Below are 56,150 nucleotides of genomic sequence, written 5' to 3' on the forward strand. Positions count from 1 at the left end.
CGCTGTCCGCCGCGCCTTGGCTGATCGCCACCCCGGCGCGGGTGGAGCCGGTGAAGGAGACAAGCCGCACGTCGCGGTGACGGGTCAGCCGCGTGCCGGCCTCTGGCCCGGTGCCGTTCACCAGGTTGAAGACGCCCGGGGGCACGCCGGCCTCATGCAGGATTTCGGCGTAGACCATGGCCGAGAGCGGCGTCAGCTCTGACGGTTTCAGCACGCAGGTGCAGCCGGCGGCCAGCGCGGGCAGCACCTTGAGCACGATCTGGTTCATCGGCCAGTTCCACGGGGTGATCAGCGCGCAGACACCTGCGGCTTCCTTCACGACCCTGTCGCCGTTGGGCAGCACCTCTTCCCAGTCGAAATCCTCCATGGCTTCCAGGAAGCCTTCGAGGTGACCGATGGCCACCCCGGCCTGGTCGGACCGCGACATGGAGATCGGCGCGCCCATCTCCGTGGTGATCGCGCGAGCCAGGTCCTCGTACCGGTCGCGGGTCACCTGCAGGATGCGTTGCAGCACCGCGATACGCTGCGCAGGCGTTGTGGTGGACCAGGCGGGAAAGGCGGCATGGGCGGCAGCGACGGCGGCATCCACGTCTTCGGCATCGGCCAGGGCGATCTGCGCGACGGTCTCTTCGGTGGCGGGGTTTTCCACCTCCATCCGGGTGGAGGCATGGGGCGCGACCCAGGCGCCGTTGATGTAGAAGGCGGTCTTGTCTTCAGTCATTCCTGTTCTTTCGTATCGAGCCAGGCGCGGATGATCGCGCGGTGGCGGTCGCCGTCGTAGCTGGCAAAGTGGCCGCCGTGGACCGTGCGCACCGGCAGCTCCAGCAGACGCTTCATGGAGGCAAGGTAATCCTGCGCATCGGAATGCCAGGTCTCTTCGATCAGGGGGCCGTCATAGACGATATCGCCGGAAAACAGCGTTTCGCTTGCCGCCTCCCAGAGCGCGATGCCGCCGGGGGAGTGGCCGGGGGTGTGGATCACCTCGAAATGGCGATCGCCCAGGTCGATGACGTCGCCGTCCTCCAGAAGCCGGGTCGCGGGGGCCGATTTCACCTTGTAGGTGGCAGAGCTGTAGGGCGCGGGCGGCAGGGCATCGAAGATGTCATCGGTCACGTAGGGATCGGCCATGGTCCAGTCATTGCGCGGATTGGCCAGGATATCGGCCTCTGCATGGTGCACGCAGCGGTCGGGGAATTCGTGGTGGCAGCCGATGTGATCGAAATGGGTATGGCTGGCCACGCAGGTCACGGCGCGTTCGGTGACCAGCGGCACCCAGTCGCGCAGGGGCAGGACGCCCATGCCGCTGTCCACCAGCATGTCCCCGTCCCGGCCACGGACGTGCCAGCAGTTGCAGCGGTAGAACTCCTTGATCCAGGGTTCGGAAATCAGGGTGACGCCATCGGCCTTGCGGTCGAGGCGATACCAGTCTTCGGGGCGGGCACGTTTCAGGGTCATATCAAGGCTCATGCGGGAAAGACTGTCAGATCCTCGGGGGCCACGGCAAGGGCAATGCGCGTGCCGGGAGGCGGAACGTCGCCCGGGGGCAGATGTGCGGTCAGGATGACCTCTGGCGCGGCCTCCGGCGCCAGATGCGCGCGGCAATGGGTGCCGAAGAAGGCGGCATCCTTCACGACAGCGGTGCCAAGGGGCAGCGATCCGGTGGTGCCAAGCGCCTCTGGCCGCAGGCAGAGCGTCTGGGGGCCGCTGGCGGCGACGGGCAGCGTGCCGAGGGGCGTTTCAAGCGCCGCGCCGGTGCCCATGGCGGCGATCTGGTTCATTTCCCCCATGAAGCCGGCGGCGAACAGGGAACGGGGCTGGCGGTAGATCCGCTGCGGCGTGCCCTCATCCTCTATCCGCCCGGCGTTCATGACGACGATGCGGTCGGCGATGGCCATGGCTTCCTCTTGATCATGGGTGACATGGACGAAGGTGGTGCCCACGCGGCGCTGGATCTGCTTCAGCTCATCCTGCATCTGGCGGCGTAGCGCGAGGTCGAGCGCGCCAAGCGGTTCGTCCAGCAGCAGCACCTCAGGCTCCACAGCAAGGGCGCGGGCCAGGGCGACGCGCTGGCGCTGCCCGCCCGACAGCTCATGCGGGCGCTTGCTGGCCGCCTGCGCAAGGCCAACGAGGTCCAGCATCTCTTCGGCCTTGGCGTGGCGCGCGCGCCGCCCCTGCCCCGCCATGCGCAGCCCGAAGCCGACGTTGTCGCGCAGGCTCATGTGCGGGAACAGCGCGTAATCCTGGAAGACCGTGGTGGTGGGGCGTTTCGCGGGGGCCACGCGGGCCATGTCCTGCGTGCCGATCATCACGCGCCCCTCATCGGGCTGGACAAAGCCGCCCAGCACCGAGAGAAGCGTGGTCTTGCCGCAGCCCGAGGGGCCCAGCAGGGTGACGTATTCCCCGGCCTCGATCGAGAGCTCGATCTGGCGCAGGGCGTGGTAGGTGCCGAACCAGTGGTTCAGCCCTGTCAGCGTGACGGGGGCGGTCATTTGCGTTTCCCGAACAGAAGGGTTTCCATCGCCAGGACGACCACCACGGAGACGAGGAAGACGAGGCTGCCGATGGCGTTGAGCCGCGGCGAGAGGCCGGAGCGCAGCATCGACCAGATCTCGACAGGCAGGGTGACGTCAAAGCGGGTGAGCAGGAAGGAGATGATGAATTCGTCCCAGGAGAGCGTGAAGGACAGGAAGAAGGCCGCCGCGATGGCGGGCAGCAGCATCGGCACGGTGATCAGCAGGACCACCTTTGCCTCTGTCGCGCCAAGGTCGCGGGCGGCGCGTTCGGCGCTGAGCTGCTGCGCACCCATGGAGGCATAGATGATCGAGAAGCAGAGCGGCAGGTTGATCACCACGTGGCCGATCCCGGCGGTGCCCAGCGAAAGGCCAAGGCCAAGGCCAAGGCGCTGCACCATGATCAGAAGGCCCAGCCCGATGATCAGGTAGCTGACGCAGAGCGGCGCGATCAGCATGGCCCGCATCAGCGTCGTGCCCGGCAGGTGGTGGCGCGCCAGCCCATAGGCGGCGGTAAAGCCCAGCAGCGTCGCCACGGCCGAAGAGCCGAGCCCCACCAGCATGGAATGCCCGAGCGCCGCCATCAGGTCCCGGTCCCCCAGGATATCGGCATACCATTGGAAGGACGGCCCGTTGAAGGGCGGCACGGGCAGCGTGCCCCCCTGGAAGGAGAAGAGCACAAGCGCGCCGACAGGCAGATAGATGAAGACACCCATCGCGGCCAGGAAGATCCAGGGAAGTGCCTTCATATCCGATCAAGCCTCAGCCAGCGGGCGCAGGCCAGGTAGGCCAGCGTCACAAGGCCCATCAGCACGATGGCCAAGGCGGCGGCCAGCGGGAAATCCGCGCGCCGGCCCAGCTGGACCATGATGACCTGAGGCACGGTCAATTCGGTATTGCCGCCCAGGATCTGCGGCGTGATGTAATCCCCGATGCAGAGCACGAAGGTCAGGAAGGCCCCGGTGACGATCCCAGGCAGCGTCAGCGGCAGCACCACATGGCGGAAGGTCTGAAACGCGCTGGCCCCAAGGTCCATGGCCGCGCGTCGGTAGTTCGGCGGTAGCTGGATCAGGTTGGCAAAGATCGTCAGCGTCAGCAGCATGGTGAAGAAATGGACAAAGCCCGTGACGGTAGCGAAACGGGTATTGGCCAGGGTGATCGGCTCCGCGATCAGGTGCAGGCTGAGCAGCACCTGGTTCACCACGCCCTCTTTCGAGAGCACCGTCAGCCAGGCATAGGAGCGCACCACGTAGGAGGTCCAGAAGGGCAGGATTGCCAGCAGCAGCGCCAGGCGCTGCCAGCGCTTGGGCACCCGGAAGGCGATGATCCAGGCCAGCGGATAGGCCAGCGCCACGGAGACCGCCGTGACGGTCAGCGTGATCTGGAGCGACACGACCACCGCCCGCCAGAGGTAGCGTTTTTCCAGCAGTTCGCGGTAGTTGTCGGCATGCAGGCCCCAGACAAGGGTGCGCCCCTCCAGCGTGGCCAAGCTCATCGCGGCCATGACCAGGAAGGGCACCACGAAGAAGGCCAGCGTCCAGATCAGGGCCGGGGCGGTAAAGCCCCAGCCCCTCAGGGTGTCACGTGACAGGCTCACCTAGCGCCTCACTGGGAGAGGGTTTCAAGCCAGAGGTCCTGCATCTCGATATCGAGATCCATATCCGGCGCGGGGTAGAGCTGGGCCTTGGCAAGGTAGTCTTCCTGGTTGTCCCAGCGCAGGATCTCCTTCTGCTCGGGCGTCAGGTGATCGGCGGCCAGCTTGTTGGCGGGCATCCCCCAGAAGCAGGAGGATGTCGCGAGCCGCGCCTGCCCTTCGGGCGAGGTGATGTATTTGACGAATTCCACCGCCAGGTCGGGCTTTTCGGAGCCGGCCAGCACGCCAATGGACTGGGTCCAGACAACCGCGCCCTGGTCCGGGATGGTCCAGGTCAGCTCTGGCTGTTCGGCCTGCAGAACGGCGGTCAGCCATTCGCCCCCGCCCACGACAATGTCGGCTTCGCCCGTGGCCAGCGCCGTCTGGGCCGAAACCACATCCGCCACGGAAATGGCGTGGCTGCGCATGGTGGAGAGCGTCTTGCCGATGCTCTCAAGGCTGTCGGCCGTGATGTCCGCGGTGGCGATGCCATCCGCCATGGCCGCCAGGCCCATCACCGGCATGTAGTAGTCATAGATCGAGATCTTGCCGGCGTACTTGTCCGACCAGACGGTGGACAGGTCCTGCATGTCCGCCTCATCCACCTTGTCGGCGTTGTAGGAGATCGTGTTGTAGCCGAACTTCTCCGTCACGGCGTAAGCGGTGCCATCGGGGGCGTTGTTGGCCTTGAGTACAACCTGCGGGAAGAAGTCATCCTCGGGCAGGGCCTCTTCGGGCAGGGGCGCCAGGATGCCGGCCTCCACCGCGCGGAAGACGTCGATGCCGTCGATGACCAGCACGTCCCAGTCGCCGGGGCGAGATTGTTCCAGCAGGGCCAGCGCGGCGCCGGTGCCTTCGTATTCGCGCAGGTTCACCTTGACGTCATGGGCGGCCTCGAAGGGTTGGATCAGGGCCGGGTCGGTGTGATCGCACCAGACCAGCGCATTCAGCTCATCCGCCGCCTGGGCGCCCGTGGTCAGGGCCGTCAGCGCCGTACCGGCGAGGAGGGCTTTGGTAAGTTTCTTCATCGTCGTCTCCCTGTTTTTCGGGTCTTTGAGGCCTGTTTCGGCCGCCCGTCATGAAAAAACTTGAATGGCTTCATCTTTGTAGTCAACACTAAGATGGGGACGGCGGTCACAAAGGAGCGCGCATGGCGCGGCAGGGATTAAGGGAGCGGCAGAAAGCGGCACGGGAGAAACGGATCCTGCATGCGGCGGTCGAGGCGTTCCGCAGGGAAGACTACCGATCGGTGCGAATCGAGGACCTGGCCGAGCGCGCGGAAGTCGCCGTGGGGACGGTCTACAATTACTACCGCACCAAGGGGGATATCCTTGTGGCCACCGTCGCGATGGAGGTCGAAGAGGTGCTGGCCGGGGGCGAGGCCATGCTGGCCGATCCGCCGCCGGGCGCGGAGGCCGCGCTGATGCAGCTGATCTTTTCCTACTATGATCACTCGCTGGAGTACCTGTCCAAGGACATGTGGCGCAAGGCCATGGCCCTGGCGATCGAGGCCCCGGAGACCCCCAACGGGCAGCGCTATTCAGAGCTGGACGCGCGGCTGGCCGCCCAGATCACCGCGCTGATCCGCCTGCTTCAGGCGCGCGGCCAAGTGGCGGATAAATGGCAGGCGGAGCCGCTGGGGCAGCTGATCTTCAACAACCTCAACATGCAGTTCATCGAGTTCGTGAAGGACGAGGGGATGACCCTGGCCGCCCTGCGCGCCCGGGTCGCCGCGCAGATGGCACCGCTGCTTGAGATGATCCGGGGCTGAGCGCCCCTGCCCCGCGATCGGCACGCGGCTGGCGCCGGACTCAGTGCGCCAGGCGGTCCGGACGGACATCGCGCCAGCCCAGCCCGGCAGAGATCGATTCCGCGCACTCCCGGATCGCCCGTTCGATTCCTTGTGTCTGCGGCGTGCCCGGAATGAAGAAATCATTCGGCCCGGAAAGGTTGATCGAGGCCACGACCCGCGCGGCATGATCCAGCACCGGGCAGGCACAGGAGCCGATCATCGGTTCGAAGTTGCCATCGCTCCAGACGATGCCACGGGCGCGGTCGCTTTGCAGCTGGTCGAACAGCGCATCCGGCGTGGTCGCCGTGACCGAGGAATATTCCGGCATCGGCTGGTCGGAATAGAGATCGAAAAGCTCCTGCGCGGTGAGATGGGCCAGCATCATCCGCCCCATCGTGGTGGCATAGGCCGGCAGCCTGGTCCCTTCGCGCACGTTGGAGACCAGCTGGGACTTGGGCACTTCGCGGATCATGTAGACCACGTCGCGCCGATCCAGCACCCCAAGGTGGGCCGAAAGCCCGGTGGCCTGGGCCAGGGCCGCCAGCCGCGGGCGCGCCGCCTGCAGAAGGTCACGGGAGGAGAGAGCCTCGGCCGCGAGGCCCAGCAGGCCGAAGCCCAGCCGGTAGCCGCGCCCGTCCCCCTGCCATTCGATCATCCCCTCTTCGCTGAGCGTGGTCAGAAGACGGATCAGCGTGGTGCGGTTGATGCCAAGCGTCTTGGAGGCCGCTGAAATGTTCGTGCAGCCGTTCCCCGCCGCGATATGGCGCAGGACCTTGATCGCCCGCGCGACAGGCGGGACGTTGTAGACGGTCTTTTCCTCGACCTCATTGGCGGCACCGGCCTGCATCGGGGTCAGCTTTCCGCAAAGAGGCTCTCGGCCTCTGCGATGCGGTCCTCGGCCCATGGAAAGGCTAGGTCTTCGGGCATGTCGCTGCCCATGGCGTCGTGGATCGTGCGTTCGCCCACCTGCTTTGCGCCGAACTTGACCAGCAGCTCAGCCAGCTTCTGGGAGCCTTCGTTGTAGGTGTCGTAGCTGCTGTCGCCCAGGCCGAAGATCGCGAAGCGGATCGCCGACAGGTCCGGCGCGGCCTTTTCCAGCGCCTCGGCAAAGGGCTGGGCAGAGGCAGGCAGATCGCCGTCGCCATAGGTCGAGCAGACGATCAGGTGGAAGGCTTCGCCGTCCAGGGCTGCGGGATCGGTATCGCCAAGGTCCGCCATGGCGACATCATGATCGCCTTCCAGGTGGCCTTCGATATCCTCGCAGAGCATCTCGGCATTGCCGGTCTCGGTTCCGTAAAGCAGGGCGATTTTCATGAGTCGGTCTCCGGTTGTCCTTTTGCGAGGGTCAGCATCTGGGAAAGATCGGCGACCTTTGCCCTGACGCGTCCCTCTGCGCAAGCAGCAGTTTCGGCGGCGTCGATGCGCTGCCAGCCTTGGTAATCGGTGGTCTCCGGGCAGCGCGTGAGAAGTGCGGCAGAGCCGGGTTTTTCGCCGGTGGGAAGGGTGCCAAGATCCGCCGCGATCCGCTTGGCCAGGGCCTGTGCGGCCTGCCGGTTTTCCGGGATCGTGCCGCGCGGGCCGCGGGCGAACCAGCCAGTGGCGTAGAGCCCGGGGCGGATCACGCCCAGGTCGGCGTCTTCGGCCCCGGCAAGCAGGTCGTCGCGGATGCCCGGCACGTGGGTTTCGAACCCGATGGCGGAAATCACCGTGTCACAGGGCAGAGAGAGCTCTTCGCCACCGCAGGCGAAGCGGGCAGAGGCCACGCGGCCAGCGTCGCTGCACAGCTTCACCGGCGTCGCGCCGAAGTGAAAGGTCACGCGGATGTCGTGATCCCCGGCAGCCGGCAGGCTTGCCAGCGCTTCAAGCCGGGTGTCTTCGCGGCCATCGGAATGGTGCAGCCCTTCGAAGGCAAAACCCATGTGCGGCAGCTGGGCCAGCTCCTTGACCATGACCGGATCGAACTTTGCCTCATGGGCGGGAGAGCGGCCGAAGATGTCGATGCTTTCGATGCCCGCCGCCGCGATGTGATCGGTATGGCGGTGGGACAGGTCGGAGCCTTCGAAATGCTCTTCGCGCTTGGCGAGGATCCGCAGCACGTCGATCGCCACGTTGCCCTGCCCCACGATGACCACGCGGCGGCCCAGGTCCGGCAGGTCGGCGGCATCGTCGGGGTGGTCGTTCCAGTGCCGCGTCAGGGCGCCCGCGCCGATGACACCGGGCAGGTCGCCGCCGGGCAGCGGCAGTGCGCGGTCCCTGGGCAGGCCAAGGCCAAGCGCGACCACGTCATAGGCCTCTTGCAACTCAGTCAGGGCAATCGTGCCCTCTTCGCCGTCCTGGCCCAGGGTGACATTGCCGAAGAAGCGCACGCCCTGTTTCTCGAACAGGCGGGAGAACTGGCGCGCGACGGCCTTGGTGCCCTGGTGATCGGCGGCCACGCCATAGCGGACAAGGCCGAAGGGCACCGGCAGGCGGTCCAGCATGTCGATTTCCGCGCCCGGCACGGCCTTCAGCAGGGCCTGGGCAAGGTAGCAGCCGGAGGGACCGGCGCCGACGATGGCGATCTTGGGGGCGATCTGGGTCATGGCGCTACCTCAGTTGAAGACGAAACCATGGTCGACGGGCAGCGTCTGACCGGTCAGCGTGATGGCGGGTTCGGAGACGAGGAAGGCGGCGACCTCGGCCGCCTCCAGCGTACCCTGCTTGCCGGGCACGGCGCGGCCCGTTTCGTAGAGCTTGTGGCGCGCTTCGGGCACGTATTCGGTGCTTTCCGTGGTCATGATGCCGGGTGCGATGGCGGTCAGGCCCACGCCTTCGGGACCCATCTCACGCGCCAGGCTGCGGGTCATGGCCATGACGGCCCCCTTGGAAGAGGTATAGGCCAGCAGGTTCTGCGCGCCCCAGAGCGCGGTGTCGGAGGCAAGGTTCACCACCCGGCCCGAGCCGCTGGCGATCAGCGCATCCGCGCAGGCCCGGATCATCAGCCAGGTGCCGCGCACGTTGACCTGCATGACCTTGTCCCAGACGTCGATCTCGATATCGCGGTAGCCGATGCCGCCGATGCCGGTGGCAATCGCGCCGTTGTTGATCAGCCCATGCAGCGGGCCGTCAAGGCTGGCCCCGAGAGCCGCGATGGAAGCCGGGTCCGAGAGGTCCGCCAGGCGGATTTCCCCCGTGCCGCCCGCCGATTCCAGCGCGGCGAGGGAGGTTTTGGCGAGGTCCTTGTTGTAGTCCGAGAGGATCACATGGGCCCCTGCCCGCCCGCAGGCCAGCACGATGTCGCGACCCAGGCCGCCGCCCGCGCCTGTGACGAGGATGGTACGGTTCTTCAGGCTCATTGGTCGATCCTTGCCCAGGGGTGGGGGTTGCCGGTGAGATCCGCGTAGATCCCCTTTTGCCGCTGCCAGGCGCGCAGGCCCTCGCGGCCCTTCTCGCGCCCCATGCCAGAGGCACCGTCACCGCCGAAGGGGGTGGAGATCGAGAACTGCTTGTAGGTGTTGATCCAGACGGTGCCCGCGCGGATCGCCTTGGCCAGACGCCAGGCGCGGGAGAAGTCCTTCGTCCAGATGCCGCAGGCCAGGCCGTAGTCGTTGTCGTTGGACTGGGCGATCACGTCGGCCTCGTCCTCGAACGGCAGGACGACCAGCACGGGGCCGAAGATTTCCTCGCGGCAGGTCTGGGCGTCATTGGTGAGGCCCGCGATGATCGTGGGCTTGAGGTAGGAACCCTTGGCGAAGGTGTCACCTTCCGGACGGGTGCCGCCGCAAAGGACTTGGCCACCTTCGGAGCGCGCCAGTTCGATGTATTTTTCCACGCTGTCGCGGTGTTCGGCACAGATCATGGGGGCGACCTGCGTGGCGGGATCATCGGGCGCGCCGACAACCAGTTTTTCGGTCGCGGCCACCAGATCGGCGACGAAATCGTCGTAGATCGCCTTCTGCACGAAGAGGCGCGAGCCCGCGATGCAGCTTTGCCCAGAGGAGGAGAAGATGCCGAAGAGGATGCCCGCGATGGCAAGGCTGCGGTCGCAGTCCTCAAACACGATGGTGGGGGACTTACCGCCCAGCTCCAGCGACACGGGCATCAGCTTTTCACCCGCCTGTGCGGCCAGCCGCTTGCCCGTGACGGTGCCGCCGGTGAAGGCGACGCGGCCGATGTCCGGGTGTTCGACCAGCAGGTTGCCGATCTCGCGCCCCGCGCCGGGCAGGACCGACAGCAGGCCCTTGGGCAGGCCCACCTCTTCGCAGATCTCTGCCAGCACGAGGGAGACCATGGGCGACCAGCTGGAGGGCTTGATGATGACCGCGTTGCCGGCGGCCAGCGCGGGCGCGACCTTCTGGGCGTCCGAGGCGATGGGAGAGTTCCAGGGCGTGATTGCCGCCACCACCCCGATGGGTTCATGAACCGAGGCCGTCAGCGCGGTGGCACGCTGCACCGTCAGCTCGTCATCGGCGGTTTCCAGAACGGCGGCGAAATAGCGGAAAGTGCCCACGGCAGAGCCTGCCAGCGCAGCCGTCTCGCCCCGGGTCTTGCCGGTGTCGCGCGACTGGACGAAGGAAATCCGCTCGATGTTCGCCTCGATCCCGTCGGCGATGCGGTGCAGCATCCGGGCGCGCTCATGGGGCAGCAGGTTGGCCCAGGCGGGATCGGCCTGCGCGGCCTTGGCACGCGCAATGGCCTTTTCGCCATCGGCGCGGGAGGCCCCCTTGAAGCTGAGGTTGAAGGAACCGTCATGCGGATAGGTCGAGGTGATTTCCGCCCCGGTGCCCGTCTCCCATTCACCGCCGATGAAAAGGCGGCCGTCGGGAAGCTCTGTCGTCAGGTCTTTCATGTCATCCTCTAGATTGTCAGCGGAGAGGTCTGGTTCAGCACCGCCCGTGCCAGCGCATAGACCGTCGAGACACTGGTCTTGGGGTTGTCGGGCGAAGGCTTGCCCTCCAGCGTCACCGTGAAATCCAGCGCGCCGGAGCGCACCGTGAATTCGTGGATATTGGCCGAGACCGAGGGGTCAGCGACCATGCGGACCGTGGTGGCCTGCCAGCCCGCGCCGGCAAGGGCGATGGTGGCGGCCACGTTGGCGTTCTTGGGATAATCCGTCGCCGCCTGCCGCGCCGTGCCTTCGTAGAAGGTGGTGGCCTGGGTCAGGGCGGGCAGGTCGAGCAGCTTTTCTGCCGGCGTGCCGCCCCAGGCCTGCGGCGGCTTGCGCGAGGTATAGGCGACGCTGTCGATGCCCGAGAGCCGGGCGGCGGCCAGCATGTCGATGCCCCCCACCGCGCCGTTCGAGAGATGCGCCTGGGTCTTGCCGGCGGTGGCGGCCTCGCGGATCGCGGCCTCTGTCTCTGCGTCGGCCAGCGCGCCGATCGAGACGACCAACACCGGGATGCCCGCGCGCAGGGTGTCGAGCACGGGGCCCTTCACCGCGGCATGGGTCGCGGCCTCGACCACGTAGGCGGGGGTTGCCGCGATGAAGTCCGCCGCTTCTTCAAAGACCTCCACGGGAAAGGCGAAGGCCGCCCTTGCCGCTTCTGCCCGGCCCGGACGGGCTAGCACGGAGATGCGGGAGGGCAGCGCGCCCTCCGCATCGAGGATCTTCAGAAGGGTGGCCGCGATGTTGCCGTAGCCGATCAATCCCAGGTGCATGTCTTACTCCGCCTTGCCGGCAGCACCCGCGGGCGGGCCTGCGAATTGCTGGGCGTAAGGGCCGATGGCAACCATGTCCACCTCAAGCACCACGGGACCGGGGCGGGCGATGGCCTCGTCCAGGGCCGCTTCGAAGGCGTCGATATCGGTGACCTTCATATGCGGCATCTCGACCGCGTCGCAGAGCTTGGCAAAGTTCGGCACCGCGATCTTGGAGTAATGCCGGCGTCCGTCGTACTGCGCGTCCTGGATGTTCTGGATCACGCCATAGGCGCTGTCGTTCATCAGCACGTAGACCAGGGGCGCGTCCTCATCCACGGCGGTGATCAGCTCGGCAATGCCAAGCATCGCGCCGCCGTCGCCAACCAGCGTGATCGCCTTGGGGGCGCCGGGTTCCTCAGCGCTTGCAAGCGCCGCGCCGATGCCCATGGCGATCCCCTGCCCGATGCCGCCGCCAAGCGCATGGACGCCCAGGCGGGGTTCGGCGATCTGCACGTAGCGGTTGCCGAAGGTGGAGTTGGTGATCGTCACGTCACGCACCCAGGGGTGGCGACCGGGCAGGACACGTTCCTGCAGCGCATCCGCGACCGTGCGATAGGGGCCCAGCAGGGCGCGCATCTGGCCCTCGGCCGTGGCCCGGACCACCGCGATCTCGTGCGGCAGGTTGGGATCGGTATCCAGCTTGGCCGGCAGGCGGTCCAGCAGGCGGGCCAGCGTATCCTCGGCATCGCCGTGGATCATCGCCTCCACCGCGTAGTTGCGCCCCCCCTGGGAGCCCTCTGCATCGATCTGCCAGATCGGCGGCAGCGGCATCATGTTGTCCTTCGTCTCGTTCCCGCGCAGGCGGGAGCCGACGACGACCATGAGATCGCAGGTGGCATAGAGCTTGATCGCGTCGGGCGTCATGTTGAAGGCGCCAAGCGTCGAGGGGTGGGTTTCCGGCACGGTGCCGCGCCCCTGGGTCGAGGTCACGGCGCCGAAGCCACGGTTCACCAGTTCGGTCGCGGGCACGGAGGCGCCGCGCGCGCCGCCGCCCAGCCAGATCATCGGACGCTTGGCCTTCAGGATGCGTTCGGCCAGGGCGTCGATCTCTGCATCGTCGGCATAGGGTTTCAGGATCGCCGGCTTGCCGATGCTTGCCCCGCCCTGCGCTTCGGCCCGCTGGATATCGACCGGGATCTCAAGGCTGACCGGCCCGGTGGGCGCGGAGAGCGCGGCAGAGACGGCGGCCTTCAGCGTGCCCAGGACCGCGTGGACGTCCCAGATCCGGTAGGTCGCCTTGGAGATACCTTCCAGCATCTTGCGCTGCGTCGGCACGTCGTGGATCGGCGCGCGGTCGCGGTCCGCAAAATTGGTGTCCACCTGGGTGGTGATATGCAGCAGGCGCGAGCCTGCCGTCAGCGCCTCGACCTGGCCGCCGGCGGTATTGCCCGCGGCGGTCCCGGTGGAGGACATGATCACGCCCAGGCGCCCGGTGACGCGGGCATAGGCATCGGCCATGTTCATCGCGCCGGCCTCGCCCCGGGCGGGGACAAAGCGGATCCGGCCCTGGCGCGCGATGGCGTCCAGGATCGGCATGTTGTGGATCGAGATCACGCCGAACAGCGTGGTCACGCCAAGGTCCGCAAGGGCCGTGGCAATCAGGTCGCCGACAAGCTGCGGCGCTGCGGGCGCGGCATCGTTTGCCGCGTCCAGATCAGATGTATCGGGAAATGCCGCCAGAGATTTCAACTTGAGCTCCTGTAATGAAGGATGCGGCCGGGGAAGCCAGGAAAAGGAGGGCGCGGGCAGCTTCTTCGGGCTGGCCCAGGCGACCGAGGGGGATGTTCTTCTTGCGGGCAAGGTCCGCGAACCAGTCGTCGCGGGTTTGCGCGGGGTCTTCGCGGGCCTCGAAGCGGCGCTGCCACTGGTTGCTGTCGATCAGCCCCACCAGGATGGAGTTCACGCGGATATCCGGCGCCAGCTCGACCGAGAGGGATTTCAGCAGGCTCTGCACGCCGGCCCGCGCCGAGGAGGTGCAGACCATATGCGGTTCTGGCTGGTAGGCGAGCAGCGAATTGGTGGCGACGATCGCCCCCTGCCCGCTGGTTTTCAGCGCCTCCTGGAAGGCGCGGATGGGGCGGATCTGGCTGAAGTACTTCAGTTCCAGTTCCTGCCGCCAGGCGTCATCGGTGGTATCGGCGAAGGTCGAAACCCGCCCCTGCCCCGCGTTGTTGATCAGCGCATGCACCGCGCCGAAGCGGTCCAGCACGGCCGCGGCAAAGGCGTTCACCGCCCCCTCGTCCAGCACGTCGACCGCCTGGGCAAAGACGTGGTCGGCACCGTAAAGCGCGGAGAACTTCTCTGCCACCGCGTCCAGCCGTTCGGCCCCGCGGGCGCACAGCGCGACCTTCGCGCCCTCTTCCAGCGCCATGCCCGCCGTGGCAAGGCCGATCCCGGAAGAGGCCCCGGTCACCACGACCACCTTGTTCTTCAGTCCAAGATCCATGGATCAGCCCCCAGATCTGTCAACGGCGTTGCTGGGCGGAAAGCCCGGATCGGCGCGGCCCAGCATGCAGGCGCGCTGCGCGGGCGTCGGCGGGCCGGCGGTCATCCACTGGTCCATCTTCTCGGGGTTGTCGCGCGGCCAGACCTGCGGTTCGTGGGTCATCTCGTCGATCTTCTGCACTTCGGAGGTGAATTCGATCACGAAACCCGAGGGCGAGACGAAATAGGCGAAACAATTGTCGCCCGGGCCATGGCGGCCGGGGCCCCAGGTGGGCACGGTGCCGTTCTGGCGCATCCGCCCGATGGAGCGCATGTATTCATTGATCCCGCCGGTCTCGAATGCGACGTGGTTGACGCTGGCATGGGGGGCGCGCACCAGGGCGATGCAGTGGTGATCCGCGCCCTCTTCCACGTCTGCGGCAGCGCGCAGGAAGACCATCTGATCGGCAGAGTAATCCGACACCCGGAAACCCAGGACCTCTTGATACCAGGCCTCTACCCCGTCCATGTCGGGGGTGTTCAGCACGGTGTGGGTGATCTTCTGAGGATGGGCGTAAATCTCCTGCTTCTCGTTCATCTGCAGATCGCAGGTAAAGCGCAGGCGGCGGAAATCGGGGTCCAGCATCTCGAACCCGTAGCCACCAGGCCAGTCGTCGAACTCACCGGGCGCGCCAAGGACATGGGCGCCCTTCTCGACCACCTGCGCATGCAGCGCATCCATGGAGGCACGGTCGGGCATGCCCATGTGGATGTATTCGATGCCAAAGTCCTTGCCGTCCTTCAGCGCGTAGATGAAGGGCTCTGTCCCGGTGCCACGCAGGTAGGTGATGCCATCGCCCTCATGGGCCACGGACAGGCCCCAGGCCTTGACGTAGAAATCGACGGTCTTGGTCATCATCGGCGCGCGCATGACGATGCTGCGCAGATGGCCGGCTCGGATCATGTCACTCATGAGGCCGTATCCTTGATTGGGTCCAGGTCGGACAGAATTTCGATCAATGCACCTGCCATGGCCTCCGGGGCCTCAGCGTGCAGCGCATGGCCCGCGCCCTTCAGCACGAGAAGAGGCGCTGTGCCCCCGCGTACCGCCATGGCGCGGTCGGTCTGGGCACGGGGCGTGACGACATCGCCGTCGCCCCAGATGAAGCCGGTGGGCAGGGTGACGCGCGCCAGGCTATCCTCAAGCTTGCCGGAGGCCAGCATGCGCACGGCCTGGCCGTAGCCCGGCAGGGTCACGGCGGCCATGGCGGCCTGCACCCGCTCAAGCGCCTGAGTGTTTCCAGCATCGGCCAGAAGGCGCGGCGCGCGCTTGGCGGCAAAGGCATCGGCGCCTTCGGCAACCAGCGCCTCCAGGCGGTCCTGCGCGGCGTCGGACAGCTCCCCCGGTGCCGTGCCATGCCCACAGGCACAGGCCCCGAGGATCAGGGCAGACAGGCGTTCGGAATGGGCTGCCGCGAAGGCGGCGCCCATCAGCGTGCCCAGCGAATGGCCCAGCAGGCGCACCCGGTCCAGGCCAAGCGCGTCCAGAAAGGCCAGCAGCGCCCCGGCATAATCGCCCTCTACCGGCCAGTCGGCTGCCAGCGGGTCGGAGCCCGCGTAGCCGGGCGCGTTCCAGGCGATCACGTCCCAGTCCGCCGGCAGGAAGGGCAGCAGCGGCACGAAGCTTTCCCCGCGCGATCCGATCCCGTGCAGGCAGACCAGCGCCGGGCCCGCGCCGGGACGGCGCAGGTAGGTGATCCCGGCGGCCTTGCCCTGCTCGACCTTCGGGGTCGCATATGTGGCGCTTGTGTTCACGTCAGCCTCAGTGCTGGTCGTTGCGTTCAAGGTAATGCAGCACCCGCTTCTCGACCCCGGAAACCGCGAAGTAGAGCGCGATGCCGATGATGGTCAGGAAGATGATGGCATTGAAAACCATGGCCGTGTTCGCCTGGCCTTCGCCGTAGGTGATCAGGAAGCCCAGCCCGGTGTTGCCGCCGACCATCTCGCCCACGGTGACGCCGATGACGGCGAGCGTGGCGCCGATGCGCAGACCGGCGAAGAGGTTGGGCAGGGAGGAGGGGACCTCGATCTTGCGGAAGATCGTCCACCGGTTCATCGAGTAGACGCGCGCCAGGTTCACCAGGTCATGATCCACGGTCTTCATGGATTGCAGCACGTTCACCAGGATCGGGAAGAAGACGATCAGCACGGTCACGAGCAGCTTGGGAATGTCGCCATAGCCGAACCAGATGATGAAGAGCGGCGCGAAGGCCACCTTCGGCGCGATCTGCAGGCCGAGGATATAGGGAGAGAGCACCTTTTCGGCCAGCGGGGACATGCCCAGCAGGTAGCCGCAGGCAGCGCCCAGCAGCGAGCCCAGGATGAAGCCGATCACGGTGGAAATGAGGGTCGAGACGGTGTGCCCCAACATGTCCTGGCGCGCGAACATGCGGCTCAGTTCATTCAGGCAGTCCGAGAAGGTCGGAATGATGTATTTCGGCACGCCGAGCGCGGGGGGAAGGAATTCCCAGATCGCCAGCATGAGCACGCCCATGCCGAGGATCGCGAGAAGTTCCGTTGGTTTACCCTGGAGAGACTTCATGATGCTCCTGTCGGCTTGAGGGTGGTTGCCGGGGGATCCCCCCGACAACTTCGTTTCGGTCTGGATGCTTTGCACCGTCATCGTTTCACTCTGCGAACGCGTTGGTGAAGTAGTCTTCGGGATCGTCCGAGATATCGGTAACGATGCCGGCGTCGAGGTAGAACTGCGCAACGGTGGAGACGCGGTCAGCGTCGAAGGTGCCCAGCTTGTGGCCCTCGGGGGTGGCGTAGACGAGGGTGGAGTAGCGCTTCATCACGTCTTCCAGGAAGGCTTCCTTGCCTTCCATCTGCGGCACGAAACCGGCGACGGCTGCGGCGGAGCCCTGGGGATCGTCCATCACGTCCTTGAGGCCCTGCATGGTCGCGCCGACGAAGGCTTTCACCACTTCGGGCTTCTCCGCGATGGTGTCTTCGGAGGCCAGGATCGCCTGGGACATGGCGGGAAGCATCGAGTCCATCTCGATGATTTCCAGCTCTACCCCGGCGGCTTCGATGGAAGCGGCCCAGTCCGGCGTGCCGGAGATCGCGGTCACGTCACCGGAGATCATCAGCTGCACCATGCCACCGGCGCCGACGGCCTGGATGTCGACGTCATTGGCATCGATGCCCGATGCGGAGAGCGCGGCCAGCAGGTTGTAATAGGTCGTGTCCTGGTAGGCGATGACGCCCACGGGCTGACCGACCAGGCCCGCGATATCCTCGACACCGCTTTCCTTGCGGATCAGGATCTGCACCAGCGGACGGCCACCCAGCAGGGCGACGCCCTTCACCGGCAGGCCGTTCTGGCGCACGATGATCGGCGTGTCACCGATGCCGCCGCCAAGCTCAACGTTACCCACGGCAACCTGCTTGGCCACGTCCGCGCCGCCCTTGCCGATCTGCCAGGTCACGTCCAGGCCCGCGTCTTCGTAGTAGCCCTTGGCCCGGGCCACCTGGAACGGCGAGAAGGCCGGCAGGAAGTCGGGAGCCGGGAAGAGATAGGTCAGCTTCTCCAGCTCCTGGGCCTGTGCGGCGGGCAGCGCGGCAACAGCCGTGAAGGCTGCTGCTGCGATGGTGCGAATGAATTTTTTCATGTTCTTTATTCTCCCTGTAGGTGCTTATGCTGCGTCCTGGTCTTCCAGGTGGAGCGCATCGAAAAGGCGCTTCACGTAGACCCCGGCCTGGGGTTCCAGGCTGCGTTTCAGGGGGTCGGTGCGATGCGGCAGGTCGATCTCGAATTCGTCGATCACGCGGCCAGGGCGGCCGGAAAGGACGACGACCCGGTCGGCCAGGATGACGGCCTCGTTTAGGTCATGGGTGATCAACACGCAGGTCACGCCGGTTTCGGCGATGGTGCGGGCGAAGTGGCGTTGCAGGACCAGCTTGGTCTGGGCATCCAGCGCAGAGAAGGGTTCATCCAGCAGGATGATCTCGGGCTCGATGGCCAGGGTGCGGGCCAGCGCGGCCCGTTGGCGCATCCCCCCCGACAGGTGGTGGGGGTACTTGTCCGCGAAGTCGACCAGCTGCATGCGCGTCAGCTCTTCCATCGCCTTGGCACGACGGTCGGCGCGCGACATCTTCTTTTCTTCCAGGCCGAATTCCACGTTCTGGACGATGTTGCGCCAGGGCAGAAGCAGGTCCTTCTGCAGCATGAAGCCGACCTCGGGGCGGGTGCCCGTCACCGGCTTGCCATCCAGCAGGACGCGGCCTTCGGTCGGCCCGTAAAGGCCCGAGACCATGTTGAGGATCGTGGATTTTCCGCAGCCGGAGGGGCCGACGACGGCCACCAGTTCGCCCGGCGCGACGGAGAAGGACATATCCGTGACCGCCGTGACCGAAGAGCCGGTCTTGGCATCGGTGAACACCTTGGTGATGTTCTGAAGATCGAGGCTGGATGTCATTGGCTTCCCTGTTGTTTTTTGTTCTTCGGCCCGTCAGGACCAGATGTAGCCGTAGCTGCGGATCTGCCGCGCCAGGGGCGCGACCGGCGGCGCCGAGGGGCCTGCCGGCGCAACCTGTGCGCCACGGATCCAGGTGCGTCCGTGCACCTCCATTCCGGCGGCTTGCAGACGGCCTGCAAAGACGGTCCGATCGGCCCAGAGCCCGCCGTAGGCCTCGGTTTCCTCAAGAGAGACCGGGCCGTCGAAACGGGTCTGCGCCATGGACAGGCTTGAAAGCACCTGCACCCGGTCAAGCCAGGCCGGTGCGGCGAAGCGCGCGTGATCCAGGACGACCGTGCCCCGGGCCTCTGCCCGGGTCAGCGTCACCTCGCCGGCGAAGTCGGCGCCATCCACCCGCAGGTCATGCAGGAAGAGCGCCTCGCGCGCGGTGAACGGCCCGGCAAAGCGGCAGTCCCGGAACCAGGTCAGGCCCCAGAACCGCGTCTTGTTCATCGTCACCGGCCCCTCAAAGACGGACCCGGAAAGGTCGAAACCGCATAGCTCAAGCCCGGAGAGGTCCACCGCACCGGTGATGCGGCGCCCGGTCAGGTCGAGCGCCTTACCAGCCTGGAAAGGCTGGGTCAGCGCCGCGACCAGCTCTGCGGGGGACAGATCGATGAGGCCGTCCTTGGGCATTACGCGGTCTTCTTGCCGTCGGCTTCGGCGGCATCGAGCGCCTTGAAGTGCTCTTTGGCGCGGCGCACCATCATCTGGCGCAGGCGGGAGACGCCAATGTCATGCTGATAGAGCATCTCGCGGCGGCGGGCGTCTTCGGGGATGGATTCCAGCATCACGCGGTCCTGCTCAAGCACGAACCAGTGACGGTCTTCCAGGAAGGCGCGATAGAGGAAGCGCCAGCTTTCCGCGGCCAGGCCGGTCACCTGGCGGCAGCGCCAGAAGAAGGAGTGGTGGGTGTGCTCATCGATCGCCACGGCGAAGCCGATGATGCGGAAGGGACCGCCGGGGCCGGCGCCATCCGGGTAGGGAATGTCGAGGCGGAAGTACATCATGCCCTCGTCCATCACGACCTCGGTCTCATCCAGGTTCACACCCTTCTGGCCCATGCGCTCGATCCGGAAGCCGTCTTCGGTGCGCTCCAGGTTCATGGTGTCCTGCTTGGCGCCGTATTGCAGCGTGAAGCTGTCCGAATGCAGGTAGATCGCGTGCATCGGGTCCGCCGCATTGTCGAGGCTCAGGCGGTAGGAGCAATCCCAGCGGGTCATGCAGGGGAAGACCTGCCATTCGCCGTTGGTGAATTCCGCCGGCGGGACAAAGGCCGGGGCCTCGGGGCGGTCGGCGGAGGGCAGGTAGATGAAGATCGCGCCGCCGGCTTCCTCGCAGGAATAGGCGGTCAGGGCCTTGCGGCCTTCCAGCGCACAGTTGGGCATGGCAGGGACGCGGGCCACGGTGCCGGTGCCATCGACGGCCACGCCGTGATAGCGGCAGGCGATATTGCCGTCCTGCACTTCGCCCAGGCTCAGCTTGGCACCGCGGTGGGGACAGAAGTCCTCTACGCAGCGGACCTTGCCCGCGCCGTCGCGCCACATCACCAGGTTCTCACCGGCGATCTTGGTGGCGAAGGGCTTGCCGACCTTGACCTGCACGGAAACGGCGACCGGCACCCAGAAGCCGCGCAGCCCGTTGTTGATATAGTCGTCGACGCGGTCGCGCGTCCCAGTTGCCTTGTCCATCTTCATCTCTCCCAATCGCTTGCCGGTGGCGGGTTCAGGCGCCGATGCCGTTTTCGGCATGGGCCGCGTCATGCGCGGCGTTGATCGCTTTCAGTTCCGCTTCGAAGGTCTCCAGCGTCCAGGGGCCCGCGGCCCCGGACGGCAGGGCAGCACCGGTCTGGTTCAGCTTTTCCACCACCTCGGAGAAGTCATGGCAGCCGGTTTCGTAGATCCGCTCCAGGGCTTCCGCGAAGGCCAGTTCAGCCTCTGTCAGGGCGCGGCCCTTGGACTGGGACTTCAGTGCCGGGTTCTGCATATCTCTACCTGTTCAATATTGATCGCTATGTTCCTATTTGAAATAAACCGCAAAGCGGCTACGCTATGCAAGTCTTTTTCATGCGATGAACCGAGAAACCCGAGGACCAGATGACCGAAACAGTGATGCTCACCGTGTTCCTGAAGCACGACCAGTCGAAGAATCTCGAGCAAATTCAAAGTCACCTAGGAGAGCAGGAATGGTGGAAGGGTTTCCCCCCCGAAGGCGCTGAAATTGTGAGCTGGAACGTGGTCATGGGCATCGGCCAGGTGGTCACCCTGCGGATGCCGCCGGAGATTCTGCCCAAGGTGAACGTGGAGCTTGAGCGCCGCGCCTGGGGGGTCTTCTCGACCGAGTTCTACCCGACCTATGACTTCATCCCGGTGCGCGAACGGCTGGCGCGGGAATGGGAAGAGAGCAAGCAGGAGGCATCGGAATGAGCCTTTCGGAGGACGCGGCCCAGCACCCCCTGACTGAGGTCTCCGCCCCCGGCGTGCCGGACCCGGTGCCGGGGCTGTTTTCCAATGCGGTGGTGGCAGACGGGATCGTCTATATTTCGGGCATGCACGCGGGCGGGGCGGGGCCGGTGCCCGATGACATGCTGTCCCAGACAAGGGAGGCCCTGCGCCGCGTCGTCGCCCTGGCCGAGGCGGCCGGGGCCGGCAAGGAACGGATCACCAAGATCACCGTCTATGTCACCTCGATGGAGGATCGCGCGGCCGTGGGCCAGGCCCGCAAGGAGGTCTTCACCGGCCCCCTGCCCGCCGCGACCATGGTGCAGGTCTCCGGCTTCATCGACCCGGCCCTGAAGGTCGAGGTGGAGGCCGTGGCGCATCTGCCCCGTTAAGGGGCAGCGCCGCCCGCATCGGACAGCCCAGCGGACAGGCGGTTCCCTGCGCGCGCGGCGCGCGCCAGAGCATCGCGGGGCAGAAGGCCCTTGCCGCAGGCGGGGCCATGCCCCACTTGTAAGTCATTGATCCAAGGAGATCCGATGCCGCCTTCCGCCGCCGCCCGATGGACAGACCGCCGCCCACTGGGCTTCGCGTTCCTGCTGCTGATCACCTGGGCGCTGGTGACGCTGCTGGGCAACTCCCTGTTGCTGGATGCGGAGATCCCGCCGCTGGAGCTGATCACGACCGGTCCGATCTGGGGCATTGCCGCAGCCGGGATCGGCCTGCTGATCCTCCTGCCGCTGCTGCGCTGGCGCGGCGCGGCCCTGGGGGCACCGCTTTGGGGGCAGCTGCGGATCTTCTGGTTCCCGGCGCTCTACCTGCTGATGTTCCTGCTGCCCAGCCTGGCGCTGGACCTGCCGCCGCGCAACGTGATCTGGATGCTGGCGCTCAACACCTTCTTCGTGGGCCTGTCCGAAGAGCTGATGTTCCGCGGCGTGCTCTTCCCGGCGCTGCGCAGCCGGATGGGGATCTGGCCGGCGATCTGGATTGCCAGCATTGTCTTCGGCGTCGCCCATGTCTCCAACGTGCTGATCACCGGGGCGCTGCTGGCCGGCCTGGCCCAGGCCGTGGCCGCCACGCTGAGCGCGCTGGTCTTCATGGCGCTGCTGCTGCGGACAGGGTCGCTCTGGCCTTGCATCCTGTTCCACGCGGCCTGGGATTTTTCCCTTTTCCTGCTCCAGCAAAGCGCGGCCACCCAATTGGGAGAACAGCCCGACCCAAGCCAGATCGACCCGGTGCTGTTCCTGGGGCCGATCCTGTTCATCCTGCCCAATGCGCTTTTCGCGCTCTGGCTGATCCGCAAGGCCGGCAAGGAAGTCCTGCCGGGCGATCCCGGTCGCGGCGTGCCGCTGGCCGCCTGACCCAGATCGCCGGGGCCAGTTTCCCCTAGCCCAGTTCCATCGTGCCGATTGCCTGAAGGCTGCGCTGCATGGCCGGTGCGGGGCCACGGTACATGCGGGCGGTTTCAAAGGTCACGACAAAACCCATCTCCTGCAGCGCCGCGCGCAGGGGGCGGTTCCAGGAGGGCAGATCGATGATCACCTTGTCCGACGGCAGTTCTGCCAGCGCGGCCCGGATCAGCGCCAGTGCCGCATCGGCATCCGGCGCGATGACCGGCCCCAGCTTCACGCCTTCGCGGCAGCGGCGGATGGTGGCATAGCCGTCCAGCCCTGAGCGCACCACCGTGCGGCGGGTTTCCCTCGGCTCCAGCCAGGCGGTCAGGAAGGCCGCCCGCCCTGCCCCACCCGCGTCCTGATCCAGCGCGATCAGCGTATCAAGGTCCGCCGGATCAAAGGGGCGGATCGCGGAATCCTGTCCTGTCGCGGGGTCCATCCGGCCTTCGTGACGCTGAGAGGCCCCGGCCAGAATGAAGCCCGAGCGCGCGTAATTCTCTTGCTGGTCGGCCACGCCATCCAGCCCGACGGTGCGCCCCGCCGCGTGTTCAAGCGCGTGTTTCCACAGGGCAAAGCCATGGCCCTGCCCGCGCCGGTCGGGGCGGCAGAGGTAGAAGCCGAGGAAGGCAAAGTTGGCGTCATGGTTCACCACGGAGATGCCGGCGATGACCTCTGCCCCCTCGACCGCGACGAAGAAGCCCCCGGGATCGGCGGCCAGAAAGGCCTCTGCATCCTCAAGACCGGGGTTCCAGCCTTCGGCTGCGGCCCAGTCGGCCAGCAGGCGGACCTCTTCCAGGGTGGCGCAGCGCATCATGGGGCAAGCCCCCGGAAACACTGACCCATATTGCCTGTTCCGAATGTCATCCGCACGCCCCCCCTGTTCCCGGCATCACCGGCGCTGCGGGTAAATGCGCCCTAGGCGGGGCGCGGTGTCAACCCCGCAGGCCGGGCGGGCCAGCACAGGCCAGGTACCGGGCTGACCGGAATCGATACATCGGGACCGACCATCCTGATTGTCTGGCGCAGGGGGCTGCAGTAGGCTGAGCTCTCTGGGAGTCGCCTATGAAATCGCCGGAACGTAAAATATGCCTGACGGAACTGGTGACCGAGAAACTTCGGCACTGGATCATCACCGGAGACCTGGAGCTGGGCGCGCATCTGTCCGAGGCGCGGATCGCCCGGCAGCTGAACGTCAGCCGCACTCCGGTCCGCGAGGCGGTCAACCGGCTTGAACGGGAGGGGCTGCTGATCGTGGAGCCACAGCGGGGCACGATGGTCTTCAGCCTGAGCCCCTGCGACATGGCCCAATTGTGCGACGCCCGTCAATCGCTGGAATGCACCGCCCTGCGCGCCGCCATGAACCGCGATGCGGAGGGGCTGGCCCACAGCCTGGGCGGGATCATCGACGGCATGAAAGAGGCCCGCGCGGATGGCGACGACAGTGCCTTCCTGGGCCTGGTCACGCGGTATCACCAGTGTTTCTTCGATCATTCCGGCAATCGCTTCCTGGACGATGCCTACCAGACCATCGCCACCAAGATGGCCGCCCTGCGCTACCGCATCGGCCGCCATGGCGCGCAGATGGAGCAATCCTTTCGCGAGCATCTTGAGCTGACGCGCGCCGCCAGGGCGGGCGATACCGAGCGGGCGGAGGCACTGTTGCGCCTGCATATCGACCGCAAGGAAGACAATTACTGGGTCCGGATGACAAGCCAGTCATCGCCGGAGACGCAGGACCTGGTGGAACCGCACAAGATCGAAGACGGGCCCGGCACGATCAGCAGCAGCGCCTGAGGGCCCCCGCCTGCCTAGCGCGGCAGCCAGCCATCCAGGATATCGGCCAGCTCTGCCGGGCAGGACAATTGCGGGGCGTGGCCGCTGTCGATCTGCACCACGTCCAGCCCCGGTACGCCGTCGCACATGATACGCTGCGCCTCGGGCAGGACGGAGCGGTCCTGAAGGCACTGGACGTAGAGCTTGGGCAGCGCGGCAAAGCCGGCAGGGCGCATCGCGGGAATGCGGTAGCCCGCCACCGGCTGCGGCGTCAGCCGTTCGGCGGCGGCGCGGGCCACGTCCTGCGGGACATCCTGGAAGAAATGCGCCATCGCCACTTCGACCGGGACGGAATTGGTGCGCCCGTCGTCAGAGGGGATGATGTGGGGCGTCACGCCGATCCGCTGCCCCTTGCCCGCGATCCGTTCCTGGATCGCCTCGAAGGAGGAGCCCTCTTCCAGCAGCATCCCAGCCAGCCAGATCGCATGGCTGATCCGCCCCGGAAAGCGCGACAGCGCGGCGCTGACGAACATGCCGCCGCCGGAATGCCCCAGCAGCGCCACCGGGCCGGGACCGGCCATGATGGCCTGTTCCAGCGCCAGGAGGTAATCGGGCACGCTGACCTCTTGCGCGGGGATGCGGTGATGGCCGTTGCCGGGCAGCTCAGGCGCCTCTGCCCTGCGGCCGCGCTGCGCGAGCTCCCCGATCAACCCGTCAAAGACCCAGGCCCCGGCCCATGCCCCGTGGATCAGGATAAGGCGTTCGGGTGCATCGCTCATCTGGGCTCCTTGCTGGCCGGGTCCAGGACGGGCCCGGCTGTGGGCACCTTAAACGTCGATCGTGACCGCGCCAATCGGATGCGAGCAGCAGGCCAGGATATAGCCCTCTTCGATGTCCTCTTCGGAGATGCCGCCGTTGTGGACCATGTGGACCTCTCCCGCGGTCTTCCTGACCTTGCAAGTGCCGCAGACCCCAAAGGTGCAGCCCGAGGGGATATTGAGCCCGACGCCACGGGTGGCGGCCAGGATGGTTTCCGTTTCGGGCACCCGGGCGGTCTTGCCGGAAAGGGCAAAGGTGATCTCTGCCTGGGCGTCGGCTTCGGGGTAGACATCCTCCAGCTCGTCGCCTTCGGTCTCTGCCTCTGCGGCGGGGGCGGTGAAGCTTTCCTGATGGTAATGCTCCATGTCGAAGCCCAGGCCCTGGAGCGCTTCGCGCACGGCGACCATGAAGGGTTCGGGACCGCAGCAGAAGACCTCGCGTTCAAGGTAGTCGGGGGCCATGATCCCCAGCATCAGCTGGTTGAACTGGCCCTGATAGCCCGTCCAGGGCGAGAGGGGATCGGGTTCCTCTACCACCCACTTGAGGTCGATGCCGCGCGCGCGGGTCGCCATCTGCTCAAGCCGGGCGCGGAAGATGATCTCTGACGGGCGCTTGGCGCAGTTGATGAAGACGATGTCGGGTTCGGTCCCGAGGTCGTACATGAAGGTGGTCATGGACATCATCGGGGTGATGCCGCTGCCGGCGGAGATGAACAGGTATTTCTCTGCCGGGTGATTGAGATAGGTGAACCCGCCCGCCGGCCCCATGGCGCGGATGCGCGTGCCGGGGGTCAGGTGGTCCAGCATCCAGCGGGTGCCGATGCTGCCCGCCTGCGCCTTGACCGTCACGGAGATCGACCGCGGCCGCGAGGGCGAGGATGAGATCGTATAGGTGCGGTAGAGCGGCCCGCCCGGCACCGGAAGCTCCAGCGTCAGGAACTGGCCGGTGTCGAAGTCGAAGAAGGCCCCGGAGGGCGCGCGGAAGGTGAAGGTGACCGTATTGGCCACCTCGGGCAGGACGGCGACGCATTCCAGCATCTCGTCATCGGACCAATAGGCGCTCTTGGGCAGTGCCGGTTTCGCCATTCTTGCTTACTCCGCCGCGATCTTGGCCGCCGCGCCGGGCAGGCGCGCGCGCATGGTGGCGCAGTACCAGTCGGTGAACTGGATCACGCCGCTTTCCTGGGTGGGGCTGTAGGGCCCCGGCTCATAGACCGGCGAGGCGATGCCGGCGGCATTGTCTTCCACCACGCGGCGGTCTTCGTCGTTGGTTTCCGTCCAGACCTGGGTCAGCGCCTTGAGGTCGTAATCCACCCCTTCCACCGCGTCCTTGTGCACCAGCCACATGGTGGTCACCTCTGTCCGGGTCGGGGACAGCGGCGTCACGCGGAAGAGGATCGAGTGATCGACCAGGAAGTGGTTCCAGGTCGTGGGGTAGTTGAACAGCAGCAGCGATCCGGCGTCCTCGAAGGGGACGCGGCCCAGCTTGCGCCGCACCGCCAGCTCACCGTCCATGGTGTAGCTCTTGGCCCCCACCTTGAGCGGCATGCGGGCCACACGGTAGCTTCCGTCCTCTGACAGCTGGAAACGGGCCGGGGCACCGGCGGCTTCGCAGCGGTCGAAATGCGCCTGGAGGTGGGCCGGCACCTCTCCGCCTTCTCCGATCCCGGAGACGGAGGGATCATCGGGATAGGTCCGGCAGAGCGCGGGGTGGTTGCCGCCGCAGTGATAGCATTCGCGGTTGTTTTCCCAGACCAGCTTCCAGTTGCCCTCTTCCACGATGGTGGACTGATGGGCGACCTTGGCGTCGCTGAGGTCATGCAGGTCAAGGTAGGGATGCGCCACCTTGGCGAATTCGTCGAAATCGGGGGCTTCGTCGGCCAGGCAGATGTAGATCAGCCCGGACAGCTCGCGGCAATGCACCGGCTTCAGCCCATGCTGGGAGGGATCGAAATTCGGCCCCATGTCGCGCGCCCAGAGCAGCTTGCCGTCCAGCTCGTAGGTCCACTGGTGATAGGGACAGACCAGCTTGGGCGCGACGCCCTTGGTCCCCTTGCAGATGAGGGAGCCCCGGTGGCGGCAGGAATTGTGGAAGGCACGGATCTGGCTATCCGCCCCGCGCACGATCATCACCCGGTAATCGCCGATCTTGTGCGCCACGTAAGAGCCGGTCTTGGCCAGTTCGCAGGACGGCGTGATGAACAGCCAGTCGCGGTACCAGATGTGGTCCAGGTCCTGGCGGTAGATCTCGGGATCCATGTAGAAGGGCCGCTCCAGAGCGTAACCGTCCCGGCGCCGGGCGAGCAATTCGGCGAGGCTTGCCATCGTATCTTCTCCTGCCGCTCAGGCGGCAAACTTGCGCCCCGGCTCACCGGCGCGCGGTTGACAAGGTTTCGCAGGAGCCCGACCCGGATGATGGGCCCGACCCCTGGCGGCCTGCCGCGCCAGCAGGGTTCCGACGCGGCCATATGGCACGCCTATAGCATCGGCCTTTTCTCGCATTTCGCCTGAAAACGACCTTGGCCCACCCGAAACCGCACGCGGGCCATTCGAGGGCAAAAATCCGCATCGAAGGCCGCAAAATCCTGCGGGTTGCACGTAGCGGTTGCCTTAAAATTACCCGGAAAGCCCTCAACCGCCATGTTTTACTAGCTAAAAGGCTGCGCAACCTTCCCCGCGGGGAAGGCGGGGTGCTTGCGCAGGGTGCATGGCGGGGCTTCTGGACCGGCATTGGTGCTGCGCCGCGGCAAGGTCTATTCAAGACACAACTCATGCACAGGAGGCCCCGATGGCCCAGATTCTTACAAACGTTCCCGCCGCCCCCCATGGTGCAAGCCTGCGCCACGCGATCGCCACCTTCTTCGGCACCTTCTCCAGCGCGATCCGCGCCAACCGCGAAGTCCAGGAGCTGTACGCACTGAGCGATCGCCAGCTGGCCGAGCTTGGCCTGAAACGCGAAGAGGTTGCCCAATACGTCTACAAGCGCAGCTTCGACGCCTGAGGCCCCGTCAGGCCCTTTGGCCTGAAGCCCTGATCGACACGAAAACGCCCGGTACGAAGGTCCCCCCTTCTGCCGGGCTTTTTCGTGGCCGCCCCCTGCCCTTGGGTGCCTGCCTGCACAGATCCCATGCGTGGCTGGGTGTATACCTGCACCGCGACACCCCCTAGCCTGAGCTCCAATGGCCCCCTAGGGGCGTGACTTTGAGGGAGGGCGCGATGCTCGTTGACGGAAAATGGACCAGTGACTGGCAGCCCGTGCAGGCCAAGGACGAACAGGGGCGCTTCATTCGCCAGACCTCGTCCTTTCGCAACTGGATCACGCCGGATGGCAGCGCCGGCCCCACCGGCGAGGGCGGCTTCAAGGCCGAGGCGGGGCGTTACCGGCTCTATGTCGCGCTGATCTGTCCCTGGGCCTCGCGCACGCTGATTGCCCGTAAACTCAAGGGGTTGGCGGATCTGATCCCGATCACGGTCGTGGCCCCGCAGCTGACCGACCAGGGCTGGCAGTTCGGCGGCTACCCCGGTGCGGACGAAGATCCGCTGTTCGGCTCACGCTACATGCACGAGCTTTACAGCCGGGCCGATCCGCAGATCAACGGGCGCGCCACGGTGCCGGTGCTGTGGGACATGGAGCGCAATACGATCGTGAACAATGAAAGCGCCGATATCCTGCGGATGTTCGACAGCGCCTTCGCCGGGCTGAGCGAAAGCGCCTTCACGCTCTACCCCGAGGAACTGGCTGCGCGTATCGACGCGCTGAACCCGGATCTTTACACGCTGCTCAACAATGGCGTCTACAAGGCCGGTTTCGCCTCTTCCCAGGAAGCCTATGACGAGGCCGTCGAGGGGGTCTTCACCATGCTGGACCGGCTGGAGGACAGCATCGAGGGGCCCTTCCTGTTCGGGGACAGGGTAAGCGAAAGCGACATCCGCCTGTTCGTCACCACGATCCGCTTCGACGCGGCCTATCACGGGCTGTTCAAGACCAACCGCCGCCGGATCGCGGATTACCCGAAACTACAGGCCCAGATGGAGGCCATGCTGGCCCTGCCAGGCCTGCGCGAGACGGTGAACATGGATCACATCACGGCCGGATATTACTCCATCAAGGCGCTCAATCCCTCGGGGATCGTGCCCACCGGACCGGCGCATGTGCTGAAGCTTCTGGAGGGCTGAAAGGGGCCGAAAATCCCTGTCGGTGGCACGTCTGTATCGCGTCGGTATGACGTCGGTATCACGTCGGTGCGCAGCGCGCGGGATGTTCATCTGCTGGAAAGGTCGCCGGGCCGTGCCGCACCTGCAAAAGGACCCGTGCAGGGGCTGACCCTAGGGGGACGGACGGGATGCCGTCACCAACCACCCGGGGCAGCAGCAAAAAGGGACGGAGGTTGCCCCCCGTCCCTTCTTTTGTTCAGGCCGCGTTGGAGCGGCGGCGCGGGCGACGCGCCTTGGGCTTGCCCTGCGCCTGACCACCGCCAAAGCTCTTGCCCTGGGACTGACCGCCGCCACCGCCGCCGCGCCGACGGTTGCCACCGCCGCCACCGCCACGCCGGCTGGCACCATCCGAGCTGCCGCCGGTGGGGGCGGTGCCGGAGGCCACGGGAATGTCGATCTTCATCAGTTTCTGGATCTGGCGGAACAGGTCGCCTTCGTCCGGAGCGCAGAAGGCGATGGCTTCGCCTTCGCGGCCGGCACGGGCCGTCCGGCCGATGCGGTGGACGTAGTTGTCCGGCACCTCGGGCAGATCGTAGTTGATCACATAGGCGACGCCAGGGATGTCGATGCCGCGTGCGGCGACATCGGTGGCCACCAGCACGTTGATCTCACCGGCGCGGAACGCCTTGATCGCGCGGTCGCGCTGGCCCTGGCTCTTGTTGCCGTGGATCGAGGCCGCGTTGTAGCCATCCGCCACCAGGCCCTTCATCAGCTTTTCCGCCCCGTGCTTGGTGCGCGAGAAGACCAGCGTCAGCGCACCGAGGTCCTGGGACAGGATCTCGCGCAGCTTGCGGGGCTTTTCGGCCTTGGGCAGGAAGTGGATGCTTTGGGTGACCTTGTCGGCGGGCTTGCCGGGGGCCGCGACCTGGATCCGCTTGGGATCGGTCAGGTAGGCGCGCGACAGCTCTTCCATCTGCTTGGGCATGGTGGCCGAGAACAGCATGGTCTGGCGCGGCACGCCCAGTTGCGGCGCGATCCGGCGCAGCGCGTGGATGAAGCCCATGTCGAGCATCTGGTCGGCCTCGTCCAGCACCAGCTGGGTGACGGTGGACAGGTCCACCGCGCGGCGGTCCATCAGGTCGATCAGGCGGCCGGGCGTGGCCACCAGGATATCGGTGCCGCGGGCAAGCGCGTTGATCTGGCGGTTGATGGACTGGCCACCCACCACGGTCACGACGCGGATGCGGGTACCATCGGTCAGCACCTTGAGGTTGTCGGCGATCTGGTTGATCAGCTCGCGCGTCGGGGCCAGGATCAGGGCCTTGGCGGTCTTGGGCGCGGGCTTGGCCGGCTGGCCCAGCAGGGCGTCGATCAGCGGCAGGCCGAAGGCCATGGTCTTGCCGGTGCCGGTCTGGGCCAGGCCCATGATGTCATTGCCTTCTAGCGCCAGCGGGATCGCCTGGGCCTGGATCGGGGTGGGGGTGGTGAACTTTGCGCGCACAAGCGCTTCATTGAGCTCAGGCTTGAGGCCGAGCGTATCGAAATCGGACAAATCGTATCCTTTGCAGCCCGGGATCATCGAGACCCGTCATCGCGGGTCCGGCCGGGCAGGGAGTTCCGGCCACGCAGGGAGCGCAGCCAATAAAGGTCATCCTGCCGCGAGGGGCAGGACGGGCGAGGGTGGCGCGGGAATCGTCTTGGACCGCGCCTGGACCCTGCGTGAATGGGAACCGGGAAATCAGGGACGCCGAGGCCAGAGGGCCAGGCATGCTCACGCGGCAGCGCGGCGTCCTGAGGCACAGGTGGGGGATTTGCGACGCAATGTCAAGGCTTGCCGGAGTCCGCGCCCCGAAGGCGCAGCATGCCTACCGCCCCGCCCTGCCCCGCATTCACCTGCTGCGCTAGGCGCTTAACGGAACCGGAGCTCTTCGTAGATGATCCGTTCGGGGCGCAGCCCCAAGTCCGGGAATTGTTGCGCCATTTCCGCCACGAAGGGCCGGGAGCCGCCGATGGCGCGGGTGAAATCGCCCAGTGCCGGATGAAGAAGGGGCGCAGTTCTGCCGCTTGGGCAATGCGAAAAGCTTCGACACTGCCCCAGCGGTGACCAGGCCGCCTGCTGTCGAACGGCGAGCGGACGCGGTTCGACGCTGCGGTTTTCCGGGGTGTGACAGCGTGACGTGACAAACAATCCCGACCTGTCCCGCACCTTGGACGCGGGACAGGTGGCGGTCCGCTCTGCGGACCTTTCAGACCTTCACTGCGGGTGCGCGAATGACCGGTGCGACTGATGGAGTTAGCGGTTCAGCTCTCTCCGCAGATCAGCGCACTATACCCTTGATCTGCGGGGTTCATGGCTTCTGGAAGCGGTCGACCATATCGCGCAAGACAAACGATTGTTCCGCCGTTGCCTGCATTTTGCATTCGGTTCCGCCAGGTCCGGCACCGGTGCCCCCATTGTAACTCAAGCCGACGAGGCTGCAGCGCGAATCGCGGTACGAGATCCAGGCGCGTTGCATGCTGCGGAGTTCATCTTCGGCGATGGCGGGGGTCGAGCCCGTTTCATCCGCGGCGTCATCAAAGGCCTGAACCTCGGTCATGAGGTCGCTATAGGTACTGTTTAGCAGGCCATCCCAAAAGTCGAGTTCCAGACCGTAGCACGCCCCATATACTGCGCCACCGCCGCCCGCATCCTCGATGCAGGTTGCCGAGGCGCGTCCAATACAGGCATGCTGGTCGGTGTTTGCAGCCAGGCAACTTTCGATGTCCTTGGTATCAACGGTCGGATCCTGCGCCCACACCGGTGTAGCAAAGGCCATCAGCCCGGCCAGAAACGCAAATTGAACTCTCATGATATGGCCTTTTTTGTGTGTAGGGAGGGTGTAGCGTAGCTCGTAACTCTCTTCGGAGATGAAAGAATTTCGTCTCCGTCCTACAGCTGTTTCAACGGATGTCGACCTAGTCCTGTCTCCCTGAATGTCCACGGCGGGACACGATCAGGACAGTGTCGTCACGCCTGAAAACAGCGCGCCCGGTGTCCGATTTTCGACCTGGCCGGAAGGGCGGTTTCGTATGACACCTGCCCCCAAAAACCAGCGGGGCATCGTTCGGACGCGCCGAACGATGCCCCGGGGACTCCTGTCAGCGCGCCGCCTCCTCCCCAGGGTCACGCGCGATGACAGGAGCCGGATCCGCCAACCGGTCCCGGTCGGTGGCGGATCTTTCGCTACCGTCAGATCGGGTAATGGATGTCCCCGTTCTGGACGGTGATCCAGCGCAGCTCCGTGAACTCTGCGATGCCCCAGGTGCCCCCGAAGCGGCCATAGCCGGAGTCCTTGGTGCCGCCGAAGGGCATCTGGGCCTCGTCATGAACGGTGGGGCCGTTCACGTGGCAGATGCCGCTTTCGATCCGGCCCGCCACCGCCATGGCGCGGTTGATGTCGCGCGAGAAGACCGCAGCCGAGAGGCCCATGTCGCTTTCATTGGCAACGCAGACGGCCTCGTCCTCATCCGCGACGCGGATGATGGAGGTCACGGGGCCAAAGCTTTCCTCTTCGTAGAGGCGCATCTGGGGGGTCACGCCATCCACCGCCGCAGCGTTCAGCAGCGTGTCGTTGCCCCCGCCGCCGATCAGCCGCGCGCCCTTGGAGGTCGCGTCGTCGATCAGCTCGCGGATGCGGTCCGCCGCGCCGGCGTTGACCATGGAGCCCAGCGGCGCCGTGCCCTCTTCCGGAGAGCCGGCCTTCAGGCTTTCGACCTTGCGCGCGAAGGCCTCCACGAACTTGTCGGCGATGGGGTCCACCACGATGATGCGTTCGGTCGACATGCAGATCTGGCCCTGGTTCATGTAGGCGCCAAAGCCCGCGGCCGCGACGGCGGCGTCGATATCGGCATCCTCGAGCACCAGGAAGGGGGCCTTGCCGCCCAGTTCCAGCAGCGCCGGCTTCAGGTGGCGCCCGGCGCTTTCGGCGATGATCCGGCCCACGCGGGTGGAGCCGGTGAAGTTCACGCGGCGCACGGCGGGATGGGCGATCAGGGTCTCGACCAGCTCTGCGGCGTCTTCCGGCGCATTGGAGATCGCGTTGACCGCGCCCTTTGGCAGCCCGGCCTCTGCCACGGCTTCCAGGATCAGCGCATGGGTGCGCGGGCAGAGTTCAGAGGTCTTCATGACCACCGTGTTGCCGCAGGCCAGCGGCGTCGCGATGGAGCGCACGCCCAGGATCACCGGCGCGTTCCACGGCGCCATGGAAAGCACCACGCCCGCCGGCTGGCGCACCGCGTAGGCGGTGGAGCCGGGGCGGTTGGAGGGCACGATCTCTCCCTTGATCTGGGTGGTGAGGGCGGCGGCCTCCAGCAGCATGTCGGCGGCAAGCATGACGTTGAACCGCGCCCAGCCTTCGGTCGCGCCGATCTCTGCCTTCATGGCCTCGACGATGGCGTCGCCCTTGGCCTGCAGCGCTTCTGATGCCTTCATCAGCAGCTTGCGGCGTTCGCCGGGGCCGGTGGCGGACCAGGCCGGGAAGGCGGCGGCGGCGGCATCCACGGCGCGGATGGCATCGGCAGAGGAGGCCGCGGCGGCGGTGGTCGCCACCTCACCCGTGATCGGGTTGTTGCGCGTGAAGGTACGGCCCCCTTCGGCGGAAACGGTCGTGCCGTCGATGAAAAGGTCTAGGTCTTTCATTTTCCTGGTTCTCCTGTCCTTGAAGTGTCGACATGGGCGGTGGGACCCGCCCAGGAAAGCGTCTTGCATCCCCGGTCAGGCGGCTCTGTCGGGCCGCCCTGCTGCCGCGGGGCCGTTGCGCACCCCGATCGGAGCCGGGTCCGGGGTCTTCGGCATCGCCTGTAACTGGGGTGTGCGGGCGTGGCGGTGGCTTCGCCCTGAAGCTCATCTAGTGCGTTCGCGATCCGCGACCCGCCCTGCCCCGGGCGTGCTGCGCGAAGCCGGCGGGTTGCGCCGGGCGTCCGGGCCGGGCCTGGGCAGCCGAAAGGCCGCGCGGGACCGCGCGACGCTTGAGATCTTTCATGTTCTTCCTCCCGTTGATCCCTTTCGGGATCCTCCCTGTCCGGATCGAACCGCTGGCTGCTCCGCTCGCGGTCCGGGACAGGGGGAGAGTAGGAGGAAAGCCCGCGCCCTAAAATGAACGCATGGGCGGAAAAATTGCACGAGTATGGCGTTTTCCGCTAGGATCGGCCCCGACGATCACGAAAACGCGAGGGGGACGCGCGGTGGGCGCGAGGCAGTCAAGGACAGGGCAGACAAGGACAGGGCAGACCAGTGGCGCGGCAACGCGGGAAGCGGAGCTGCGCGCGCCGGGGATGACCTGCCGGCGGATCCGCAGCCCCTTGGCCGAAGCGCCCCATGTGCTGCGCCCCGGCCAGTTCACCCTGCTTCTGCTGCAAGCCGGGCAGGCCCGCTTCGAGACCGCGCATGACAGCTGCTTCGAGGCGCCGCGCCTGATCTGGCTGGGCGACAGCCATGACGCGCGGCTGATGATCGGCGCGGGCAGCCGGGGCCTGCTGCTGGACATGAGCCCGCAGGGCCTGGCCCGCGCCCTGCCCGCCACCGCCTTCGGCGAAGAGCTGGGCGCGGCGCTGCATGGCGATATCTCTTTCGCGCCCGGGGCGATGATGACCCGGCTGGCCGACCGCCTGGCCGAGATCGACGAGGAGCTTTTCACCGGTGGCCCGGCCTCTGGCATGATCGCGGGGCATAACCTTTCGGTCCTGCTGATCCAGCTCTGGCGTGGGGCCAAGGCCCGGCGGGCCCATCCCGAGGCGGCCTCGGGCGGGGTGATGCAGCGGTTCGAGCAGCTGGTGGGCCTGCATCTGCGCGATCACTGGACGGTGGGAGAATATGCCGAGGCGCTTGGGGTCAGCCGGGACAGGCTGGCGCGCGCGGTGCGCAAGGCGGCGGCGCGCTCGCCACAGGCCTACCTGCACGAGGCCCTGCACCGGGAAGCCGTCGAGCTGTTGACCCATTCAGGCCTGCAGGTGGCGCAGATCGGCTTCCGGCTGGGGTTTTCCGATCCCGGCTATTTCAACCGTTTCTTCACCCGGATGGAGGGGCTGCCCCCGGCGCGCTTCCGCAAGCGGTCCGTGCGGCGGGTCCGGGTCAGCGACAGCTTCGCCGCCTGGCCCTGAGGCCCCGATCCCGGCAAAGGCGCAGGGACAGGCGCGCGCGCCTGTCAGGTCAGGCCGCGTCCTTCCACTTGACCGGGGTGACATAGATCAGCCGGTCATCGACGCTGACCATGACATCGCCGTCCTGGATATTGACCTGCAGCTTCATCGAGCGGTTGGCCAGTTCCGCCAGCTCCGTCGTGGCCTGTTCGGAAAAGCTGACGACCTTGAGGTTGTCGAAACGGGTGGTGCTGTTCTTCACCTTGTCCCACCAGCTTTCCGCCGTGCGGCCATAGGCATAGACGATCACCTGCCCCGCCTTGCCGCAGGATTGGCGCAGGACCTTTTCACTGGGCTGGCCCAGCATCGCCCAAAGCTCAAGCTCTCCGCTCAGGCTCTTGCGCCACAGGTCGGGCTCTTCATCCGTGGACAGGCCCTTGGTCAGCTCAAGCTGCTCATCGGCATTCAGGGCAAAGGCCAGCAGGCGCACCATCAGGCGTTCGTCCGTCTCTGACGGATGCTTGGCCACGGTCAGCTTGTGGGTTTCGTAGTAGTGACGATCCATATCGGCGACAGAGAGTTCGACTTTATAGATGGTGGATTTTTGCGCCATGACGGGTCCCTCGGTCGGCAAGATAAGGATGCCTAGTGGGTCTGGCGGCTTTGTGAAAGCAGATAGAGAGCGGGCCTGCGAATAAAGCCCCGGGGGCGCCATCTGCCTGCCCGAGCTGACGGGTGGGCATCGGAGTGCCCCCTACCCAAAGCGGCCCACCCAGCGCGGGGCCGGATCGCGAAAAGTCTTCAGGTCTTTTTGAACCTCTGCCGGGGCTGCGGCGACCCATGGTCACGGAACTGAAGGATCATGCAAAAGGAGACACTGTCATGGAAACGATCGATCCGTTTGAAGTCGTTGGTGAGCGCGTCCGCTACTGGGCCGAGATCAACAATCCCAAGAATGGCAAAGGCAGCTACATCGCCTCCAAATCGAAGATGTACATCGACTCTCAGAGCGCCACCTTCGGCGCGGTTGTTCCGGTCGATGTCACGCCGAACAACGTCTACCACACCACCTGGGAGAACAATACATCGGTCCAGAACACCCAGACCTTCGTGGTGGAGGAGACCACCTCTGACACCTATTCCTGGAGCATGACGGCCGGGCTTTCGGTCAGTTCCTCCTTCGAGGTCAAGGTGCCCTTCGTCGGCGGCACCGAGACCACCATCGAGATGAACACCAGCACGACCCAGAGCGAATCCTCCACGCAGACCCGCAAGTGGAGCTATTCCACCCAGGTCCACGTGCCGCCCTATTCCAGGCTGGTGTCCTCCTTCATCGTCAACGAGGCGGCCTATGACGCGCCCTTTACCGGCAAGGCCGTGGTGCGCGGCAAGGTCTATATCTCTTTCGAGAACGGCCATGTCTTCCACGCGGATATCGATGACCTGATCACGCAGCTGGGCTGGTCGCGCTCCACCTTCGAAGTCTACACCTCCGGGGTGATGACGGGGCTGATCGGAGAGAACTTCATCGTGCGCACCGATGAATATGACCTGGACGGCACCCTGCGCCACACGGGGGATGTCATTGCGCGCGGCTACCACACCGGCGAGGCGGTGGTGACGGCCCCGCCGCAGGCGCTGGAGATCGCGGAGGCCTGAGCCCCGTCCCGTTCCCGGGTCGCGCGCTTTTCGAGGGGCCGCCCGGGCGGCACCGCATCGCAAGACGTGCCGCGAGGGCCATGGGCCTTCGCGGTGCGGCCTGTTCTGCAAGGGCTCGGAGGAGTCGCCAAAGCGCCAGGCCGGCGCAGATTCCCGCCACGGGTGGGGCAGGATCCTGCGAAGAATCGGAATTTTCGCCCGTCTTGCCCATTGCACCGCGCCCGATCAGCCCCAAGAATGCCAGCGTGCGTCCCATGTGACGCTGAATCTGGGAGGATTATCCATGATCAAGAAATACGGGCTCGGCGCGCTTGTCGCCGGGAGCCTCGCCTTTTCCGCGCCGGCTGCCATGGCCACGGAATTCATCAACGTCCTGACCGGCGGCACCTCCGGTGTCTATTACCCGCTGGGCGTCGCCCTGTCGGAAATCTACGCCGAGGGCATCGACGATTCCCGCACGCAGGTGCAATCCACGAAAGCATCCGTCGAGAACCTGAACCTGCTGCAGCAGGGCCGGGGCGAGATCGGCTTTGCCCTGGGCGATTCCGTGAAGGATGCCTACGAGGGCAACGCGGATGTCGGTTTCTCCAAGCCGCTGGACAAGCTGCGGGCCATCGCGGCCATCTATCCGAACTTCATCCAGATCGCGGCCTCTTCCGCTTCCGGCGCCGTCACCGTGACGGACCTGGTGGGCAAGAGCGTCTCTGTCGGTGCGGCGAAGTCGGGCACGGAAGTGAACGCGCGCAAGATCCTTGGCGCGCTGGACATGACCTATGACGACCTGGGCAAGGTGGAATACCTGCCCTTCGCGGAATCCGTCGAGCTGATGAAGAACCGCCAGCTGGATGCGACCCTGCAATCCTCGGGCCTGGGCTCTGCCGCGCTGAAGGACCTTTCGGCGACGCAGGACGTGACCTATGTCTCCGTTCCCGCGGAAGTGGCTGAAACACTCGGCGCGCCCTATGCCGCCGGCGTGATCCCTGCGGGCACCTACCCCGGCCAGGATGAAGACATCCCGACGCTGGCGATCACCAACATCCTGGTGACCAGCACCGATGTCTCCGATGAGACCGCCTACCAGATGACCAAGCTTCTCTTCGAGAACCTGGACACCATGAAGGCGGCCCACTCTGCCGCTGGCGCGATCGACATCCAGAACGCCATCGCGAACTCCCCCATCCCGATGCACCCGGGTGCGGAGAAGTACTACAAGGAACAGGGCCTGATGTAAGGCCGCCACTGTCCTGACAGGGGGCGGCCCGGCGCGACCGGGCCACCCCACCCCGAAGACCCCAGTCCCCTGAGGGGATCGCCCCCCTCCCCCGAAGTTCTCCCGCCGGTGCGGGCCGGGCGCCTGGCGCCCCGATGCCCCCGGCGTGACCTTGAGCGAGATACCGACATGAGCGATCACCCCCATCAGCTGCCCGACAAGGAGCTGGAAATTCACGATCCCCTGGCCGAGAGCTTTCCCGCCTCTCTCATGGGCCGTTTCCTGTTCTGGCTGGCCGTCGCCTTCTCTCTCTACCAGATTTCCATTGCCGCCCATGTGATCGACCTGCCCAGCCAGGTGATGCGCGCGGTGCACGTGGGCTTCCTGATGGCGCTTGGCTATCCGCTGCTGGCGATCGCCAAGGGCTTCAGCCCCGTTGCCCGGGCGATCTGCTACGTGCTGGCCGCGGCGGCCGTGGCCGTGGCCGCCTACCAGTGGATCGAGTACAACCCGCTGCTGTTCCGGGCCGGGGATCCCAACACGATGGACATCGTGATGGGCTGCATCGCCATCGTCACCGTCTTCGTGGCCGCCTGGATGCTGATGGGTCCGGCCCTGCCGATCATCTGCGGCATCTTCCTGGCCTATGCCTTCTTCGGGCAATACGCCCCGGGCGCCATGCAGACGCGCGGCTATGCCTTCGAGCAGGTGATCGAGCAGCTGGCCTATGGCACGGAAGGGATCTACGGCATCCCGACCTATGTCAGCGCCACCTACATCTTCCTGTTCATCCTCTTCGGCTCCTTCCTTGAGAAGGCCGGGATGATCAAGCTGTTCACCGATGTCTCCCTGGGCCTTGTCGGCCACCGGATGGGCGGCGCGGCGAAGGTCTCAGTCCTGTCGTCGGGCCTGATGGGCACCATCTCCGGCTCGGGCGTGGCCAACGTGGTCACGACGGGGCAGTTCACCATTCCGCTGATGAAGCGCTTCGGCTATCGCTCTGCCTTTGCCGGCGGGGTCGAGGCGACCTCTTCCATGGGTGGGCAGATCATGCCCCCCGTCATGGGTGCCGTGGCCTTCATCATGGCCGAGACCCTGGGCGTGCAATACGTCGAGGTCGTCAAGGCCGCGCTGATCCCCGCGATCCTCTATTTCGCCGGGGCCTTCTGGATGGTCCACCTGGAAGCGGGCAAGCGCAACCTGCGCGGCCTGTCCAAGGAAGAGCAGCCCTCGGCCCGCAAGGCGCTGAAGGAGGGCTGGTACCTGATCCTGCCGCTGGGCGTGCTGGTCTGGCTGCTGTTCTCCGGCTACACGCCGCTGTTTGCCGGCACCATCGGCCTGGCGCTGACGGGCATGCTGATCATGGGCACCTCGCTGGCGCTTGGCCTGCCCTCGACCGTGCTGCGCGTGGTCTTCTGGATGATCCTGGGCATCGCGGCCTCCGGCTTCTTCGCCTATGGCGTGATGGCGCTGGTCTGGGTCGTGCTGGCGCTGATCGCCGCCTGTGCGATCTGGAAGGGCGGGCGCGAGACCCTGGGGGTCTGCCGCGACAGCCTTGCCGATGGGGCCAAGACCGCCCTGCCCGTGGGGATCGCCTGTGCGCTGGTCGGCGTGATCATCGGCGTGATGACCCTGACGGGCGGCGCCAACACCTTTGGCCAGTTCATCGTGAAGGTCGGGCAGAACAGCCTGTTCCTGTCCCTGGTGCTGACGATGATCACCTGCATCATCCTGGGCATGGGGATCCCGACGATCCCGAACTACATCATCACCTCTTCCATCGCGGGCCCGGCCCTGCTGGACCTGGGCGTGCCGCTGATCGTCAGCCACATGTTCGTCTTCTACTTCGGCATCCTGGCGGATCTGACGCCTCCGGTGGCGCTGGCCTGCTTTGCTGCCGCCCCCATCGCCAAGGAGAACGGGCTGAAGATCTCGATGGAGGCCGTGAAGGTCGCCGCCGCCGGGTTCGTGGTGCCCTACATGGCCGTCTACACGCCGGCGCTGATGCTGCAGGACGGGGGCGATCTGGCCACGATGATCGGCTATTGGCCCGCCGTCGCCTACGTGATCTTCAAGGCCCTGCTGGCGCTGTCGCTCTGGGGCGCGGCTGTCATCGGCTGGCTCTGGCGTCCGCTTGCCGTCTGGGAGCGCGCGCTGGCCATGATCGCGGCCTTCACCCTGGTCGCCGCCCTGCCGCTGACGGATGAGATCGGCTTTGCGCTGGTCGCAGCCTTCGCGGGCGTCATGTGGCTGCGCCGCGACCGCGTGGTCAAGGCATGAGTGCCTGCCTGATGGCAGGTGCGCTTGCCATCACCCTTTCCGGGAACGCCTTCACGCTGGAATGGACCCATTCGGTGGAGCGCGAGAGCTGGAGAGAAACCTGGGAAGTCGCCGACAGGCGGCTTCACCTGACAGAGGCCGCCGTCAAGGGATCGGGCGCCGGGATGGAGCCCGGCGAAGGCGGCCATTTCGAAGACGGCTGGTGGGTCTGGGCCCCGGATCTGCCCCCCGTGCGGGAGCTGGTGCTGGCGGCCTCTGGCCTGACGCCCTCGGCCTGGCAGCTGTGCGCGGACGGTACCTGCCACGAGCTGGGCGCGCAGCCTGAAGCGCCGCTGCACGTGGCGCCCTGCGATGCCTCATGAAGCTGCGGCGGATGACGGCGGCCCTGCGCCCGCATCTGTGGCCAAGGCTGGCGCTGGTGATCCTGCTCGCCGCGCTGGCCGGGGCGCTGGCCTACGGGCTGCTGCGCACCCAGATCGAGCGCCGGCTTGACCAGACCCTGCTGCTGACGGACCGCTCCCTGCAATCCGAGGTCGAGCGCTTCCGCTACCTGCCCGAAGTCGCCGCCGAGGACGCCCGCATCCGTGCCGCCCTAGCCAACCCCGCCGATCCCCAGCGCATCGCGGCGGCCAACCTGTACCTGCAGGCGATCACGGCCCATGCCGGGGCCGAACAGCTGTACCTGCTGGATTACACCGGCCTGACCATCGCCTCTTCCAACTGGCAGAACCTGGACAGCTACGTCGGGCGCAACTACGGCTTCCGGCCCTATTTCGATGACGCGCTGGAGACCGGCAACGGCGCGGTCTATGCGATCGGCGTGACCACCGGGCAGCCCGGCTACTTCATGTCCACCCGCCTCTATGGCCCCTCCGGAGAGCTCGGCGTGCTGGTGGTGAAGATCAACCTGCGCCCGCTTGAGGAGACCTGGGCCGAGACCGGCCAGAAGGTGGCCGTGGCCGATGCCGATGGCGTGGTCTTCCTGAGCGGCGATCCGGCCTGGCGCTACCATCCGCTGACCCCCCTGCCCGCGCCGGTGCGCGAGCGGCTGGCGCGCACCCAGATCTATTCCGGCAGCGGGCTGGACGGGGCCTCTGCGCTGTTGCGGCGCAACGGGCACAGTCTGACGGATGGCGCGGGCCGCCTGCTGACCCTGAACCGGGCGCCTTTCGCACGGGGCTGGGAGCTGCTGGCCGCGGCCTCTCTCTGGCCGGCGCGGGCGGCGGCGCTGGTCACCGGGGGCGTGGTACTGCTGGCCGGGCTGCTGGGCCTGGCCCTTCTGAACCTGCGCCAGCACCGCCAGCGCCTGATCGCCCTGCGCCTGCGCCAGACGGAGATGATGGAGCGCAAGGTCGACCAGCGCACCGCCGAGCTGAACCACGAGATCGAGACCCGTCGCAAGATCGAAGCCGATCTGCGCGCCGCACAGGAAACCCTGGTGCATTCGGAAAAGATGGCCGCCCTGGGGCGCATGTCCGCCGCCGTGGTGCATGAGGTCAGCCAGCCCCTGGCCGCGATGGAGGCCACGCTGACCGCCGCGCAGCTGTCGCTGAGCCGCGCCCCGGAACAGACAGAAGCCCGCCTTCAGACGGCGCACGGGTTGATCCGGCGGATGCAGCGGATGACCCGGAACCTCAAGAACTTTGCCCGCAAGGAGGTCGCGCCGACCACGCCGGTCTCTCTCAACACCGTGACCGCCACGGCGCTGGAGCTGGTCGCCCCCCGCGCGCAGGCCACCGGCGTGACGCCGCAGCTGCTGCCCCCCGCCGCCGATTACCGCGTGCAGGCCGGCCAGGTGCGGCTGGAACAGGTGCTGGTCAACCTGCTGCACAACGCGATGGAGGCGGTGGAGCCCGAGAATGGCGAAGTGACCCTCTCTGTCACCCGGCAGGGGCAAGAGATCTGCCTTTGCGTGGCCGACAACGGCCCCGGCATCCCGGAGGACATCCTGCCGCGCATCACGGAGCCCTTCTTTTCCACCAAGACCCATAGCGAGGGGCTGGGGCTTGGCCTTGCCATCTCTCGTGAGATCGTGCTGCAATTCGGCGGGCGACTGGAGATCGACAGCGCCCCCGGCGCGGGCACGCGGGTGTCCGTGATGCTGCCGGAACTGGTCAGGGAGACGGGGCAATGAGCGGGCTGATCCACGTGGTCGAGGATGACGGGGACCATTGCGCGGCGCTTTGCGACATGCTGAGCGCGGCCGGCTACGCGGTCAGCGGGTTTGGCACCGCGCGCGCGGCGCTGGACGCGGGGCCGCTGCCCGATCTTGTCATCACGGACCTGCGCCTGCCGGGCCTGAGCGGGCAGGAGATGCTGGCGGCTGCGCGCGACCGGGATCCCGATTGCCCTGTCATCATGATCACCGGGCATGGCGATGTCTCCCAGGCCGTGCAGGCGATGCGCGCGGGGGCAGAGGATTTCCTGGAAAAACCCTATGACGGGATGCACCTGCTTATGGTCGTGGAACGCGCCCTGCGTGCCCGCGCCGCCCGGGCAGAGATCCAGCGCCTTCAGACGGAGATCACCCAGACCGACCGGCGCGGCGGCCTGCTGGGCCAGTCGGCGGCCATGCGCGCCCTGCAAGAGGCCATCGCGGCCCTGGCCCAGACCGACCTGGACATCGTCATCAGCGGGGAAACCGGCACCGGCAAGGAGCTGGTCGCCCGCGCCCTGCACGATGGCAGCGCCCGGGCCGGGGGGCCCTTCGTCGCGGTGAACTGCGCCGCCCTGCCCGAGGACCTTTTCGAGATCGAGATCTTCGGCCATGTCGAGGGCGCCTTTCCCGGCGCGCGCGACAAACCGGGCAAGCTGGAGGCCGCCTCTGGCGGGACGCTGATGCTGGACGAGGTGGAGGCGATGCCCGCCGGCATCCAGCCCAAGCTGCTGCGCGCCCTGCAGGAACGCCAGGTGGTCAGGCTGGGGGAAAACGATCTGCGCCCGCTGGATATCCACGTGATCGCCACCTCGAAAAGCGATCTGCGCCAGCTCACGCTGGACGGCTCCTTCCGGGCGGATCTGTTCTACCGGCTTGCGGGGGCGGAAATCGCGGTGGAGCCGCTGCGCGCCCGCGGAGAGGACATCGTCCTGCTGTTCAGCCATTTCGCCCGCCTGGCCGCGGGCCGCTACGGGCGCGAGCTGCCCGAGATCGACTATGCCATGAAACAGCGCCTCATGCGCCGTCCCTGGCCCGGAAACGTGCGCGAGCTGAAGGCCGCGGCCGAGCGCTTTGCGCTTGGCCTCGACCTGCCGGAGTCGGGGGCGGGCAATGGCGCGGCCCTGGCGACGGAGGGCGACACGCTGACCGAGAAGGTCTCTGCCTTCGAAGCGCGGGAAATCCGCGCCACGCTGGAGCGCTGCCGGGGCAATACCGAACGCGCCGCCCGGGCGCTTGGCATCGCGCGGCGCACGCTGAACGACAAGATCAGCCGCTACGGGATCCGCGTCTGAGGCGGCGTCCCTGCCCGCCCCGGACCTGCGACGGCGTGTCGCCTGTGCCGAAGCGACCGGCCCCTGCAAACAAGGCGAACCCCGCAATCGCGCAGGCCCGGGGGCGGGGCCTGCGAGGCTTCACCCCGCAGGATCCCACGCAGTTTTGCACGCCCGCCTGCGCCCCACGATCGGTTGATTTTATTGGAAACGGCCCCGCTGCCCGCTAAAGTTGAACCCTGTGCGGATAACCGCTGACCCTACGGACCGACGTTACGTTACTATCCGCAAGACCATTGCAGCGGGAAACACTGGTTCTGTAGAAGCCCCGGGTTCCCGGAAGAGGGGCAGACCCCGATCCGGGCCGGATCAAATGTATCACATGTAAAGGGAGAGGACATGAACCGCATCACGCGACTGACGCTCTCGGCACTCCTGTCGAGCACCGTCCTGACCGCCGCCGCCGTTGCCACGGCAACCGCAGCTACCCACCCGGAGACCGGAGAGGAACTGGCGCAAGACCAGACCTTCACCTACCGGCTGCTTGACAACATCTCTTCCGTCGACCCGCAGATCGTCGAGGATGCAGATGGCTCCGACGTGGTCCGCGACCTGTTCGAGGGCCTGCTGAACCAGGATGCCGATGGCGAACTGGTGCCCGGCGTCGCCACGGACTGGGACGTCTCTGACGACAAGATGACCTATACCTTCCACCTGCGCGACAACGCCAAGTGGTCCAACGGTGACCCTGTCACGGCGGGCGATTTCGTCTACGCCTGGCGCCGCGCGGCCGATCCGGCCACGGCCTCTCCCTACCAGTGGTTCATCTCTCTCATGTCGCTGGAAAACGGCGACGAGGTGGTTGCAGGTGACATGGCCACCGACCAGCTGGGCGTCGAGGCGATCGACGATCACACGCTGGAAGTCCGCCTGAACACGCCGCTGCCCTACTTCCCGCAGATGGTCGTGCATTCCACCACCTTCCCCTCGCCCCAGAAGGTGATCGAGGAATTCGGCGCGGAATGGACCAAGCCCGAGAACATCGTCGGCAACGGCGCCTACGTGCTGACCCAGATGAACCCCGGCGAATCCATCGTGCGTGAGAAGAACGACCAGTACTGGGATGCAGAGAACGTCATCCTGGAAAAATCGGTCGCCCTGATCATCAACGACGAGAACGTCGCGCTGACCCGCTACCAGGCCGGTGAGCTGGACATGACCGACATCCCCGCTGGCCAGTTCCCGCGCCTGCGCGACGAATACGGCGAGGAAGCACACAGCTTCCCCAAGCTGTGCAACTACTACTACACCTTCAACCTGTCGGATTCCGGCCCCGAGGCCTTCAAGGATCCCAAGGTGCGCCAGGCCCTGTCGCTGGCCGTTGACCGTGACATCATCGTCAACAACGTGATGGCCGGGGGCCAGCCGCCCGCCTATACCTTCACGCCCGAAGCCACCGCCGGGTTCACCCCGCCGGAGGTGGAGATGGCCTCCATGACGCAGGCCGAGCGCGACGAGAAGGCCCGGACCCTGCTGGAAGAAGCCGGCTATGGCCCCGACAATCCCCTGTCCTTCGAGATGGTCTACAACACCTCCGAAGCGCATGAGAAAGTCGCGGTGGTCCTGTCCCAGATGTGGAAGCAGAAGCTGGGCGTTCAGGCCGAGCTGGCCAACATGGAATGGAAGGTCTTCCTGGACGAGCGTGGCAACCAGAACTTCGACATGGCGCGCGGCGCCTGGTGCGGCGACTACAACGAGGCCTCCACCTTCCTCGACCTGCTGCAATCGGAGTCGGGCTACAACGACGGCAAGTACAACAACCCGGAATACGATCAGCTGCTCGAAGATGCGCTGACCGCCGATGATACCACGCCGCTCTACACCCGCGCCGAAGAGATCCTGACGACCGAGAAGCCGGTCATCCCGATCTACCACTACGCCGGTGTCTACATGATCGACGAGGATCTGAAGAACTTCCCGGTGAACAACATCCAGTTCAACTGGTACTCGAAGGATCTCTACAAGACCGCCGAGTAAATGAAGTCGACGGCCCCGCGTTCATCGCGCGGGGCCGTCCCGAACGGGAATCCCTGACATGCTGATCTACGTGATCCGGCGGCTGCTGGTCGCCATACCGACGATTGCGCTGCTGGTCGTCGCCTCCTTCCTGATGATGCATCTTGCACCGGGCGGGCCCTTCACCTCTGAGCGCCCACTGCCGCCGGAAGTGCTGGCCAATATCGAGGCCCAGTACGGGCTGGACCAGCCGCTGTGGAAACAGCTCTGGGACTATTTCTACAACATCGTGGTGCATTTCGATTTCGGCCCCTCCTTCGTGCAGAAGGACCGGACGGTGAACGACATCATCGCGCAGGGTTTCCCGATCTCGCTGACCTATGGTTCCCTGGCCTTCCTGGCCGCGACCATCATCGGCGTGGTGCTGGGCATCGCAGCGGCGATCCGGCACAATTCCTGGGTGGATTACTTCGCCGTCTCCATCGGGATCGCGGCGCAGGCGCTGCCCAACTTCATCATGGGCCCGATCCTGATCCTGACCTTCACGCTCTGGCTGGGCGTGCTGCCCGGCGGCGGCTGGAACGGCGGACAATGGGAGTACCTGGTGCTGCCGGTAATCGCGCTCTCGACCTCCTACATGGGGTCCATCGCGCGGATCACACGGTCCTCCATGCTGGAAGTCATGAATTCCAACTTCATCCGCACCGCCCGGGCCAAGGGCCTGCCGGCGCGCGCCATCATCTGGCGTCACGCGATGAAGCCGACTCTGCTGCCGGTGATCTCCTACCTGGGGCCGGTCTTCGTCTACGTGCTGACGGGGTCGGTTTTCGTCGATCTCTACTTCTCCACCGGCGGGCTGGGGCAGAGCTTCGTCAGCTCTGCGCTGACGCGTGACTATGCCGTGCTGCTGGGGGTGACGATCCTTTACGGCACGCTGACCGTGCTGGTGAACCTTGCCACCGACCTGGCCTATGCCTGGTTCGATCCCAAGATCCGTTACTGAGAAAGGCCTGACCATGTTCGGAAAATCCGAAAAGGCGGCCGAGCTTGCCGCCGACATCTCTGATTTCAACGCCGTGCGCGGCCGGTCGCTGCTGCGCGACGCCATGGGGCGTTTCCTGCGCAACAAGGCGGCCATGGCCAGCGTGGTGCTGCTGTCGCTTGTCGTGCTCTTCGTGATCTTCGGGCCGCTCTTTGCCCAGTATTCCAACGAGGAAATCGACTGGACCCGGATGGGCGACATCCGCGGCATGGGTGCGCCGTCGCTGGAGACGGGCCATTACTTCGGCCTGGATGAGCTGGGCCGCGATCTTTACGCGCGGGTGATCCAGGCCACGCGCACCTCCCTTCTGGTGGGGCTGATCGGGGCCGGCATGGCGCTTCTGGTCGGCACGGCCTGGGGCGTGATCGCGGGCTTCTACGGCGGCCGGCTGGACAGCGTTATGATGCGCGTCGTCGACATCCTGCTGGCGATCCCGCTGACCCTCATCCTGATCCTGATCCTGGTGGTCGCGGGCCGCAGCTTCGTGGCGCTGTTCGTCGCCCTTGGCGCGGTGTCCTGGCTGACCATGGCGCGGATCGTGCGCGGCCAGACCCTGACCCTGAAGACCCGCGAATTCATCGAGGCCGCCCGTGCCGGTGGCGTCAGCGAAAGCGCGATCATCTTCCGCCACATCCTGCCCAACCTGATCGGCGTGGTGATCGTCTATGCCTCTCTGCTGGTGCCGGAGATGATCCTGGCGGAAAGCTTCATCTCCTTCCTGGGGCTCGGGATCTCCGAACCCATGACATCGCTGGGGCGGCTCATCGCCGAGGGTGCGGGGACGATGAACTACGGCACGCTCTGGCAACTGGCCTTCCCGCTTTTCTTCTATGTCACCATCATCATCACGATGTTCTTCATCGGTGATGGCCTGCGTGACGCGCTAGACCCGAAGGACCGCTGACATGACCATTCTTTCCGTCAAAGACCTGCGCGTTGGCTTCGAAACACAGGATGGCCGCTTCGAGGCGGTCAAGGGCGTCTCCTTCGACATCCGCGCCGGCGAATGCCTGGGCATCGTGGGCGAAAGCGGCTCCGGCAAGAGCCAGAGCTTCATGGCCGCCATGGGCCTGCTGCCCCCGAACGGCAGCGCCTCGGGCTCTGTCACGCTGGCGGGCAAGGAGATCCTGAACCTGCCGGTGGGCAAGCTGAACCGGGTGCGCGGGGCAGACGTGGGCATGATTTTTCAGGATCCGCTGACCGCGCTGACGCCGCACCTTAAGGTGGGCGAGCAGATGGCAGAGGTTCTGAAGGTGCACCGCGGCCTGAGCGGCGCCCAGGCGCGCAAGCTCTGCCTGGACTGGCTGGAGCGGGTGCGCATTCCCGAAGCGGCCCGCCGCATGAAGCAATACCCCCACGAGCTGTCGGGCGGCATGCGTCAGCGGGTGATGATCGCCCAGGCGATGCTGTGCGAACCCAAGCTGCTGATCGCGGATGAACCCACCACCGCGCTGGACGTGACCGTTCAGGCCGAGGTGCTGGATCTCATGGATGAGCTCAAGCGCGAGCTTGGCACCGCCATCGCGCTGATCACTCACGACATGGGCGTGGTGGCCCGCATGTGCGACCGGATCAAGGTCATGCGGCTGGGCGCCTTCGTGGAGGAAGGCGAGGTACACGATATCTTCGCCGCCCCGCAGCACGACTATACCCGCCGCCTGCTGGACGCGATGCCCCGCATCGACAAGGGTGAAAGCGGCGGCCATATCGAGGGCGAGGAAATCCTGCGCGTCGAGGACATGAAGGTCCACTTCCCGATCAAGGTCGAGGGCGGGCTGTTCGGCAAGACCGTGCCGCTGAAGGCCGTCAACGGCGTCACCTTCGGCCTGAAGGCGGGCGAGACCCTGGGCATCGTGGGCGAATCCGGCTGCGGCAAGTCCACCCTGGCCCGGGCCGTCCTGCGCCTGATCGACCCCAGCGACGGCTCTGTCAGCTGGCTAGGCAAGCCCCTGCACGCCATGGACAAGAAGGCGCTGAAGGCCGAACGAGAGGATCTTCAGATCGTCTTTCAGGACCCGCTGGCCAGCCTTGATCCGCGAATGACCATCGCGGATTCCATCGCCGAGCCGCTCAAGACCTACCGCCCCGGGCTGACCAAGTCCGAGCGGCGCGAAGAAGTGCTGAAGATGATGGAGCGCGTCGGGCTGGAGGCGGAGAAGTACAACCGCTACCCGCATGAATTGTCCGGCGGCCAGAACCAGCGTGTCGGTATCGCCCGCGCCATGATCAACCGCCCCAAGCTGATCATCTGCGACGAGGCTGTCTCGGCGCTGGATGTGTCGATCCAGGCGCAGATCGTGGCCCTGCTGAAGGAGCTTCAGGCGGAATTCGGCATGTCGATGCTGTTCATCTCTCACGATCTGTCGGTCGTGCGCGAGATCTCAAACCGCATCATGGTGCTTTACCTGGGCCGCATCGTGGAGCTGGCCGATGCCGAAACCGTCTGCTCTGCGCCGCGCCATCCCTATACGCGCTCGCTGATCTCTGCCGTGCCGATCCCGGATCCGGCAGCGGAACGCGCCCGGACCCGCATCCGGCTGCCGGGGGAGCTGCCCTCTCCGCTGGATGCAAAGGCCGCGCTGCGCTTCCTGCCGTCGAAACTGGCGGCCGGCGAGACCGATTACGTTCCCCAGCTTGAGGAAGTCGCGCCGGGTCACTTCGTGGCAGAGCATGACGACCTGGACCGCATCATGGCCGAAGACGCCGCCTGAGACCGATCCAAGGCCGAAGAACAGACGCCCCCGCCCCACCCGGGCCGGGGGCGTTTTCATGTCCGGCCATCGGCGCGCCTGCCCCCTCAGCCGGTCAGGGCCAGCAACCGACCCGCCCGCCTTCGACAGCAAGCTGGGCCGCAGTTTCGAGGTCTCGCGCAGCCTTCTTCTGGAAGGGTGTATCGATGTGGAGACAGCCGCCGCCTCCCAAGCGCAGGTGCAGATCTGAGCGTCCCATACCCGCCTTTCCCCAGCGGCAAGGGGTGAAACCACGGGCAAAATGCCTCTGCACTCGCTCAAATCCAATTCAGTTCCGCACTCATTCTATCAAATGACCCCAAATTTTATGATTTCACGCAAAGAAAGGGCAAGTTTTCGCAGGCCGGATAGGGCATTCCTTCGGCAGACCCACTCCCCCAACAAGAGGCCCTTCAAGTGTCCCCCACCCTGTCCGCCGCCAATGATCGCCCCACCGCCCTTCAACGCTTTGCCGCCGCGCTGGATGGGCCGGGCGTGCTGGAGCGGATCCGCGCCTCTGTCATCGGGGACGGCATGGAATTCGAAACCCCCATCGGGACGCAACGGCTGGTCTACGCGGATTACGTCGCTTCGGGGCGGGCCCTGCGCGAGGTCGAGCATTTCGTGACCGACGAAGTGCTGCCGATCTATTCCAACAGCCATACCGAGGCCTCCTACTGCGGGCAGGCCATCACCCGTATGCGGGCCGAGGCGCGCAGCATCGTGGCGCGGGAAACCGGCTGTGGCGCGGATTGCCATGTGCTTTTCGCAGGCAGCGGGGCCACGGGCGGGCTGAACCGCATCGTCGGCCTGCTGGATGTGGCGGCGAAGGTCGCGGCAGGCCAGCGCGTTGAAATCCTGATCGGCCCCTATGAGCATCACTCCAACATCCTGCCCTGGCGGGAAAGCGGCGCCCGGGTGAGCGAAATCGCCGAAGCCCCGGAGGGCGGCGTGGACATGGCGGACCTGGCGCGCAAGCTTGAGGAAGCCGCGGGCGCGGATCTGCTGGTGGGCAGTTTCTCTGCCGCCTCCAACGTGACCGGGCAGCTTACCGACGTGGATGCCGTGACCCGGGCGCTGAAGGCTGCCGGGGCCCTGGCGATCTGGGATTACGCCTGTGGCGCGCCCTACCTGGAAATGGACATGAACGTGCCCGGCGCGCCCAAGGACGCGATCGTTTTTTCCGCCCACAAGTTCCCCGGCGGGCCCGGTGCCTCTGGCGTGGCGGTGGTGCGGGACAGCATCGTGAACCGCGGAGTGCCCACTGCCCCCGGCGGCGGCACGGTTTCCTTCGTCTCTCCCTGGACGCATGTCTATTCGGGGCGTGTCGAAGCGCGCGAAGAGGCCGGCACTCCGAACGTGATCGGTGACATCCGCGCTGCGCTTGCCATGCTGGTCAAGCGGGCCGTTGGCGTACATCAGATCCACGCGATCGAAATGGACCTGCGGGAAAGGGCGCTGGAGGCCTGGGCCGACCTGCCGATGATGCGCATCCTTGGCAATGCGCGCGCCGCGGCGCTGCCGATCTTCTCCTTCCAGCTTTTCGATGGCCACACCCAGATCCATCCCCAGCTTGTCACGCGGATGCTGTCGGACCACTTCGGCGTGCAGGCCCGGGGCGGCTGCGCCTGTGCAGGCCCTTATGCCCACCGCCTGCTGGGAATCGGAGAGGCCGAGTCCGCGGCCCTTCTGGACCGCCTGCAAGCCGGAGAGGAAATGGCCAAGCCCGGCTGGACGCGCCTGAACCTGTCCTGGTGCCATGACGCGCGGCAGGTGGTCACGATCCTTTCCGCCGTGCGGACACTGGCTGAAATGGCCCCCGAGCTGGCACAGGCCTATCGCGCGGATCCGGCCACGGCACGGTTCGCCTACGCGGCCTGAACGGGCACTGCGCTTGCAAATTCCGGCCCGGGGGTAAAGATGCCCTGCGGGCCGGAGCTTTGGAGGTGCGCATGAACCAGAAACAACTGACCGCCTTTCGCATGGTGATGCGCCACGGCTCCATCACCGAGGCGGCCAATGCGCTCAGCGTCTCTCAGCCCGCTGTCAGCCGGTTGATGGCGGACCTTGAGGCGCATATCGGCTTTCCCCTGCTGCTGCGCACCGGGGGCCGGGTGCAGCCCACCCGAGAGGCCTATGCCTTTTTCCAGGAAGTCGAGCGGATGTTCTACGGGCTGGACCGCCTGGGACAGGTCGCCGAGGAAATCCGGACCCTGAACCGGGCCGTTTTTCGCGTGGCCTCCATGCCCATGGTCTCTTTCGAGATCCTGCCCCAGATGATCAAGCGCATGATCGACAGCCATCCCGGCATCGACGTCAGCCATGACGTGCATACCTCTGCCCGGATCCTCGACCTGCTGGCCTCACGGCAGATCGACCTTGGCATTGCCCAGACCGACCCGTTGCGCAAGGACGTGGAGGTGCTGGCGGCCTATCGCACCGATTGCGTCTGCGTGATGGCGCCGGATCATCCGCTGGCCCGGCGCGAGGTGCTCAGCCCGGCGGATCTGGATGGCGAACCGCTGGTCATGCTGAACTTCCGCACGCTGACCTACAGCTACCTCACGCGCTGCTTTGCAGAGGCCGGGGTCACCCCGCGCATCGTCACGGAGACTCAGCCCAGCTATTCCGCCTGCAGCCTGGCTGCCCTTGGAGTAGGCATTTCGATCGTCGACCCTATCACGCCGGACCTGTATGGCGACCGCCTTGCGGTGGTTCCCTTCAGCCCGGCGATCCCTTTCGACTACCAGGTCATCAAGCCCGCCGGGCAACCGATGTCACTGGCTGCAAAGAGTTTTTTCACCGAGTTCGAGGCAACCATCGCCGCCCGCCCGAATTTCGGCAGGCCCGTCCATAACATTTCCACATGACATCAACCTTATTTTATATTTGTATTTATAGCCCACCCGCGGAAGCTGGATCCAACCCGACGATCATAACAAGACAGGGAAAAGACCTATGAAAACGACTCGACGCACCTTGCTGGCCATGGGCACCGCGCTCGCCACTCTGTCCTTCGCCGGGACGGCAATGGCCGCGGACTACACCCTGCGTATCCACACCCTGGTGAAATCGCCCCACCCCTACAACGACATGGCCGCAACCATGAAGGAAGAGATCGAGGCGGAATCCGACGGCCGCGTCGAGGTCAAGATCTTCGACAGCGGCCAGCTGGGCCAGGACCCCGCCGTGATCGGCGAGATGGCCTTCGGCACCGTGGACATCATGATTTCCACCACCTCCAACGCCGTGCAGCAGGTGCCCGAGTACGGGATCTTCACCATGCCCTACCTCTTCGCCGGCATGGATGAGGCGCTGGAAATCGTCGGCCCCGGCACCCCGGTGGCCGAGCACTTCCAGCAGGTCTACGAAGAGCGTGGCGCGGGGATGCACCTTCTGGCGCTTGGCGCGTCGGGCGCGCGCAACATGTCGGCTGCCGATGTGTCGATCGAATCCCCGGCCGATCTTGAAGGCCTGAAGATGCGCACCCCGCCCTCCCCGATGGACAGCAAGACCTGGTCCGCCTTCGGCATGCTGCCCGTGACGGTCGCTTGGGGCGAGCTTTACGCCGCCATGCAGACCGGCGTCGCCCAGGCGATGGAAAGCTCGCTGCCCGGCTACGCGGGCTCCAAGCTGTACGAGGTCGCCCCGAACCTGGCGCTGACCCAGCATACGCTTCAGCTGAACCACACCTCGATCTCCGAGGTGACCTGGAACAAGCTGCCGGACGATCTGAAGACCATCGTCCAGGATGCCGCCACCCATGCCAACGCCTTTGGTGTCGAACAGGCGAAGGGCTATGATTCCGCGCTGGTCGAGACGCTGCAAACCGAGCATGGCGTGACCGTGACCCACCCCGACAAGACCGCCTTCATGGAGGTCGTCGCCCCGATGCAGGTCGAACTGGCAGAAGAGCTGGACCTGACCGAAGAATACGAGCTGCTGACGCAGTGATCCCCATGGCAGCGGGCCTTCGGGCCCGCGCCGAAGATGCTCCCCCGAATGTCCCCATGGGACATTCATGACCTGGCTGCCTCTTTCCTTTCGGGAGAGGGGCGGCCCTTTTGAAAGACACTCCATGCTGAACCGTCTGTGTGACGGGATCGCAGCGGTCATCCGACTGGTAGCCTGGCTTGCCTTCGCAGGCATGATCGCCACAGTGGGCCTGCAGGTCATCGCGCGCAACCTGCTGAACGCGCCCATGATCTGGACCGGCGATCTCGCCCTTCTTCTCTTCACCTGGCTCATCTTCGTGGGCGCCGCCCTGGGTCTGCGGACCGGGTCGCATTACATCGTCGACATGCTGCCGACCCACCGCCCCGCGGTCGGCCTGGCGGTCGAGGTGATCTCGCTCATCGCCGGGTTCTGCGTGGCCTGGCTGCTGGGCGTACATGGCTGGACCCTGGCCAACATGCGGGCCTCTGGCGAGGTGCAATCCCTTGGGATTTCGCGGTTTTGGATGTACCTGCCCCTGCCGGTTTCCGGCTGGCTGATGGCCATTTTCCTGATCGAGCAGACAGTCACGCTTCTGCGTCACCCCTTCGGAGGCGCCAAGGCATGAACCCTCTCGTCCTTCTTCTTGTCGTCTTCTTCGTAATGATCGCGCTGCGCGTGAACATCGGCTTCGCCCTTGTGCTCTCCTCTGCCGTGGTGATCCTGCAGCAGGACCTGCCGCTGATCTCCGTGGTGAACCAGATGTTCGCCGGGGTGGACAGTTTCACCCTGCTGGCGGTGCCCTTCTTCATGCTGCTGGGGCGGATCCTGAACGCGGGGTCCATCACATCGCGTCTGCTGGAGGTCGCGGATGCCACCGTGGGCCACGTGCGCGGCGGCCTGGGTCACGTGAACGTCTTCGTCTCCATGGTCTTTGCCAGCCTCTCGGGCTCTGCCGCGGCCGATACCGCCTCGGTGGGGTCCATCCTGATCCCGGCGATGAAGCAGGCAGGCTACCCTGCCCCCTTCGCCGCCGCCCTGACGGCCGCCTCTTCGACGCTGGGCGTGATCATCCCGCCCTCGATCATCCTGATCGTCTACGGCGCCTTCGGCAATGTCTCCATCGGGGCGTTGTTCGTGGGCGGCGTGGTGCCCGGTCTGCTCGTGGCCTTCTTCATGATGGCCTATACCTACGTGCTGGCGGTGCGCTACGGCTACCCGGCGAACCCCTTCCCCGGCTTCCCCAAGATGGGCCGCGTGCTGTTCCGTGGCGCCGCCCCGCTGATGATCCCGGTCGTCGTCCTGGGCGGGATCGTGGGCGGCATCTTCACCCCGACCGAGGGCGCGATTGCCGCGGTTCTCTGGGCGCTGTTCCTGTCGATCGGTATCTACCGCGACGTGCCCCTGAAAGCCCTGCCGAAGATCCTCTCCGATGCGGTGGTGGATTTCGCCATCCCGATGTTCACCGTTGCTGGCGCGGGCATCTTCGGCTGGCTCATCGCCTACCTGGGCGCCGCCCAGATGGTGGTGGACTTCATCCTGGGCGTCACCCAGACGCCCTTCCTGATCATGCTGATGCTGATCGGCTTCCTGCTGCTGGTCGGCATGGTGCTGAACCCGATCTCTGCCACGCTCATCTTCCTGCCGATCATCCAGGCCCTGGGCGACACCGCTGGCGTGAACCCGGTTCACATGGGCATCATCAGCACCATCACCCTGTCCGTCGGGCTGATCACCCCGCCCTACGGCATCTGCCTGCTGATCGCGTCCCAGATCGCGGGGGCCTCTCTTGGCCGCTGCATGCTGGCTGCCGCGCCGATCTGCCTGCTTACCGTCTTCGTGGCGATCCTGTCGCTCTGGATCCCCGATATCGTCCTGGGCCTGCCCAAGCTGCTGGTCCCCGAACTCTTCCCAGGAGGTTAATTCCCATGACCCATATCAAGCCCACTGGCTCTTTCGTTGCCCTGATCACCCCGATGAACGAAGACGGCTCCGTCGACTTCGAGGGCTTCCGCACCCTGCTGAACTGGCACCACGAGAACGGCACCAACGCCGTGCTGATCATGGGCTCCACCGGCGAGGTTTCCATGCTGTCGCTCGAGGAGCGCAAGGCGATCATCGCGGAGACCGCGAAGATGAAGCCGGGCAACATGCAGATGTATTACGGCGTGACCGGCAACAACACGGCCACCACGATCGAGTACACCCGCTTCGCCAAGGAGGCCGGCGCCGACGGCGTGATCATGGCCGCGCCCGCCTATATCTGCGCCGACAACGACGCGATCACCGATTACGCCATGGAGGTGCTGGACAGCACCGATATCGCCATGGGCTTCTACAACAACCCGCCGCGGGTGAAGACCGACCTGCACTGGGACAACATCCTGAAGCTGGCCAAGCACGACAACATGGTCGTGCTGAAGGAAAGCACCACGCGCGTCGGCCAGGTGGCCCAGGTCTGCGCGGCCAAGCCCGACATGTCGATCATGTGCTGCTGCTCTCCCAACCTTGGCCTGGTGGTCCCCACCATGGCGCTTGGCGGCCACGGCACGGCGAACATGACCGGCAACATCATCCCGCAGGAGATGGCCGTCATCTC

At 66.0% G+C, this 56,150-nt stretch carries 54 protein-coding genes (2 of these 54 running past the window's edge); 24 read left to right on the plus strand and 30 right to left on the minus strand.

What is annotated here, in order from left to right; translation table 11 throughout:
• The 6 genes in view from HCZ97_RS03340 to HCZ97_RS03365 are tightly spaced (at most 8 nt apart) and all read right to left on the minus strand, a layout consistent with a single transcriptional unit that may run on beyond the window.
• Positions 1-721 carry the start of an aldehyde dehydrogenase family protein gene (locus tag HCZ97_RS03340; protein WP_167687256.1) on the minus strand. The gene continues 725 nt to the left of window position 1, outside the view, so 721 of the gene's 1,446 nt are visible here — the first part of the coding sequence; the start codon lies at positions 719-721; its stop codon lies off the left edge, out of view.
• Positions 718-1,467, minus strand: a complete 750-nt coding sequence (locus tag HCZ97_RS03345) for an MBL fold metallo-hydrolase (protein ID WP_254871316.1) — start codon at positions 1,465-1,467, stop codon at positions 718-720. Before HCZ97_RS03345 ends, HCZ97_RS03340 begins: the two co-directional genes overlap by 4 nt.
• Complete coding sequence (locus HCZ97_RS20800; protein WP_167687258.1) at positions 1,464-2,489, minus strand: ABC transporter ATP-binding protein; 1,026 nt, start codon at positions 2,487-2,489, stop codon at positions 1,464-1,466. Before HCZ97_RS20800 ends, HCZ97_RS03345 begins: the two co-directional genes overlap by 4 nt.
• A complete protein-coding gene (locus tag HCZ97_RS03355; RefSeq protein ID WP_167687259.1) occupies positions 2,486-3,259 on the minus strand; it encodes an ABC transporter permease in 774 nt (257 codons plus the stop codon). The genes HCZ97_RS20800 and HCZ97_RS03355 overlap by 4 nt, the downstream gene beginning before the upstream one ends.
• On the minus strand, positions 3,256-4,107 hold the full coding sequence (locus tag HCZ97_RS03360) for an ABC transporter permease (RefSeq protein ID WP_167687260.1): 852 nt from the start codon (positions 4,105-4,107) through the stop codon (positions 3,256-3,258). Before HCZ97_RS03360 ends, HCZ97_RS03355 begins: the two co-directional genes overlap by 4 nt.
• Before the next feature lie 8 nt (positions 4,108-4,115).
• Positions 4,116-5,171: a PotD/PotF family extracellular solute-binding protein gene (locus tag HCZ97_RS03365; RefSeq protein WP_167687261.1), complete on the minus strand. Its 1,056-nt coding sequence runs from the start codon at positions 5,169-5,171 to the stop codon at positions 4,116-4,118.
• A 122-nt stretch (positions 5,172-5,293) separates the two neighbouring features.
• On the opposite strand from HCZ97_RS03365, the gene HCZ97_RS03370 reads away from it, so the two are divergent.
• On the plus strand, positions 5,294-5,914 hold the full coding sequence (locus HCZ97_RS03370; RefSeq protein ID WP_167687262.1) for a TetR/AcrR family transcriptional regulator: 621 nt from the start codon (positions 5,294-5,296) through the stop codon (positions 5,912-5,914).
• Between the two features lie 40 nt (positions 5,915-5,954).
• Here HCZ97_RS03370 and HCZ97_RS03375 read toward each other — a convergent pair whose 3' ends face one another.
• The 16 genes from HCZ97_RS03375 to HCZ97_RS03450 form a co-directional block, all read right to left on the minus strand.
• The gene (locus HCZ97_RS03375) at positions 5,955-6,782 is read right to left on the minus strand and encodes an IclR family transcriptional regulator (protein WP_167687263.1); all 828 of its coding nucleotides are present in this window, start codon (positions 6,780-6,782) and stop codon (positions 5,955-5,957) included.
• Between the two features lie 5 nt (positions 6,783-6,787).
• Positions 6,788-7,249 (minus strand): flavodoxin domain-containing protein, encoded by a 462-nt coding sequence (locus tag HCZ97_RS03380; protein ID WP_167687264.1) that lies wholly within the window; start codon positions 7,247-7,249, stop codon positions 6,788-6,790.
• On the minus strand, positions 7,246-8,517 hold the full coding sequence (locus HCZ97_RS03385; protein WP_167687265.1) for an NAD(P)-binding protein: 1,272 nt from the start codon (positions 8,515-8,517) through the stop codon (positions 7,246-7,248). Before HCZ97_RS03385 ends, HCZ97_RS03380 begins: the two co-directional genes overlap by 4 nt.
• 9 nt (positions 8,518-8,526) lie before the next feature.
• The gene (locus tag HCZ97_RS03390) at positions 8,527-9,270 is read right to left on the minus strand and encodes an SDR family oxidoreductase (RefSeq protein ID WP_167687266.1); all 744 of its coding nucleotides are present in this window, start codon (positions 9,268-9,270) and stop codon (positions 8,527-8,529) included.
• Positions 9,267-10,763: an aldehyde dehydrogenase gene (locus HCZ97_RS03395; RefSeq protein WP_167687267.1), complete on the minus strand. Its 1,497-nt coding sequence runs from the start codon at positions 10,761-10,763 to the stop codon at positions 9,267-9,269. Before HCZ97_RS03395 ends, HCZ97_RS03390 begins: the two co-directional genes overlap by 4 nt.
• Positions 10,764-10,771: 8 nt before the next feature.
• Positions 10,772-11,572: an aspartate dehydrogenase gene (locus HCZ97_RS03400; protein ID WP_167687268.1), complete on the minus strand. Its 801-nt coding sequence runs from the start codon at positions 11,570-11,572 to the stop codon at positions 10,772-10,774.
• Between the two features lie 3 nt (positions 11,573-11,575).
• Positions 11,576-13,303 (minus strand): thiamine pyrophosphate-binding protein, encoded by a 1,728-nt coding sequence (locus HCZ97_RS03405; protein ID WP_217701716.1) that lies wholly within the window; start codon positions 13,301-13,303, stop codon positions 11,576-11,578.
• Entirely contained in the window at positions 13,269-14,060 is a 792-nt protein-coding gene (locus HCZ97_RS03410; protein ID WP_167687269.1) for an SDR family oxidoreductase, read from the minus strand. Before HCZ97_RS03410 ends, HCZ97_RS03405 begins: the two co-directional genes overlap by 35 nt.
• Before the next feature lie 3 nt (positions 14,061-14,063).
• Entirely contained in the window at positions 14,064-15,011 is a 948-nt protein-coding gene (locus HCZ97_RS03415) for a VOC family protein (RefSeq protein ID WP_167687270.1), read from the minus strand.
• Positions 15,008-15,853: an alpha/beta fold hydrolase gene (locus tag HCZ97_RS03420; protein ID WP_217701717.1), complete on the minus strand. Its 846-nt coding sequence runs from the start codon at positions 15,851-15,853 to the stop codon at positions 15,008-15,010. The genes HCZ97_RS03415 and HCZ97_RS03420 overlap by 4 nt, the downstream gene beginning before the upstream one ends.
• Positions 15,854-15,860: 7 nt before the next feature.
• Positions 15,861-16,640, minus strand: coding sequence for an ABC transporter permease (locus HCZ97_RS03425; RefSeq protein ID WP_167687271.1), 780 nt, complete (start codon positions 16,638-16,640; stop codon positions 15,861-15,863).
• Between the two features lie 85 nt (positions 16,641-16,725).
• Entirely contained in the window at positions 16,726-17,712 is a 987-nt protein-coding gene (locus HCZ97_RS03430; protein WP_167687272.1) for an ABC transporter substrate-binding protein, read from the minus strand.
• Between the two features lie 24 nt (positions 17,713-17,736).
• Positions 17,737-18,519, minus strand: coding sequence for an ABC transporter ATP-binding protein (locus HCZ97_RS03435; protein WP_167687273.1), 783 nt, complete (start codon positions 18,517-18,519; stop codon positions 17,737-17,739).
• Positions 18,520-18,552: 33 nt separating this feature from the next.
• Positions 18,553-19,194 (minus strand): hypothetical protein, encoded by a 642-nt coding sequence (locus tag HCZ97_RS03440; RefSeq protein WP_167687274.1) that lies wholly within the window; start codon positions 19,192-19,194, stop codon positions 18,553-18,555.
• Positions 19,194-20,309 (minus strand): aromatic ring-hydroxylating dioxygenase subunit alpha, encoded by a 1,116-nt coding sequence (locus HCZ97_RS03445; protein WP_217701718.1) that lies wholly within the window; start codon positions 20,307-20,309, stop codon positions 19,194-19,196. Before HCZ97_RS03445 ends, HCZ97_RS03440 begins: the two co-directional genes overlap by 1 nt.
• Positions 20,284-20,544: a recombinase-like helix-turn-helix domain-containing protein gene (locus HCZ97_RS03450; RefSeq protein WP_167687276.1), complete on the minus strand. Its 261-nt coding sequence runs from the start codon at positions 20,542-20,544 to the stop codon at positions 20,284-20,286. Before HCZ97_RS03450 ends, HCZ97_RS03445 begins: the two co-directional genes overlap by 26 nt.
• 110 nt (positions 20,545-20,654) lie before the next feature.
• On the opposite strand from HCZ97_RS03450, the gene HCZ97_RS20420 reads away from it, so the two are divergent.
• The 3 genes from HCZ97_RS20420 (at position 20,655) to HCZ97_RS03465 (ending at position 22,357) form a co-directional block, all read left to right on the plus strand.
• Positions 20,655-20,984: a hypothetical protein gene (locus HCZ97_RS20420; protein WP_167687277.1), complete on the plus strand. Its 330-nt coding sequence runs from the start codon at positions 20,655-20,657 to the stop codon at positions 20,982-20,984.
• Entirely contained in the window at positions 20,981-21,391 is a 411-nt protein-coding gene (locus tag HCZ97_RS20425; RefSeq protein ID WP_167687278.1) for a RidA family protein, read from the plus strand. Before HCZ97_RS20420 ends, HCZ97_RS20425 begins: the two co-directional genes overlap by 4 nt.
• A gap of 144 nt (positions 21,392-21,535) precedes the next feature.
• Positions 21,536-22,357 (plus strand): CPBP family intramembrane glutamic endopeptidase, encoded by an 822-nt coding sequence (locus tag HCZ97_RS03465; RefSeq protein WP_167687279.1) that lies wholly within the window; start codon positions 21,536-21,538, stop codon positions 22,355-22,357.
• A 25-nt stretch (positions 22,358-22,382) separates the two neighbouring features.
• Here HCZ97_RS03465 and HCZ97_RS03470 read toward each other — a convergent pair whose 3' ends face one another.
• A complete protein-coding gene (locus HCZ97_RS03470) occupies positions 22,383-23,204 on the minus strand; it encodes a GNAT family N-acetyltransferase (protein ID WP_167687280.1) in 822 nt (273 codons plus the stop codon).
• A 287-nt stretch (positions 23,205-23,491) separates the two neighbouring features.
• Here HCZ97_RS03470 and HCZ97_RS03475 point away from each other — a divergent pair, with 287 nt between their 5' ends.
• On the plus strand, positions 23,492-24,184 hold the full coding sequence (locus tag HCZ97_RS03475; protein ID WP_167687281.1) for a GntR family transcriptional regulator: 693 nt from the start codon (positions 23,492-23,494) through the stop codon (positions 24,182-24,184).
• Between the two features lie 14 nt (positions 24,185-24,198).
• On the opposite strand, the gene HCZ97_RS03480 is transcribed toward HCZ97_RS03475, so the two are convergent.
• From HCZ97_RS03480 to HCZ97_RS03490, 3 genes are read right to left on the minus strand one after another with little or no spacing between them, the layout of a single operon-like run.
• Positions 24,199-24,942: an alpha/beta fold hydrolase gene (locus tag HCZ97_RS03480; RefSeq protein ID WP_167687282.1), complete on the minus strand. Its 744-nt coding sequence runs from the start codon at positions 24,940-24,942 to the stop codon at positions 24,199-24,201.
• A gap of 48 nt (positions 24,943-24,990) precedes the next feature.
• Positions 24,991-26,067 carry a hybrid-cluster NAD(P)-dependent oxidoreductase gene (locus tag HCZ97_RS03485; protein WP_167687283.1) on the minus strand — a complete coding sequence of 359 codons (1,077 nt, stop codon included), beginning with the start codon at positions 26,065-26,067 and terminating at the stop codon, positions 24,991-24,993.
• 6 nt (positions 26,068-26,073) lie between these two features.
• Complete coding sequence (locus HCZ97_RS03490; RefSeq protein ID WP_167687284.1) at positions 26,074-27,306, minus strand: SRPBCC family protein; 1,233 nt, start codon at positions 27,304-27,306, stop codon at positions 26,074-26,076.
• 463 nt (positions 27,307-27,769) lie between these two features.
• On the opposite strand from HCZ97_RS03490, the gene HCZ97_RS03495 reads away from it, so the two are divergent.
• Together HCZ97_RS03495 and HCZ97_RS03500 are read left to right on the plus strand one after the other, a co-directional pair.
• Positions 27,770-27,982, plus strand: a complete 213-nt coding sequence (locus HCZ97_RS03495; RefSeq protein WP_167687285.1) for a DUF1127 domain-containing protein — start codon at positions 27,770-27,772, stop codon at positions 27,980-27,982.
• Positions 27,983-28,197: 215 nt separating this feature from the next.
• Complete coding sequence (locus tag HCZ97_RS03500) at positions 28,198-29,157, plus strand: glutathione S-transferase family protein (protein ID WP_167687286.1); 960 nt, start codon at positions 28,198-28,200, stop codon at positions 29,155-29,157.
• 235 nt (positions 29,158-29,392) lie between these two features.
• Here HCZ97_RS03500 and HCZ97_RS03505 read toward each other — a convergent pair whose 3' ends face one another.
• The 3 genes from HCZ97_RS03505 to HCZ97_RS03515 form a co-directional block, all read right to left on the minus strand.
• A complete protein-coding gene (locus tag HCZ97_RS03505) occupies positions 29,393-30,688 on the minus strand; it encodes a DEAD/DEAH box helicase (protein WP_167687287.1) in 1,296 nt (431 codons plus the stop codon).
• A 796-nt stretch (positions 30,689-31,484) separates the two neighbouring features.
• Positions 31,485-31,985, minus strand: a complete 501-nt coding sequence (locus tag HCZ97_RS03510) for a lysozyme inhibitor LprI family protein (RefSeq protein WP_167687288.1) — start codon at positions 31,983-31,985, stop codon at positions 31,485-31,487.
• Positions 31,986-32,365: 380 nt separating this feature from the next.
• The gene (locus HCZ97_RS03515; protein WP_167687289.1) at positions 32,366-33,814 is read right to left on the minus strand and encodes an aldehyde dehydrogenase; all 1,449 of its coding nucleotides are present in this window, start codon (positions 33,812-33,814) and stop codon (positions 32,366-32,368) included.
• Positions 33,815-34,449: 635 nt separating this feature from the next.
• Between HCZ97_RS03515 and HCZ97_RS03520 the strand changes: the two genes are divergently transcribed.
• Entirely contained in the window at positions 34,450-35,274 is an 825-nt protein-coding gene (locus tag HCZ97_RS03520; RefSeq protein WP_167687290.1) for an AraC family transcriptional regulator, read from the plus strand.
• 49 nt (positions 35,275-35,323) lie between these two features.
• On the opposite strand, the gene HCZ97_RS03525 is transcribed toward HCZ97_RS03520, so the two are convergent.
• Positions 35,324-35,866: a YaeQ family protein gene (locus HCZ97_RS03525; RefSeq protein WP_167687291.1), complete on the minus strand. Its 543-nt coding sequence runs from the start codon at positions 35,864-35,866 to the stop codon at positions 35,324-35,326.
• 269 nt (positions 35,867-36,135) lie between these two features.
• On the opposite strand from HCZ97_RS03525, the gene HCZ97_RS03530 reads away from it, so the two are divergent.
• From HCZ97_RS03530 to HCZ97_RS03605, 16 genes are all read left to right on the plus strand, one after another.
• Positions 36,136-36,912, plus strand: coding sequence for an ETX/MTX2 family pore-forming toxin (locus tag HCZ97_RS03530; RefSeq protein ID WP_167687292.1), 777 nt, complete (start codon positions 36,136-36,138; stop codon positions 36,910-36,912).
• A gap of 283 nt (positions 36,913-37,195) precedes the next feature.
• Positions 37,196-38,143 (plus strand): TAXI family TRAP transporter solute-binding subunit, encoded by a 948-nt coding sequence (locus tag HCZ97_RS03535; RefSeq protein WP_175581632.1) that lies wholly within the window; start codon positions 37,196-37,198, stop codon positions 38,141-38,143.
• A 168-nt stretch (positions 38,144-38,311) separates the two neighbouring features.
• Complete coding sequence (locus HCZ97_RS03540; RefSeq protein WP_167687293.1) at positions 38,312-40,402, plus strand: TRAP transporter permease; 2,091 nt, start codon at positions 38,312-38,314, stop codon at positions 40,400-40,402.
• The gene (locus tag HCZ97_RS03545; RefSeq protein WP_167687294.1) at positions 40,399-40,764 is read left to right on the plus strand and encodes a DUF1850 domain-containing protein; all 366 of its coding nucleotides are present in this window, start codon (positions 40,399-40,401) and stop codon (positions 40,762-40,764) included. Before HCZ97_RS03540 ends, HCZ97_RS03545 begins: the two co-directional genes overlap by 4 nt.
• Positions 40,761-42,536, plus strand: coding sequence for an ATP-binding protein (locus tag HCZ97_RS03550; protein ID WP_167687295.1), 1,776 nt, complete (start codon positions 40,761-40,763; stop codon positions 42,534-42,536). The genes HCZ97_RS03545 and HCZ97_RS03550 overlap by 4 nt, the downstream gene beginning before the upstream one ends.
• Positions 42,533-43,852 carry a sigma-54 dependent transcriptional regulator gene (locus HCZ97_RS03555; protein ID WP_167687296.1) on the plus strand — a complete coding sequence of 440 codons (1,320 nt, stop codon included), beginning with the start codon at positions 42,533-42,535 and terminating at the stop codon, positions 43,850-43,852. The genes HCZ97_RS03550 and HCZ97_RS03555 overlap by 4 nt, the downstream gene beginning before the upstream one ends.
• 378 nt (positions 43,853-44,230) lie before the next feature.
• Positions 44,231-45,868 (plus strand): peptide ABC transporter substrate-binding protein, encoded by a 1,638-nt coding sequence (locus HCZ97_RS03560; RefSeq protein WP_167687297.1) that lies wholly within the window; start codon positions 44,231-44,233, stop codon positions 45,866-45,868.
• Positions 45,869-45,926: 58 nt separating this feature from the next.
• The gene (gene oppB / locus HCZ97_RS03565; protein ID WP_167687298.1) at positions 45,927-46,850 is read left to right on the plus strand and encodes an oligopeptide ABC transporter permease OppB; all 924 of its coding nucleotides are present in this window, start codon (positions 45,927-45,929) and stop codon (positions 46,848-46,850) included.
• Between the two features lie 13 nt (positions 46,851-46,863).
• Complete coding sequence (locus HCZ97_RS03570; protein ID WP_167687299.1) at positions 46,864-47,793, plus strand: ABC transporter permease subunit; 930 nt, start codon at positions 46,864-46,866, stop codon at positions 47,791-47,793.
• A gap of 1 nt (position 47,794) precedes the next feature.
• The gene (locus HCZ97_RS03575; protein WP_167687300.1) at positions 47,795-49,600 is read left to right on the plus strand and encodes an ABC transporter ATP-binding protein; all 1,806 of its coding nucleotides are present in this window, start codon (positions 47,795-47,797) and stop codon (positions 49,598-49,600) included.
• A 435-nt stretch (positions 49,601-50,035) separates the two neighbouring features.
• Positions 50,036-51,499, plus strand: coding sequence for an aminotransferase class V-fold PLP-dependent enzyme (locus tag HCZ97_RS03580; RefSeq protein WP_368484313.1), 1,464 nt, complete (start codon positions 50,036-50,038; stop codon positions 51,497-51,499).
• A gap of 71 nt (positions 51,500-51,570) precedes the next feature.
• A complete protein-coding gene (locus tag HCZ97_RS03585; protein WP_167687301.1) occupies positions 51,571-52,488 on the plus strand; it encodes a LysR substrate-binding domain-containing protein in 918 nt (305 codons plus the stop codon).
• An 88-nt stretch (positions 52,489-52,576) separates the two neighbouring features.
• Positions 52,577-53,572 carry a TRAP transporter substrate-binding protein gene (locus HCZ97_RS03590; protein WP_167687302.1) on the plus strand — a complete coding sequence of 332 codons (996 nt, stop codon included), beginning with the start codon at positions 52,577-52,579 and terminating at the stop codon, positions 53,570-53,572.
• Between the two features lie 124 nt (positions 53,573-53,696).
• Positions 53,697-54,179, plus strand: a complete 483-nt coding sequence (locus HCZ97_RS03595) for a TRAP transporter small permease (protein ID WP_167687303.1) — start codon at positions 53,697-53,699, stop codon at positions 54,177-54,179.
• Entirely contained in the window at positions 54,176-55,474 is a 1,299-nt protein-coding gene (locus tag HCZ97_RS03600) for a TRAP transporter large permease (RefSeq protein WP_167687304.1), read from the plus strand. The genes HCZ97_RS03595 and HCZ97_RS03600 overlap by 4 nt, the downstream gene beginning before the upstream one ends.
• Before the next feature lie 5 nt (positions 55,475-55,479).
• On the plus strand, positions 55,480-56,150 hold the 5' portion of the coding sequence (locus tag HCZ97_RS03605) for a dihydrodipicolinate synthase family protein (protein WP_167687305.1). The gene runs 265 nt beyond the window's last position; 671 of the gene's 936 nt are visible here — the first part of the coding sequence; its start codon is at positions 55,480-55,482; its stop codon lies off the right edge, out of view.

The organism is Pseudooceanicola sp. HF7 (assembly GCF_011806405.1).
In the GTDB taxonomy this organism is placed as follows: Bacteria; Pseudomonadota; Alphaproteobacteria; order Rhodobacterales; family Rhodobacteraceae; genus Pseudooceanicola.

Bases quoted from the DNA above. Each gene is read 5' to 3' on its own strand.
- HCZ97_RS03470 (WP_167687280.1), bottom strand. From the start codon at position 23,204: ATGATGCGCTGCGCCACCCTGGAAGAGGTCCGCCTGCTGGCCGACTGG.
- HCZ97_RS03395 (WP_167687267.1), bottom strand. From the start codon at position 10,763: ATGAAAGACCTGACGACAGAGCTTCCCGACGGCCGCCTTTTCATCGGC.
- HCZ97_RS03510 (WP_167687288.1), bottom strand. From the start codon at position 31,985: ATGAGAGTTCAATTTGCGTTTCTGGCCGGGCTGATGGCCTTTGCTACA.
- HCZ97_RS03430 (WP_167687272.1), bottom strand. From the start codon at position 17,712: ATGAAAAAATTCATTCGCACCATCGCAGCAGCAGCCTTCACGGCTGTT.
- HCZ97_RS03600 (WP_167687304.1), top strand. From the start codon at position 54,176: ATGAACCCTCTCGTCCTTCTTCTTGTCGTCTTCTTCGTAATGATCGCG.
- HCZ97_RS03375 (WP_167687263.1), bottom strand. From the start codon at position 6,782: ATGCAGGCCGGTGCCGCCAATGAGGTCGAGGAAAAGACCGTCTACAAC.
- oppB (WP_167687298.1), top strand. From the start codon at position 45,927: ATGCTGATCTACGTGATCCGGCGGCTGCTGGTCGCCATACCGACGATT.
- HCZ97_RS03555 (WP_167687296.1), top strand. From the start codon at position 42,533: ATGAGCGGGCTGATCCACGTGGTCGAGGATGACGGGGACCATTGCGCG.
- HCZ97_RS03480 (WP_167687282.1), bottom strand. From the start codon at position 24,942: ATGAGCGATGCACCCGAACGCCTTATCCTGATCCACGGGGCATGGGCC.
- HCZ97_RS03545 (WP_167687294.1), top strand. From the start codon at position 40,399: ATGAGTGCCTGCCTGATGGCAGGTGCGCTTGCCATCACCCTTTCCGGG.
- HCZ97_RS03500 (WP_167687286.1), top strand. From the start codon at position 28,198: ATGCTCGTTGACGGAAAATGGACCAGTGACTGGCAGCCCGTGCAGGCC.
- HCZ97_RS03435 (WP_167687273.1), bottom strand. From the start codon at position 18,519: ATGACATCCAGCCTCGATCTTCAGAACATCACCAAGGTGTTCACCGAT.
- HCZ97_RS03445 (WP_217701718.1), bottom strand. From the start codon at position 20,309: ATGCCGAAAACGGCATCGGCGCCTGAACCCGCCACCGGCAAGCGATTG.
- HCZ97_RS03370 (WP_167687262.1), top strand. From the start codon at position 5,294: ATGGCGCGGCAGGGATTAAGGGAGCGGCAGAAAGCGGCACGGGAGAAA.
- HCZ97_RS03535 (WP_175581632.1), top strand. From the start codon at position 37,196: ATGATCAAGAAATACGGGCTCGGCGCGCTTGTCGCCGGGAGCCTCGCC.
- HCZ97_RS20425 (WP_167687278.1), top strand. From the start codon at position 20,981: ATGAGCCTTTCGGAGGACGCGGCCCAGCACCCCCTGACTGAGGTCTCC.
- HCZ97_RS03530 (WP_167687292.1), top strand. From the start codon at position 36,136: ATGGAAACGATCGATCCGTTTGAAGTCGTTGGTGAGCGCGTCCGCTAC.
- HCZ97_RS03495 (WP_167687285.1), top strand. From the start codon at position 27,770: ATGGCCCAGATTCTTACAAACGTTCCCGCCGCCCCCCATGGTGCAAGC.
- HCZ97_RS03415 (WP_167687270.1), bottom strand. From the start codon at position 15,011: ATGAGTGACATGATCCGAGCCGGCCATCTGCGCAGCATCGTCATGCGC.
- HCZ97_RS03515 (WP_167687289.1), bottom strand. From the start codon at position 33,814: ATGAAAGACCTAGACCTTTTCATCGACGGCACGACCGTTTCCGCCGAA.
- HCZ97_RS20800 (WP_167687258.1), bottom strand. From the start codon at position 2,489: ATGACCGCCCCCGTCACGCTGACAGGGCTGAACCACTGGTTCGGCACC.
- HCZ97_RS03550 (WP_167687295.1), top strand. From the start codon at position 40,761: ATGAAGCTGCGGCGGATGACGGCGGCCCTGCGCCCGCATCTGTGGCCA.
- HCZ97_RS03345 (WP_254871316.1), bottom strand. From the start codon at position 1,467: ATGAGCCTTGATATGACCCTGAAACGTGCCCGCCCCGAAGACTGGTAT.
- HCZ97_RS03400 (WP_167687268.1), bottom strand. From the start codon at position 11,572: ATGCACCTGGGATTGATCGGCTACGGCAACATCGCGGCCACCCTTCTG.
- HCZ97_RS03595 (WP_167687303.1), top strand. From the start codon at position 53,697: ATGCTGAACCGTCTGTGTGACGGGATCGCAGCGGTCATCCGACTGGTA.
- HCZ97_RS03590 (WP_167687302.1), top strand. From the start codon at position 52,577: ATGAAAACGACTCGACGCACCTTGCTGGCCATGGGCACCGCGCTCGCC.
- HCZ97_RS03575 (WP_167687300.1), top strand. From the start codon at position 47,795: ATGACCATTCTTTCCGTCAAAGACCTGCGCGTTGGCTTCGAAACACAG.
- HCZ97_RS03570 (WP_167687299.1), top strand. From the start codon at position 46,864: ATGTTCGGAAAATCCGAAAAGGCGGCCGAGCTTGCCGCCGACATCTCT.
- HCZ97_RS03560 (WP_167687297.1), top strand. From the start codon at position 44,231: ATGAACCGCATCACGCGACTGACGCTCTCGGCACTCCTGTCGAGCACC.
- HCZ97_RS03585 (WP_167687301.1), top strand. From the start codon at position 51,571: ATGAACCAGAAACAACTGACCGCCTTTCGCATGGTGATGCGCCACGGC.
- HCZ97_RS03490 (WP_167687284.1), bottom strand. From the start codon at position 27,306: ATGGCAAGCCTCGCCGAATTGCTCGCCCGGCGCCGGGACGGTTACGCT.
- HCZ97_RS03465 (WP_167687279.1), top strand. From the start codon at position 21,536: ATGCCGCCTTCCGCCGCCGCCCGATGGACAGACCGCCGCCCACTGGGC.
- HCZ97_RS03540 (WP_167687293.1), top strand. From the start codon at position 38,312: ATGAGCGATCACCCCCATCAGCTGCCCGACAAGGAGCTGGAAATTCAC.
- HCZ97_RS03450 (WP_167687276.1), bottom strand. From the start codon at position 20,544: ATGCAGAACCCGGCACTGAAGTCCCAGTCCAAGGGCCGCGCCCTGACA.
- HCZ97_RS03440 (WP_167687274.1), bottom strand. From the start codon at position 19,194: ATGCCCAAGGACGGCCTCATCGATCTGTCCCCCGCAGAGCTGGTCGCG.
- HCZ97_RS03525 (WP_167687291.1), bottom strand. From the start codon at position 35,866: ATGGCGCAAAAATCCACCATCTATAAAGTCGAACTCTCTGTCGCCGAT.
- HCZ97_RS03355 (WP_167687259.1), bottom strand. From the start codon at position 3,259: ATGAAGGCACTTCCCTGGATCTTCCTGGCCGCGATGGGTGTCTTCATC.
- HCZ97_RS03385 (WP_167687265.1), bottom strand. From the start codon at position 8,517: ATGACCCAGATCGCCCCCAAGATCGCCATCGTCGGCGCCGGTCCCTCC.
- HCZ97_RS20420 (WP_167687277.1), top strand. From the start codon at position 20,655: ATGACCGAAACAGTGATGCTCACCGTGTTCCTGAAGCACGACCAGTCG.
- HCZ97_RS03410 (WP_167687269.1), bottom strand. From the start codon at position 14,060: ATGGATCTTGGACTGAAGAACAAGGTGGTCGTGGTGACCGGGGCCTCT.
- HCZ97_RS03520 (WP_167687290.1), top strand. From the start codon at position 34,450: ATGACCTGCCGGCGGATCCGCAGCCCCTTGGCCGAAGCGCCCCATGTG.
- HCZ97_RS03390 (WP_167687266.1), bottom strand. From the start codon at position 9,270: ATGAGCCTGAAGAACCGTACCATCCTCGTCACAGGCGCGGGCGGCGGC.
- HCZ97_RS03485 (WP_167687283.1), bottom strand. From the start codon at position 26,067: ATGGCGAAACCGGCACTGCCCAAGAGCGCCTATTGGTCCGATGACGAG.
- HCZ97_RS03365 (WP_167687261.1), bottom strand. From the start codon at position 5,171: ATGAAGAAACTTACCAAAGCCCTCCTCGCCGGTACGGCGCTGACGGCC.
- HCZ97_RS03425 (WP_167687271.1), bottom strand. From the start codon at position 16,640: ATGAAGTCTCTCCAGGGTAAACCAACGGAACTTCTCGCGATCCTCGGC.
- HCZ97_RS03380 (WP_167687264.1), bottom strand. From the start codon at position 7,249: ATGAAAATCGCCCTGCTTTACGGAACCGAGACCGGCAATGCCGAGATG.